At 63.0% G+C, this 49,847-nt stretch carries 37 protein-coding genes and 1 pseudogene (1 of these 38 only partly in view); 18 read left to right on the forward strand and 20 right to left on the reverse strand.

Annotated elements, in window-relative coordinates:
* Together HNQ60_RS11360 and HNQ60_RS11365 are read right to left on the reverse strand one after the other, a co-directional pair.
* Positions 1-487 carry the 5' portion of a YceI family protein gene (locus tag HNQ60_RS11360; RefSeq protein WP_184331717.1) on the reverse strand. It extends 74 nt beyond the left edge of the window, so 487 of the gene's 561 nt are visible here — the first part of the coding sequence; its start codon is at positions 485-487; its stop codon lies beyond the left edge, outside the window.
* Between the two features lie 8 nt (positions 488-495).
* Positions 496-1,050 carry a cytochrome b gene (locus tag HNQ60_RS11365; protein WP_184331719.1) on the reverse strand — a complete coding sequence of 185 codons (555 nt, stop codon included), beginning with the start codon at positions 1,048-1,050 and terminating at the stop codon, positions 496-498.
* Between the two features lie 77 nt (positions 1,051-1,127).
* Here HNQ60_RS11365 and HNQ60_RS11370 point away from each other — a divergent pair, with 77 nt between their 5' ends.
* Entirely contained in the window at positions 1,128-1,859 is a 732-nt protein-coding gene (locus HNQ60_RS11370; RefSeq protein ID WP_184331721.1) for a YceI family protein, read from the forward strand.
* Positions 1,860-1,943: 84 nt separating this feature from the next.
* On the opposite strand, the gene HNQ60_RS11375 is transcribed toward HNQ60_RS11370, so the two are convergent.
* The 5 genes and pseudogenes from HNQ60_RS11375 to HNQ60_RS11395 all read right to left on the reverse strand — a co-directional run bounded on the left by HNQ60_RS11375 (position 1,944) and on the right by HNQ60_RS11395 (position 8,442).
* A complete protein-coding gene (locus HNQ60_RS11375) occupies positions 1,944-4,028 on the reverse strand; it encodes a S46 family peptidase (protein WP_246433502.1) in 2,085 nt (694 codons plus the stop codon).
* 72 nt (positions 4,029-4,100) lie between these two features.
* A complete protein-coding gene (locus HNQ60_RS11380; RefSeq protein ID WP_184331723.1) occupies positions 4,101-4,820 on the reverse strand; it encodes a VOC family protein in 720 nt (239 codons plus the stop codon).
* Between the two features lie 2 nt (positions 4,821-4,822).
* Positions 4,823-5,908 (reverse strand): ferrochelatase, encoded by a 1,086-nt coding sequence (gene hemH / locus HNQ60_RS11385; RefSeq protein ID WP_184331725.1) that lies wholly within the window; start codon positions 5,906-5,908, stop codon positions 4,823-4,825.
* Positions 5,909-6,031: 123 nt separating this feature from the next.
* Positions 6,032-6,127: pseudogene (locus HNQ60_RS28295) on the reverse strand (PEP-CTERM sorting domain-containing protein); the annotation flags it as partial.
* Between the two features lie 1,037 nt (positions 6,128-7,164).
* Positions 7,165-8,442, reverse strand: coding sequence for an acetyl-CoA C-acetyltransferase (locus tag HNQ60_RS11395; RefSeq protein WP_184331729.1), 1,278 nt, complete (start codon positions 8,440-8,442; stop codon positions 7,165-7,167).
* 76 nt (positions 8,443-8,518) lie between these two features.
* Between HNQ60_RS11395 and HNQ60_RS11400 the strand changes: the two genes are divergently transcribed.
* Positions 8,519-9,901, forward strand: a complete 1,383-nt coding sequence (locus tag HNQ60_RS11400) for an MATE family efflux transporter (protein WP_184331731.1) — start codon at positions 8,519-8,521, stop codon at positions 9,899-9,901.
* On the opposite strand, the gene HNQ60_RS11405 is transcribed toward HNQ60_RS11400, so the two are convergent.
* The 7 genes from HNQ60_RS11405 to HNQ60_RS11435 form a co-directional block, all read right to left on the reverse strand.
* Positions 9,880-10,221 carry a DUF2845 domain-containing protein gene (locus tag HNQ60_RS11405; RefSeq protein ID WP_184331734.1) on the reverse strand — a complete coding sequence of 114 codons (342 nt, stop codon included), beginning with the start codon at positions 10,219-10,221 and terminating at the stop codon, positions 9,880-9,882. The genes HNQ60_RS11400 and HNQ60_RS11405 overlap by 22 nt on opposite strands.
* Positions 10,222-10,302: 81 nt before the next feature.
* On the reverse strand, positions 10,303-11,472 hold the full coding sequence (locus HNQ60_RS11410) for an iron-containing alcohol dehydrogenase (RefSeq protein ID WP_184331736.1): 1,170 nt from the start codon (positions 11,470-11,472) through the stop codon (positions 10,303-10,305).
* Positions 11,473-11,488: 16 nt separating this feature from the next.
* The gene (locus tag HNQ60_RS11415; RefSeq protein WP_184331738.1) at positions 11,489-12,871 is read right to left on the reverse strand and encodes an aldehyde dehydrogenase family protein; all 1,383 of its coding nucleotides are present in this window, start codon (positions 12,869-12,871) and stop codon (positions 11,489-11,491) included.
* A gap of 164 nt (positions 12,872-13,035) precedes the next feature.
* Positions 13,036-14,406, reverse strand: a complete 1,371-nt coding sequence (locus HNQ60_RS11420) for a glutamine synthetase family protein (RefSeq protein ID WP_184331740.1) — start codon at positions 14,404-14,406, stop codon at positions 13,036-13,038.
* 118 nt (positions 14,407-14,524) lie between these two features.
* The gene (locus HNQ60_RS11425; RefSeq protein ID WP_184331742.1) at positions 14,525-16,090 is read right to left on the reverse strand and encodes an amino acid permease; all 1,566 of its coding nucleotides are present in this window, start codon (positions 16,088-16,090) and stop codon (positions 14,525-14,527) included.
* Positions 16,091-16,346: 256 nt separating this feature from the next.
* Complete coding sequence (locus HNQ60_RS11430; protein WP_184331744.1) at positions 16,347-17,828, reverse strand: M81 family metallopeptidase; 1,482 nt, start codon at positions 17,826-17,828, stop codon at positions 16,347-16,349.
* 73 nt (positions 17,829-17,901) lie between these two features.
* Positions 17,902-18,759 carry a diguanylate cyclase domain-containing protein gene (locus HNQ60_RS11435; protein ID WP_184331747.1) on the reverse strand — a complete coding sequence of 286 codons (858 nt, stop codon included), beginning with the start codon at positions 18,757-18,759 and terminating at the stop codon, positions 17,902-17,904.
* Positions 18,760-19,039: 280 nt separating this feature from the next.
* Between HNQ60_RS11435 and HNQ60_RS11440 the strand changes: the two genes are divergently transcribed.
* The 5 genes from HNQ60_RS11440 to pyc all read left to right on the forward strand — a co-directional run bounded on the left by HNQ60_RS11440 (position 19,040) and on the right by pyc (position 26,735).
* Positions 19,040-19,366, forward strand: coding sequence for a DUF962 domain-containing protein (locus HNQ60_RS11440; RefSeq protein ID WP_184331749.1), 327 nt, complete (start codon positions 19,040-19,042; stop codon positions 19,364-19,366).
* An 11-nt stretch (positions 19,367-19,377) separates the two neighbouring features.
* Positions 19,378-20,961 carry a glutamate--cysteine ligase gene (gene gshA, locus HNQ60_RS11445; protein ID WP_184331751.1) on the forward strand — a complete coding sequence of 528 codons (1,584 nt, stop codon included), beginning with the start codon at positions 19,378-19,380 and terminating at the stop codon, positions 20,959-20,961.
* Between the two features lie 249 nt (positions 20,962-21,210).
* A complete protein-coding gene (locus HNQ60_RS11450) occupies positions 21,211-21,417 on the forward strand; it encodes a hypothetical protein (RefSeq protein WP_184331753.1) in 207 nt (68 codons plus the stop codon).
* 245 nt (positions 21,418-21,662) lie between these two features.
* Positions 21,663-22,928 carry a GGDEF domain-containing protein gene (locus HNQ60_RS11455; RefSeq protein ID WP_184331755.1) on the forward strand — a complete coding sequence of 422 codons (1,266 nt, stop codon included), beginning with the start codon at positions 21,663-21,665 and terminating at the stop codon, positions 22,926-22,928.
* A gap of 342 nt (positions 22,929-23,270) precedes the next feature.
* Positions 23,271-26,735, forward strand: a complete 3,465-nt coding sequence (pyc, locus tag HNQ60_RS11460; RefSeq protein WP_184331757.1) for a pyruvate carboxylase — start codon at positions 23,271-23,273, stop codon at positions 26,733-26,735.
* A gap of 48 nt (positions 26,736-26,783) precedes the next feature.
* Here the strand turns inward: pyc and HNQ60_RS11465 are convergent, their stop codons facing one another.
* The gene (locus HNQ60_RS11465; RefSeq protein WP_184331759.1) at positions 26,784-28,868 is read right to left on the reverse strand and encodes an EAL domain-containing protein; all 2,085 of its coding nucleotides are present in this window, start codon (positions 28,866-28,868) and stop codon (positions 26,784-26,786) included.
* A 105-nt stretch (positions 28,869-28,973) separates the two neighbouring features.
* Here HNQ60_RS11465 and HNQ60_RS11470 point away from each other — a divergent pair, with 105 nt between their 5' ends.
* The 3 genes from HNQ60_RS11470 to HNQ60_RS11480 all read left to right on the forward strand — a co-directional run bounded on the left by HNQ60_RS11470 (position 28,974) and on the right by HNQ60_RS11480 (position 31,891).
* The gene (locus tag HNQ60_RS11470) at positions 28,974-30,521 is read left to right on the forward strand and encodes a PAS domain-containing sensor histidine kinase (protein WP_184331761.1); all 1,548 of its coding nucleotides are present in this window, start codon (positions 28,974-28,976) and stop codon (positions 30,519-30,521) included.
* A 5-nt stretch (positions 30,522-30,526) separates the two neighbouring features.
* The gene (fixJ, locus tag HNQ60_RS11475) at positions 30,527-31,153 is read left to right on the forward strand and encodes a response regulator FixJ (protein ID WP_184331763.1); all 627 of its coding nucleotides are present in this window, start codon (positions 30,527-30,529) and stop codon (positions 31,151-31,153) included.
* Positions 31,154-31,510: 357 nt separating this feature from the next.
* Positions 31,511-31,891 (forward strand): response regulator, encoded by a 381-nt coding sequence (locus tag HNQ60_RS11480; RefSeq protein ID WP_184331765.1) that lies wholly within the window; start codon positions 31,511-31,513, stop codon positions 31,889-31,891.
* Positions 31,892-31,917: 26 nt separating this feature from the next.
* Here the strand turns inward: HNQ60_RS11480 and HNQ60_RS11485 are convergent, their stop codons facing one another.
* Together HNQ60_RS11485 and HNQ60_RS11490 are read right to left on the reverse strand one after the other, a co-directional pair.
* A complete protein-coding gene (locus tag HNQ60_RS11485; protein ID WP_184331767.1) occupies positions 31,918-32,877 on the reverse strand; it encodes a DnaJ C-terminal domain-containing protein in 960 nt (319 codons plus the stop codon).
* Between the two features lie 108 nt (positions 32,878-32,985).
* Positions 32,986-34,974 carry a M12 family metallo-peptidase gene (locus HNQ60_RS11490; protein ID WP_184331769.1) on the reverse strand — a complete coding sequence of 663 codons (1,989 nt, stop codon included), beginning with the start codon at positions 34,972-34,974 and terminating at the stop codon, positions 32,986-32,988.
* Positions 34,975-35,475: 501 nt separating this feature from the next.
* Here HNQ60_RS11490 and HNQ60_RS11495 point away from each other — a divergent pair.
* The 3 genes from HNQ60_RS11495 (at position 35,476) to HNQ60_RS11505 (ending at position 38,778) form a co-directional block, all read left to right on the forward strand.
* Positions 35,476-35,814, forward strand: coding sequence for a P-II family nitrogen regulator (locus tag HNQ60_RS11495; RefSeq protein WP_184331771.1), 339 nt, complete (start codon positions 35,476-35,478; stop codon positions 35,812-35,814).
* A 219-nt stretch (positions 35,815-36,033) separates the two neighbouring features.
* Positions 36,034-37,005 (forward strand): quinone oxidoreductase family protein, encoded by a 972-nt coding sequence (locus HNQ60_RS11500; protein WP_184331773.1) that lies wholly within the window; start codon positions 36,034-36,036, stop codon positions 37,003-37,005.
* A gap of 96 nt (positions 37,006-37,101) precedes the next feature.
* Positions 37,102-38,778: a BamA/TamA family outer membrane protein gene (locus HNQ60_RS11505; protein WP_184331775.1), complete on the forward strand. Its 1,677-nt coding sequence runs from the start codon at positions 37,102-37,104 to the stop codon at positions 38,776-38,778.
* Between the two features lie 6 nt (positions 38,779-38,784).
* On the opposite strand, the gene HNQ60_RS11510 is transcribed toward HNQ60_RS11505, so the two are convergent.
* On the reverse strand, positions 38,785-39,393 hold the full coding sequence (locus tag HNQ60_RS11510) for a glutathione S-transferase family protein (protein WP_221304135.1): 609 nt from the start codon (positions 39,391-39,393) through the stop codon (positions 38,785-38,787).
* 133 nt (positions 39,394-39,526) lie between these two features.
* Positions 39,527-40,030 (reverse strand): acetolactate synthase small subunit, encoded by a 504-nt coding sequence (gene ilvN / locus HNQ60_RS11515; protein ID WP_184331779.1) that lies wholly within the window; start codon positions 40,028-40,030, stop codon positions 39,527-39,529.
* Between the two features lie 358 nt (positions 40,031-40,388).
* Between ilvN and ilvB the strand changes: the two genes are divergently transcribed.
* From ilvB to HNQ60_RS11540, 5 genes are all read left to right on the forward strand, one after another.
* Positions 40,389-42,170, forward strand: a complete 1,782-nt coding sequence (ilvB, locus tag HNQ60_RS11520; RefSeq protein ID WP_184331891.1) for a biosynthetic-type acetolactate synthase large subunit — start codon at positions 40,389-40,391, stop codon at positions 42,168-42,170.
* A 126-nt stretch (positions 42,171-42,296) separates the two neighbouring features.
* On the forward strand, positions 42,297-42,716 hold the full coding sequence (locus HNQ60_RS11525; RefSeq protein ID WP_184331781.1) for a VOC family protein: 420 nt from the start codon (positions 42,297-42,299) through the stop codon (positions 42,714-42,716).
* Between the two features lie 145 nt (positions 42,717-42,861).
* Entirely contained in the window at positions 42,862-43,287 is a 426-nt protein-coding gene (locus HNQ60_RS11530) for a PaaI family thioesterase (RefSeq protein ID WP_184331783.1), read from the forward strand.
* Positions 43,288-43,496: 209 nt separating this feature from the next.
* Positions 43,497-45,197, forward strand: coding sequence for a class I adenylate-forming enzyme family protein (locus HNQ60_RS11535; RefSeq protein ID WP_221304136.1), 1,701 nt, complete (start codon positions 43,497-43,499; stop codon positions 45,195-45,197).
* Between the two features lie 436 nt (positions 45,198-45,633).
* The gene (locus tag HNQ60_RS11540) at positions 45,634-48,153 is read left to right on the forward strand and encodes a TonB-dependent receptor (protein ID WP_184331787.1); all 2,520 of its coding nucleotides are present in this window, start codon (positions 45,634-45,636) and stop codon (positions 48,151-48,153) included.
* Positions 48,154-48,248: 95 nt separating this feature from the next.
* On the opposite strand, the gene HNQ60_RS11545 is transcribed toward HNQ60_RS11540, so the two are convergent.
* Positions 48,249-49,508, reverse strand: a complete 1,260-nt coding sequence (locus HNQ60_RS11545; RefSeq protein ID WP_221304137.1) for a TetR/AcrR family transcriptional regulator — start codon at positions 49,506-49,508, stop codon at positions 48,249-48,251.
* Between the last annotated feature and the right edge of the window lie 339 nt (positions 49,509-49,847).

A 49,847-nucleotide genomic window follows, 5' to 3' on the forward strand; every position in this document is an offset into this window, starting at 1 on the left:
GGCCCACGCCGAAGTCGAGACGCTTCAAGGAGGCGCTGCCCTTGAGCCACGACTTGCCATCCTTGCTCTCGAATGTGAAATCGATGGGAACGGGACGCGACACGCCGCGCAGCGTCAGTTGTCCCGTCGCAGAGAATTTCCCTGCACCCTTGTCGGTGAACTTCTCAGCGATGTAATGCGCCGTCGGGAACTGCTTGGTATCGAACAGCTCCGAACCCTTGATCGTGTCGTCGCGTTCGCTGTCCCGCGTATTCACGGAGCCGGTTTCGATGCGGACGTCGAAGCGGCTGGTCGCGAGATCTTTCGGATCGAAGCGGATGTCGGCGGTGAACTTCTCGAACGCACCTTCGAACTGTGCGCCTGCCTGAGTGCCGACGAAGGCCAGCGTGCTCTCCTTCGGTTCCATCGTCCATTGCGTCGCGGCGAAGGCAACGCCGAGTGATGCGATGAGGAGCGACAAGGCAAAGATGCGTGAACGTGCGGTCATGGCGGCCTTTACTGCCTGGGCTTTACGGGAAGCATACGGCGCAGCAGGCCGTCGCGGTCGAGGAACTGGTGTTTCAGCGCAGCCAGAGCGTGAACGATCGCGATGACGACCAGCGTCTTCGCCACCAGCTCATGGGCGCCGTGGAAGAATTCATAGCGGGCCTTGTCGGGTTGCACGAGGTCCGGGAAAGTGAAGACGCCAAACCAGCTCACCGGGAAATTTCGCGCCGAGGACATCAGCCAGCCGAAAAGCGGCGTGATGAGGATGAGTGCGTACAGCGCGCCATGCGAAATGTGCGCTGCGACTCGCTGCCACGCGGGCATGCCAGAGGGCAACGGGGGCACCGGATTGACGAACCGCCAGAGCAATCGAACGACTGCCAGCATGAAAATCGTCATGCCGACGGATTTGTGCTGGGCCAGCACCGCGATCTTCGCCGGCCCCAGTGGCAGGCCATCCGCTTTTTCGGCGAGGATGACCTGGGTGATGATCAGCACGACGATCGACCAGTGGAACAACTGGGCGGCCACGCCGTAACGTACTGCGGTGTTTCTGATCTGCATTCGAGGCCTGCAACGAAGGCACCGGACCTGCAGTGTACGGCATTGCGCGGCGATGACCCATGTCGCAGGGGAGAGCCATGTCGAAGCGTGTCGGGAAATTGTCCGTTGGAAAGCTGGCGCAAGGCCTTGGTATTTGCGCCGTTGCTGTGTTGCTGACTGCTTGTCCTGCGCCGCCACGGCCTGCGCCGTCGGAAAAGCCGGTCGTTCCCGAGGTGCCGGGCAAGGACCTGCGCGGCGCGACGGTTTACAACGTGAACCCGCAGGCGTCCACAGTGCACATACTCGTTTATCGCGGCGGCACGCTCTCCCGGCTGGCTCATAACCACGTCATGACCGTTGCGAATCTGCAAGGGGAAATCTGGACGCACCCGACACTCACGCGCTCCGGTTTCGATCTGGCGTTCCCGGTCGGCGACCTCGTCATCGATGACTTGCGGGCGCGTCAGGCGGCGGGCAGTGATTTTTCTTCGGAGGTATCGCAATCGGATCGCGAGGGCACACGCAAGAATATGCTGCGCGCCGAAGTGCTGAACGGCGAACGTTATCCACGGATCTCTCTGCGATCCGTAACGGTAGGCGGGACCGCGCAGAAGCCGGAAGTGTCAGCGCGAATCACGATCCGCGATGCTTCCCACGACGTCGCCGTCAGGCCAACGGTCGCGATCGACGGAGCGCGAATCACCGTGTCAGGTGAATTCGACCTGCTGCAGACCGATTTCGGAATCAAACCCTTCAGCGCCGCGCTGGGGGCATTGCAGGTGCAGGATCGGGTGCACTTGAAGTTCAGCGTGGTCGGGCAGAAGAGGTAGCGCCATGGCCGGATTCGTTTGAACGTTGTGGGTCCGGCTGAAGCCGGACCCACAACAAGGGCCGGAGCCTGGCGCCTCGCCGCTTTATTCCGTGCCTTTCCCGGCACCAAGAATCTCATTGGCGATCGACGTCGCGCCGTACACATCGCGAAGTGCGGCGATGATGATGCGCGGGTGGACTGCGACCGCGCGATTCTTGCGCTCGTCGTACCAGTAGCTGCCGGCGATCGAGTGAATGTTGCCGTCGAAGGCGAGCCCTACGACCCGTCCTTTTGCGTCCACGACGGGGCTGCCGGAGTTGCCGCCGACGATGTCGTTCGTCGTCGTGTAGTTGAATGGCGTTTGCGGATCGAGTTTGCTGCGCGCGTCGAGCCACGCCTGCGGCAACGCGAAGGGATCCTTGCCCGTGGTGCGTTCGTAGAGGCGCGCCAGTGATGTGAACGGCACTACGTCCTCGCCTTTCTCGTTCCATCCTTCGACAGCACCGTAGCTCACGCGCAGCGTGAAGTTGGCATCCGGGTAGATATTCGTGCCGAGCGCTGCGAAGCGGGCTTTCGCAATGCGCTCCTGGCCCGAGGCGATAGGCGCCTGCACTTCATCTTCATAGATCTTGCGCAGTCCGCGTGCAGTGGTGTCGATTTCGCGGGCCAGCACGATCATCGGATCGCTCGACGCTGCGACCGCCGACGCGCCGCCTTCCCACAGAGTCTTGCGCAGCGCCGGATCGGCGAGCTTGCTGCCGCCGACCAGCTTCGTCGCCAATGAATCGGGCGATTCGCTGCCGAGCAACTGGCGCACGACGGGATCATCCGGGCCGAGGATCTCGCGCAGCTTGTCGAGCGAGAAGGACAGCGACATTTCCTCGAAGTCGTTGTGGATCGGTGTGCTCGCGAGCAGATTTCCTTCGATCTTCGGCAGGTTCGATTCCGCGTATTCGCGCAGGCGCTGCTCGTTGGGCTTCCCGCGTTCAGCGGCACCGCGCACCAGCTGGCGCGCGTAGGTGAACAGCTTGCTGGAGAAGCCCACGCCGCTTTCGAGATAGAGGTAACGATCGTAGATTTCGCGATAGCGCGTTTCGGCGTTGTCGATGTCGGTCCACGCCTTGGCTGCGCCGCCGGCAGCCCGCAACTGATCTTCCTGCTTGCGCTTGGCGTCGAACAGCGCATCGTCCAGCAGGGCGCGCTGGAAACCGCGATAGACCTTCAGCGAGTTTTCGACGTGCAGCAACGGGTCCTGACTGATGCGTGCGGGTTCGTCGCCGGTCTTCGACCACTGAATCAGGCGACCGCGATACTCCGTGTTGCGGATGACGTATGCGGGTACCGACGTGTCACGCTGGAACTGCAGTTGCGCGACCGTGTAGAGACGATTCGTGTTGCCCGGATGTCCGACGACGAAGACCGGTTCGTTCGCGGCCGGGCCTTCGGCGCGCCACGGGAGATGGTTCGGCGTTCGTGCGGGCTTGCCGTTCTCGTAAACGCGCAGCAGGCTGAAGTCGAGACACCAGCGCGGGAAGTTGAAGTTGTCGGGATCGCCGCCGAATGCCGCGATCGCTTCATGCGGCGCGAATACCAGGCGCACGTCGTCGTAACGCTTGTACTTGTAGAGGTGGTACTGGCCACCCTGGTACAGATTCACCGACTCGCAGGCCAGCGCGCCGTGAGGCGACTTCTTCGACGCCGCGGTGCATTCGGCTTCGAGGCGGCTCAGCGTCTGCTTCCGTATCGTATTTGCTTTCGCGTCGTCCAGGCCGGCGGTGGCTGCGTTCACCTTGTCCGTGACGTTCTCGGTCTCCATCAGCACGGAGATCATTTCGGTGGGGCATTTCTTCTCTTCGGAACGCTGGCGCGCGTGGAAGCCCTTGCCGAGCAGATCGTCGTCCTTGCTCGACAGATCGGCGAGGCATTCGACGACGCAGTGATGGTTCGTCAGGACCATGCCGTCCTTGGAGATGAACGAGCCCGTGCATCCCCCCTCGAGCCGGGTCGTCGCGCGCTGTACGCGCTGCAGCCAGGCCTCGTTGATGTCGACGTTGTATTTCTGTTTGACGGCGGCCTTCGGGAAATTGAACGTCGTCCACATGCCTTCGTCTGCCTGAGCAGCGGGCGAGAGGCCGGCGGCGAATACCATTGCTGTGACGAGAAGCGTGTGGGTCGTGCGTTGAGACATGCCTATCCCCGCGGGTTGAAAATGGAATCGGGCCGGCCTGCTGCGCCGCCCGAAGGATTCGCATAGAAGAAATCAGAAGTCGGATTGCATCAAGAGCAAACGGGTTCCTTCCGGCGCTTCCACGATGGCGTTGGTCGCGTCGTCCAGACTGTCCGGCATCTCGTCCGAGAGCTTCAAACCCCGTTCCTTCAGCCGCGCCAGGCGCTCGCGCATATCGGGGTCTTCGAAAGTGAGGACGGGCTGGCGCAAAGCCCGCGTCCGGTACAGCCCGAGATTGAGGTGATCGCTGGTGACCGGCGTCCGGGAAAACGGCTGCGATTCCTCATCCATCGCGACGAAGCCGAGGGGTTCCCAGAAAGCCCGACTCGCCGCGGCATCGCGCACCGGGATACCGAACTCGGTGAAGTAGCCGCACGTCGTAGCGATCTCCGCGTCGGTAGCCGGTGGCGAGAATGTGCGGGCCTCGACGAGGCTCACGCAGATGCCGCCTGGATCGGTGAACGCTGCCTGGTTGAAGACATCGGTGCCGAGACGCTCCTGATCGAACTGGATGCCTGCTTCGCGGAGCGCCTCGATGCTGCGAGAGAGTTGCGGCAGCACGAAGGTCAGTGCGGGCGAACGGATGTACGCACCATGCAAGCCGAGAAACAGCCGCCCGTCAGTGATGACTGCATAAGGGTAGGGCCAGGTCTCGCTCACACTCGTCTGCTGAAACCCCAATGATTCGTAAAACTCGAGCGACGCCTGGATATCCGGTGTGTGCACGCTGATTTCGAGGAAGCGGCCGAGCATGATCAGCGGCCCGCGCCGCCACGCACCGCGCGCGCTTTGCTCTGCGGATCCGCGACTTCCGACACCGGCCAGCCTTGCGCATGACGCAGGGTGAGGTCGGCGAGCAGCTGAACGTGGGCCGGCGTGGCGTTCAATGCAGGAATGTAGTCGTACGCTTCGCCGCCGTTCTCCAGGAAGGGCGCGCGATTGCGAATCTCGATTTCTTCGAGGGTTTCGAGGCAGTCCGTCGCGAAGCCGGGGCACACCACGCTGATGCGCTTCGGACCTTCTTTCGCGTACCGCAGCAAGAGCTCGTCGGTGTAGGGGCGCAGCCATTCCTCCCGGCCGACCTGCGATTGGAAACTCACGCTCCAGTCGCCTTCGGCGAGGCCGAGACGCTCGCTGACCAATCGAGCCGTCTTCAGGCACTGGCAGTGATAGGGATCGCCTGCGAGCAGGTAGCTGCGAGGCACGCCATGGAATGAGAACAGCAAGTGCTTGCGCCCGTGCGTCTGCCAATGCGCCTGAATGCTTGCGGCGAGGGCGGCGATGTATGCGCCGTCATCGTGGTACTGGGTGATGAACCGGAATTCGGGCAGCCAGCGAAAGCGCTGCAGTGTCCGGGTGACGCGGTCGAAGACGGACGCTGTCGTCGTGCCCGAGTACTGGGGATAGAGCGGCAGCACGATGAGACGGCGAACTCCTTCGCGATGCATTCGTTCGAGCGTTCCGGGAATGTCGGGCGAGCCGTAGCTCATGCCGAGGCCGACGACGACTCTTCCCTGTCCCAGCCGTTCGGTGAGTTCCTTCTCGAGACCTACGGCGAGCGCCTTGGTGTGCAGCAGAAGGGGAGAGCCCTGCGGGGTCCAGATTTGCTGGTACGCGTGCGCGCTCTTGCTCGGTCGAATACGCAGGATCACGCCGTGGAGGATCAGCCACCAGAGCCAGCGGGGTGATTCGATGACGCGGGCGTCCCAGAGGAACTCCGCGAGAAAGCGCCGCACGTCGCCAGGGCTGGGAGAGTCGGGCGTGCCCAGATTGACCAGCAGGACGCCGGTACGGGGCGCGGAGGCGTGGTCGAAGTCTGACAGGCCGAGGTAATCGGGCATGAGGAACGCGGTCGTGGTCGAGGCGCCGTAGTCTGGCGTAACGGCTCCCGCAAGTCATGACCGCCCAAAAAAACGAACCCCGCACTAGGCGGGGTTCGTGGGGAGCTTTGAGAAGCTTCTGGCTTACTTGGCGGCCTTCCGGCGGCGGGCGGTCAGGCCCACGCCGAGGAGTCCGAGACCGAGCAGCGCCAGCGTTGCGGGTTCCGGAACGGCTGCTGCTGCAGCGTAGCCGTTGGCAACCAGGCTCGAGCCGCCGAAGATGAAGTCGCCGAACACGGAGGTGATGGTCACGCTCAGTGTGCCGAAGGCGTTCAGTTCGAGCAGGCCGGCAATCGACCAGCCCTGGTAGGCGTCGTTGCCGAAGTTGAAGACGACGCGGTCGCCGAGCACGCCCGGGATGTCGACGAAGGCGGCTTCGAGGTCGTACCACTTGTCAGCGGCATCGTCATACAGGTCGATGCTCAGCAGGAAGTCCGTGACCACATCCGTGCCGACGCGGAAGCCGTCGAGCGTGATGTCGTGCGAGTAGTCCAGCGACTTGCCGGCGGTGAGCGTCTGTCCACCCGCCACGCTGCTGTCCCAGGTAGCCGGGATGTAGGACGCGTTGGCGACGCCGGAGAACCCTACGACGGCGGCCAGTGCGATGAGAATCTTCTGAAGGGACATGTTTCGTTGCTCCCCAAGGCCAGACAAGAACAGGAAAAAGGGCGTTGGCTTTGTTGTCCTGTAAGAGTGCAACGAGCGTGCCGTTCCTGGAATTATCTTTAAATTCATAAGCTTGAAAAAATCGCATGACGTTCGTAGTCGGACGGCTGTAATGACCCCCGACAGGCGACATAACACACCAAAGGCACTTCCACACCGGGTCGATGAAAGGTCAGTGAGGGAGTTTTCCGGCCTTTGTCGCTTTACTCAGTAGGACACGCGTGCGGTGACATGGACCACCTCACAAGGACCCGAATGGTTCGGGGCATGCAAACGGGCAGGGATGCCCTTCAGATTTTTCAGGTGCCAGCCGGCCGAGCCCACGATTCGCTACTGCCCCCCTCCCCGGGATCGTGATGCTCTGTCGGACGGCATGTTGCCTTCACCCCAATGCTGTGGGGTTCGGGCAGCTGCCTGGGACGGCGGTCGGTTGTGACGGATGCGCTACCGCCCAAGCGTTTCCCGGCACTTCCGGCCGCCTCCGCTTTAGGAGAAGCGGTTGCCGGTTAGCGGTTGGCGGTTAGTTCAGAAACGGAACATTAACCCGGTCGCTACCGCTCCAGGATTGCTGTTACGCCCATGCCGCCGGCGGTGCAGATCGAGATCAGACCGCGGCCCTTTCCTCGTTGAGCCAATAATTTTGCCAGTGTTGCCACGATTCGCGCGCCCGTCGCTGCGAAGGGATGGCCGATCGCCACGCTGCCGCCCTTCAGATTCATCTTGCTGCGGTCGATCGGGCCCAGCGGCTCGCTGAGGCCCAGCCGCTCGCGGCAGAACTGCGGCGATTCCCACGCCTTCAGCGTACAGAGCACCTGCGCTTCGAAAGCCTCGTGGATTTCATACACATCGAAGTCCTGCAGGCGCAGGCCCGCGTCGCTGAGCATGCGCGGCACCGCGTACGCGGGCGCCATCAGCAATCCTTCCTTGTTGACGAAATCGACGGCAGCGACCTTGCCGTACGTGAGATACGCGAGCACTGGCAGGCCGCGGCTGCGCGCCCAGTCTTCGCTGGCGAGAAGCACTGCCGAAGCGCCGTCCGTCATCGGTGTCGAATTGCCGGCGGTCAAAGTGCCGGTCGCATCGAACGAGGGCTTGAGCTTCGCGAGCTTTTCGATCGACGTGTCGCGACGCACGTTGTTGTCGCGCTTCAGTCCGGCGAACTCGACGATCAGGTCATCGTAAAACCCTTCGTCGTACGCAGCTGCAGCCTTGAGATGACTGTGCAGTGCGAGCTGGTCCTGCTCTTCGCGCGAGATCTGCCAAGTCTTCGCCATCTGTTCGCAACTCTGTCCCATCGACAAACCCGTGCGCGGCTCGCTCACGCCCGGCAATTGCGGTTTGAAGTGTTTCGGACGCACGCCGAACCAGGGCCCGATGCGTTCGCCGAGACTTCTTCCGCGGGCGCTCGCGAGCAGCAGCTTGCGATAAGAATCCGGATAGACGATCGGCACATCGCTCGCGGTATCGACGCCGGCCGCGATCGCGGAATCGATCTGGCCCGCGGCGATCTTGAGTCCCAGGATGATCGCCGTCTCGAGGCTCGTGCCGCACGCGCGCTGCAGGTCGAATGCGGGTGTTTCCGGAGCGAGGCCGCTGCCCAGCACGGCCTCACGCGTGAGATTGAAATCGCGCGAATGCTTGAGCACCGCGCCTGCGCCGACATCGCCGAGCGTCTCGCCTTTGAGCTGATAACGATCGACCACTCCGCGCAATGCTGCTGTCAGCATGTCCTGGTTGCTGGCCTGTGCGTACGCGCCCATCGAGCGGGCGAAGGGGATGCGCATGCCGCCGATGATGGCGACCCGTCGAGGGGAAGATCCGACAATCATGCGAGCCTCGCTATGAGAGAATCGGCGGGCTGAGAAGAATGCCGCGCCGTTTTGGCCGGGTCAAAGCTTGATCCCGATGTCTACCCCTCCCACTCGCGCGCAGATCGTTGCGGACGCCGCTTCCATCGCGCGTCTGGGCGGTCCGTTGCTCATCAACAATCTTGCCGCGGCGGGTATGTCGTTCACCGACACGGTCATGGCCGGACAGCTCGGCGCGCGGGATCTTGCTGGTCTTGCCATCGGCGCTGCCTGGTACAACCTGTTCCTCTTCATCGGAATGGGTCTCTTCATGGCCGTCTCGCCTGCAGTCGCGCATGCGTACGGCGCAGAGGATCCGCGTCGCGTCACTCGCTACATGAGGCAATCCTGGTGGCTCGCGTTGGTGACAGCCTGCGTGCTGGTCGCGGGCATGTGGCAAGCGCGCTGGTTCCTGCCGATGATCGGCATCACCCCGGACATTCTGCCGGTCGCAATCGGGTATGCAGAAGCCATCAGCTGGGGATTGCCAGGGATGCTCGCGTTCTTTTCGCTGCGGTATGTCAGCGAGGGCATCGGGCACACGCGGCCCATCATGTTCATCGCAAGTGCCGCGCTCGTCTTCAACGTGTTCGCAAACTGGGTTTTCATGTACGGGAAATTCGGGATGCCCAAACTCGGAGCGGTCGGCTGCGGAGTCGCATCCGCGATTGCGATGTGGCTGATGTTTGGCGCCATGTGCTGGTACGTGAAGTGGCAGAAGCTGTACCGACCGTACGCGTTCTTCGATCGGATCGATCGGCCGGAGCTGCGAACGCTCGGCGAACTTCTGCGCCTCGGCGTCCCGATCTCCGGCAGCATCCTCGCCGAGGGCGGCCTGTTCGTGGCTGCGGCGTTGTTGATGGGCTCGATGGGGGCAGTGACGGCGAGCGCGCATCAGATCGCACTCAACTACGCGAGCTTCATGTTCATGATCCCGCTGGCGATCAGTTCTGCCACGACCATCCATGTAGGGCACACGATCGGGCGCGGCGAGATTGCTCATGCCCGCAGCGCTGGATTCACGGGAATCGGCATGTGTTCCATCGTGATGGCGATCTCCGCCTGCTTCATGGTGCTGTTGAACGACCAGATCGCGTCGCTCTATACGCGCGATGTGGTCGTGCGCGATCTGGCCGCCACGCTTTTGCTGGCTGCTGCCGTGTTCCAGATTTCCGACGGCGTGCAAGTGGGGGCTGCAGGCGCGCTGCGAGGATTCAAGGACACCGCGATTCCCATGGCGCTTTGCTGGTTCTCCTACTGGGCCGTGGGATTTTCGCTCGCGTACGTGATGGGTGTCGTGCGCGGGGGCGGGCCTGTGCTGGTCTGGGCTGGTCTGATCGCCGGGCTCGCCGTATGTTCGGTGTTGCTGGTCACGCGCTACACGAGCATCACGAAATCACGCGTCCGCGCGGCGACGGATCACTCGTCATTTGTGCGATAGCCGTAGCCGAGCGTCTCGATTTCTTCGACGAGGCCGTCGACGAACCGCACGCGCCGCATCAATTTGTACGGCCCGAAGTTGTACGTCCAGACTTCGACCGGCACTTCGACCATCGCATCGCCGTAGTAATAGTAGCGGCCGTTGAGGAAGTACGAAGGCCGACGCAGGATCGAACGCGACTGCACATCGCTGGGTTCACCGCAGAGATCGCGCACCGCGCTGATCGTGTCGCCATCGCTGATCAGGCGGCTGCCGCAGCGCATCGCATCGGCGAAGGCCGATGGGCTGATGAGCAGTGCAAGGACGATCAGAGTACGCATGAACGGGATCGTGTGACTGCCGTGATGAACGAAAGATGAAGGCAAACCGATCAGTTCTGCCCAGCCAATTGGCCTCGCGCCTCAGGCCTCGAGCCTCCCCCCAATACAGTTCTCATAGAGCCGCGCAAACTTCTCGACGCTCATCGGCAGCGGATTACCGCCCGTCGACGGATCGTCGAATGCCTGGGGAGCGAAGGCGGCAGCGTGCTCCGGACGAACGCCGATGTCGGCCAGCGTCCGCGGAATCTCGATCATCTGTCGCAGCTCGAGAATCCACTCCATCACGCCGTCGAAAGAATGTTTGCGAAGACCAAGGAATGCGGCGAGCCGCACCATCTTGTCCTCGATGGCCTGCCGATTCCACGCCAGCACGTAAGGCATGACGACTGCGTTCGTGAGACCGTGATGAGTGTTGAGATTCGCGGAACACGGATGACTCAGGCTGTGCATTGCACCGAGACCCTTCTGGAATGCGGTCGCGCCCATCGATGACGCCACCATCATGTGGGAACGGGCTTCGAGATTGCTGCCTTCCTTCACGGCGACGGGCAGCCATTCCTTGATGAGCCGCATGCCTTCGACGGCTATGCCTTCCGCCATCGGATGATAGAAGGGCGAGCAGTAGGCTTCGAGATTGTGTGACAGCGCATCCATGCCGACGGCCGCTGTCACCTTCGGCGGCAGCCCGAGCGTGAGCTGCGGATCGGCGATCACGAGGGCGGGCTGCATCTTCGGATGAAAGATGATCTTCTTCGTGTGATCGCGCACGTCGGTGATCACCGAGGCGCGGCCTACTTCGGAGCCCGTGCCCGAAGTCGTCGGTACAGCGACCGTCGGCGCGATTCCGGCGACGTTCACGCGGGTGAACCAGTCTTCGCGATCTTCGAAATCCCAGATCGGACGCGACTGCCCGACCATCAGGGCGATGGCCTTGCCTGCATCGAGTGCGCTGCCGCCGCCGAACGCGATGACGCCGTCATAGCCGCGCTGGTGATAGAGCGCGACGCCCGCTGTGATGTTCGCTTCGACCGGATTCGCCTGAACCGATGAAAACACTTCGCACGGCAGTCCGGCCTGCCGGCACCGCTCGACGGCGTCGGCGATCATGGGCAGCGCGGCCAGCCCCGGGTCCGTGACCAGCAGAGGCTTGCGAATGCCGAGCGTCTTGCAGGCGTCCGGGAGTTCAGCGATGCGACCCGCGCCGAAGCGGATCGATGTCGGGTAGTTCCAGTTGCTTCGCAGGGTGGTCATGGCGCGCAGCCTCGGATCACGTTCGGGTTCGCAGGTGAAATGACTTCGGTCGCGTGAGATGTTCGTAGCCGACGACGGACAGCGTGCAGCCACGGCCCGAATCCTTCACGCCCACCCATGCGAGCGCGGGATCGAGATAGTCGCAACGATTCATGAAGAATGTACCCGTCTCGATGCGATCTGCGATCGACAGCGCAGCGTCCGTGTCGGCGGTCCAGATCGCGGCGGTAAGCCCGAACACAGTGTCATTCATCAGCGCGACGGCTTCTTCGTCCGACCTCACCCGCATGATCCCCGCGACGGGCCCGAAGATTTCCTCGCGCATCACCGGCATCGAGTGATCGACGTCGAGCAGAACTTGCGGCGCGATATACGCGGTGCCGGGAGCGCTTGCAGGGAACTCGGATTCTTCGAGGATCGGCGTGGCTCCCGCTGATACGGAAGCAGCGATCTGCTTGCGGATCGCGTCGGCTGCGGCGGGCCGCACAACCGGGCCGAGCGTCGTCTCCTGCTGCAACGGATTGCCGACGACGTACTTGCGGGTGAGGTCGATGTAGCCTTCGACGAAAGTGTCATACACATGATCGTGGACGTAGATTCGCTGCAATCCGCAGCACGACTGACCGCTGTTGAAGTAGGCGCCGTCGACGACGTTTTCGATTGCGTGCGCGACGTCGGCATCGTGACGTACGTAGACGGGATCGCAGCCGCCCAGTTCGAGTCCGGTGCCGATGAAACGTTCGGATGCGGCGCGCTGTACGGCATGTCCGCCGGCAACGGAGCCGGTGAACGCTACGAAATCCACGCGTGCATCGCCGATCGTTCGCTCCGTGTCCGCGTGACTCATGTGTACGGCCTGGAAAACACCTTCCGGCACACCGGCTTCCCGCAGGCATTGTTCGAATCGCTCGGCGCACAGCGGTGTCTGAGCCGAGTGCTTGAGGATCACGGTATTGCCCGCCATCAGCGCCGGAACGATGCTGTTCACTGCAATGAGATACGGGTAATTCCAGGCGGCGATGGTGAAGACGACGCCGAGCGGCTCACGTCGCAGGAAGCGTCTGAAGTTTTCCTTCGGCCCCGCGTCGATATCGGCAAGCGCGGTGGGCGCGATCGCAATCATGTGTCGCGCCCGCTCGAGCGTGCCGCGCACTTCGTTCGGCGAATACCGGATCGGCCGGCCCATCTGCCACGTCAGTTCGAGCGCGATCTCGTCCCGCTTGGCTTCGAAGAGGTCACAGAAGCGGCTGAGCAGCACAGCGCGCGCCGCGATCGGCGTCGATCGCCATTCACGCTGCGCCCTCTTCGCGAGCGCGAGTGCAGCGTCTATTTGTTGCGGCGTCGCGAGCGGGCGTTCGGCGTAGACGCTGTTGTCGATGGGGGAAAGGGTGACGAGCATAGCGGTTGGCGGTTAGCGGTTGGCGGTTGGTTCAGAGGCGCGCTGCGCGCCATAGGATCGGAGGGGTCGGCGGTTCGCGAGGGGAGCTCTCGGTCTCAACCGGAGCTACCACGCCTCCGATCTTGCCAACCGCCAACCGCCAACCGCTAACCGCTTCCCTCCTACTAGATAATCTCAAAGTAGCGCGCCAGTTCCCAATCCGTAATGTGCTTGCGGAACTCCCGTTCCTCCCACTCGCGCGTTGCAGCGAAATGATCGACGAAGGCATCGCCGAACCATTCGCGGGCCATTTTCGACTTCTTCAGTCTCTGCGCGGCATCCCACAGCGTCCGCGGCAGGGCCAGGCGCTCGGGGAATTTCCGGTCGTAGGCGTTGCCCTCGATCAGCGGTTCCGGCTCGACACGGTTCTCGATGCCCCACAGACCTGACGCGAGTGCCGCGGAAAGAATGATGTAGGGATTGGAGTCGGCAGCGGCGACGCGATACTCGACACGTTGCGATTTGGGGCTGCCCGGAATGATGCGCAGCGCGCATGTGCGGTTCTCGACACCCACCGTCGAATCCGTGGGTGCCCAGAAGCCCGGGATCAATCGTGTGTACGAATTGATCGTCGGTGCGACCATCGCCAGGAGCTCTGGCATCAGCTTCTGCAAGCCGCCGACAAAGTGCCGCATCGTTTCGCTCATCGAGTGAGGCTGTGCGGGATCGTGGAAGACCGGCTTGCCATCCGGGCCCTTGAGCGACAGATGAATGTGTCCGCTCTGGCCCGGCCAGTCGCGCGACCACTTGGCCATGAACGTTGCCATCATGTTGTTGCGTTGCGCGAGGATCTTGATGAAGGTCTTGAACAACGCGGCCTTGTCGGCCGCCAGCAGCGCTTTGTCGAAGGTGATGGCCGCCTCGATCACGCCCGGCCCGGTCTCCTCGTGCAGGCCTTCGAGACCGAAGTCCATGGCCTCGCATGTCGCGAGCAGCTCACGATAGAAATCCGACTCGACGGTGTTGCGGATGACCGAGTACCCGAACCAGCCAGGCGCCATCGGCTTGAGATTGCGATAGTGCTTCTCGCGCGCCGATTCCGGTGTCTCGTCGAAGAAGAACACTTCGTACTCGAACCCGGTGTAAGCCTCATAGCCTTTCGATTTCGCTCGATCCAGGACACGCCGCAGCAGCCCTCGCGGGCAGATCTGGTCGGCCGGTGCAGCGAACTCGCTCAGGAAGAACAGCCCGTTGTTCTCGAACGGCAGCACGCGACAGGACTCCGGAATGAGGCGCACCGGGGCGTCGGGATATCCGGTGTGCCAGCCCGTGAACTTCACGTTGTCGTAGAGCTGATCCTGGCAATCCCAGCCGAGCACGACATCGCAGAAGCCGTAGCCGCTTTCGAGCGCGGAAAGGAACTTCGCGCGCGATATGTACTTGCCGCGCAAGATTCCGTCGATATCGAACACGCCGACTTTGACGTGCGTGGCATCGAGCTGCTCGACGATCGCTTTGGCGTCGGCAACGGTTTTGACTTGTCTGGGTTCGAGCATAGGGACCTGAAGCGGTTAGCGGTTGGCGGTTAGCGGTTGGTCAGTCATCCCCGCGAAAGCGGGGATCCATGCCTTTTGTGCGGATGGATTCCCGCGTGCGCGGGAATGACAACTGTGCCTACACCTTCGTCGTCCCATAGCCTTCCTTCTCGGGATGGCCATGCTGTCCGCCGGTGATGGCGAACTCTTCCTCGGGCGAGAGCACGAGCTTGTGTCGTCCGATCAGCGCGAAGTAGATGATGCCGGCGACATACCACGCGAGTGCCGCATAGACGCCTTCTCGGTACAGGGGATCCTGCAGCTGGTAGTACAGAGTGACGAGCGCGATGAGTACTGTCAGCGATGCACCCGGAACGCCGAGCGGGCTGCGATAGGGGCGTTCGATGTTCGGGAATTTCTTGCGCAGGAGAATGAACGAGACGCCCTGGAAGGCGTACGAGATCATCGCGCCGAACACCGCCATGTTGAGCAGCGTTGCACCGATCTTCGCGCCGCCTTTCTCGGCGCCGAGCGCGAACCACACAGCAAGGATCACAGCGAGCCCGATGCCGGCGCCTGTGAACAATGCGATGTGCGGCGTCTTGCGAACGCCATGCGTGAGCGACATCGCCGCGGGGTAGTAGCCGGCGCGCGACAGTGAGTAGATCTGTCTGCCGAACGCGAAGATGATCGTGTGGAAGCTGGCGATCAAGCCGATGATGGCAAGCAGCGCGAGCGTGAGTGCGATGTCGTCGCCGTAGATGACGCGGAATCCATCCAGCAGCGGCTCGGCGGACGTCGCCAGCGAGAACGAACCGTGCATGCGGCCTTCTTCGAGTCCGCCGATCGATGCGTTGAGGAACATGATCATCAGCGCGGAGAAGATGAGCGTGAAGAGACCGAAGATCAGGCCCTTCGGCATGTCCTTCTTCGGATCGACGGATTCTTCCGCGGCAAGCGGCAGCTCTTCGATCGCGAGGAACAGCCAGACCGCGAAGGGCAGGGCCGCCAGCACGCCCATCCATCCCTTGGGCAGGAATTCACCGTTGCCCTCAGGCAGCTCGACGAGCGCGCCGTCCGGGCCGACGGCGATGTTCAACGCCCAGCGTGAGAAGTCCGCGTAGGGAATCGCGCTGACCCAGAACACCGCGAGTACAGCGAGCGCGAGCAACGTCACGACGACCGACACTTTGAACGAGAGCGATACGCCCCAGTAGTTCAGTGCGACGAACAGCACGTAGCAGCCGATCCACCACAATGGCTGGAAGTTCTTCGCGGTCTCGAAGCCGATGGCTTCGAGAATGCCGGTGACGTAGGACCCGATGAAGAACACGATGACCGCGGGCGTCATGATGTATTCGATACTTTCCGCCAGCCCGGTGATGAAGCCTCCCCAGGGACCCATCGCACTGCGCGCGAACGAATAGGCACCGCCCGTGTGCGGCAGCGCGGGCGACATCTCGGCGAGACTGAAGATCAGGCCGAGGTACATGACGGCGATGATGATCGCCGCGATGAAGAGGCCGCCCCAGCCGCCGGCGCCGATGCCGAAGTTCCAGCCCGAGAAGTGACCCGAGATGACGGCGCCCACACCGAGCGCCCAGAGGGACCAGACGCGCGCGTGTCGTTTCAGTCCGCGCTTTTCGAAATATTCCTTGCCGGCATTCTGATAAGTCACACTGCCGACGGTCTTCGTGTCAGTCATGCGATTCTCCCCGACGTTGTTGTAGTTGATGGCGCGACCGCGGACGAGTACGTGCGATGGGCGGGCGGAGATGAAGCATCAGCGAGAACGCTGTGCGCGACTTTCCGCTGTTCGATCAGTCACGAATCACGATTCGTCGATCACTTCGCCTGCGCAATATACGCCCATCGCCAGACGAACCTCACACGTTCGCGAGCGAGCCTGCGTGGACTAAGCAAGAGATGTGCCGGGACCCCGACGAAGGCCGGTGGCTCAGTCAGCGATGCGGGCGCCGGATCTTTGTGAACGGCAGCTTCGAAGGATCGGCCGTGTTCGGTCCCGGGGCTTCGACGACCAGGACCCGGCTTGCGATGGGGCCGAAGTCCGCGCGGAAATGCACCGAGCTCTTCAGCGCGAGCACCGAGAATTCCGCGGGTTCAGCACCGAGATGGCGGAACATTGCCTGGTCGGCCGCCTGCTGTTTGCGGCTCGCGACGACGATGAAGACGTCGCCGGTTCGAAGCAGCGCCATGGGTCCCAGCTCCATCCGGGACCCGAGATAGAACGGGCCGGTCGCGACGAATCGACCGTCACCGAGCGCGGCCACGGTGAACCGGTCGCGAATCGGCGTTTCGCCGGCAACACCCCCGCTGTCGCCGAAGAATGCACCGACTTCAAGCTCGATCGTGGCGCCGATGCCCGCTTCGTGCGCGCGGCCCGCAGCCTGCGGATCGCAGATCACACCGGCAAGCACGCGCGATACACGCCGTTCAATAAGTGCTTTCAGCAGGGACGTCGTGCTGGCTGTGCCGCCGCCGCCCGGGTTGTCCTGTGTGTCGGCGAGGATGAGCGGCCGGCCGCGAGGCGCGGGTGCACGTGAGACCTCGCGCAGAACGTCATCGATCGAGAATACTTCGAGTGCGAATTCGTGTTCGCATTGAATGACGCGCTCCGTGATTCGCTCGACTGCGTCAGCGAGACGCGCGGGCTCAGAGCCGTAACCGAAGATCGATGGGCCGCATTCGGCGACGTCGGCGGCCGGAAAACCGGGCGTGAAGTTCAGCGAGTAGGCTGACGGGTTTTCTTCGCGCGCGACTTCTTCAAAGATCGAGGCCAGCGGCTCGATCAGCGTGCACTGCGAAGTGAGGGGAATGAGGAACGGCGGCTGGCGCATCGATCGCACAACAGCGTTCCCGCGAATCCGGGCTAGGCAACGCATCGCCCGCTCGCCGGTCGCAGCCATGTCGACATGCGGATAGGTACGATACGCGACGAGTGCGCTCGCCTGCTCCAGCATCTGCTCGGAGACGTTGGCGTGGAAGTCGAGACTCGCGATGACGGGCAGCTCTGGGCCGACGAGTGATCTGATCCGGCGCAGCAGCTCGCCATCACCGTCGTCGATGTGCTCCGCGACCATCGCGCCATGCAGGTCGAGATAGACCGCATCGAGATGACGTTGTGCGCGCAGATCGTCGATCAGCAACTGTGCGACGTGCTCGTAGGCTTCGCGCGTCACGCGCCCTGACGGAGTAGCAGAGCACCAGGTGAGCGGAACGATCGTGTGGCCGCCGGCATGTGCTTCGTCGATGAAGCCGGCTGCGGGGAGGTTGATGCCGCGAACCGCGTCGAGAAGCTCCGGCCCGCGCGTCAATCCCGGCCACGCATCGGGCGCAATGAAATCGGCGAGTGTCGCCGGCTGCGGTGCGAACGTGTTCGTTTCGTGCTGGAAGCCGCCGACGGCGATGCGCATGGCGGTCATGCCGCTGGAGCGATCGGATGCCGTTCCATACGACCGGATGGACTCCCGCTTGCGCGGGAGTGACGGAGCGCACTCACAAGCCGCTTGCCTTCGCAGGCTGCGCGAGCCCGGTCTCGACCGGCGCGGAAGCAATCTGATTGCGGCCGAGGCACTTCGCCCGATAGAGCGCTTTGTCCGCAGCGCGCAGCAGTTCCTCCGCTGTGGCAATCATCGGCGGCGCGACCGTTGCAACACCGCCGCTGATCGTTACGCGGCCAGTCGAATGCGCCGCAGCGTACGGAATGGCCTGGCGCCAGATACGACGCCGCAATCGCTCGGCATAGAGCGCCGCGCGACGCGCATCGACACCGGGCAGAACGACTGCGAACTCTTCGCCGCCGTAGCGCGCCACGAAGTCACCGCCGCGACGGAAGGTTTCGTTCAACGTCTGCGCTACCTGGCGCAGCACCTCGTCGCCATGAGCGTGACCGTAGGTATCGTTGAAGCGCTTGAACTCGTCGAGGTCGAGGAAGATCAGCGAAAGCGGCTGCTCATCGCGGCGCGTGCGGCGCAATTCGCGTTCGAGCGAGCGATCGAAGTGGCGGCGATTGGCAACGCCGGTGAGTGCATCGATCGTGACCAGCCGGCGCAGCCGCTGGTTGGCGGTTTCGAGCGTGATGCGAAGCTGTGTCAGCTCTTCGTTACGAGCTTCGAGCGCCTGGGTTCGCTGCCGTACCCGTTCCTCGAGCTCGCGCTGCGCCGATTCGAGCTGGGCTTCGATGCGGCGCCGTTCGAGCAGCTCGGTTTCGAGCGCAGCGGTCCGGCGCGCGATCCGGGCGTTGGTCCGCCACAGATGCACGATGCCCACGATGGCAACGAGCGCGAGCGCCGTGACGGCGATCCAGCCGGATGCCATCGACGAGTCGGTCAGTGCTGCAACCGCCGATCCCATTGCTGCATGCAACCTCGTTCACGCGGAAAGGATGCCGGACACCCGGATGCGATGGCGCAGCTGCCGAGGACGCGAGGCTCGTCTGTGTTTGGACGATTGGCGTCGCGCGTCTGAATGTAGGCAGTTGAACTTCGGGAAACCAGGATGAACGGGCACTATCAGACCACACTGGAGCGGGGGGTGGTATGGGTCGGAACGGCCCATTCATGGGGCGATCCGCAAGTCTTTTCTCAAACGTCGGCTTGACGCCCCTGATCCGCCTGAGGAAACTTCCCCGGCCATGAATCGGTCCGCGCCTGCCTCCCCGTCCCATTTCGCGAGCTTCGCGGACTTCTATCCGTTTTATTTGTCGGAGCATCGGCATCCTGTATCGCGACGGCTACATTTTTTCGGTACGGCGATCGTGCTGACGGTCCCGTTCATCGCGTTCGCCGTCGGCAATCCGTGGGTGCTCTTCGCCATTCCGGTGGCGGGCTACGGATTTGCGTGGATCGGTCATTTCTTCTTCGAAGGAAACCGGCCGGCAACGTTCGCGCATCCGTTCTACAGCCTGGCCGCTGACTTCGTCCTGTTCCGCGACATCCTCGTGGGACGCATCCGCTTCTAGATCAACCCCTCATGAGTGCCCCCGGCATCGATCGCGCCTTCGAGCGGCGCCTGGCTTCGCTCGTCAACACGCGCGAACGCGGCGTTCTTCAGGGCGGCTTGAAGGGAGTGGAAAAGGAATCGCTGCGCGTCCAGCCGGACGGCAAGCTCGCGCGCACGTCGCATCCGGCCTCGCTCGGTTCGGCGCTGACGCACGAAACCATCACGATGGATTATTCCGAGGCGCTGATCGAACTGGTCACGCCTGCGTTCCGCGAGTCGTGGGAGACGCTGCAGTTTCTCTGCGACCTGCATCAGTTCGTATATCGCCACATGGGCGATGAGCTGCTCTGGGCGACAAGCATGCCGTGCAACATCGCGGGGGACGACAGCATCCCGGTGGCTCGTTTCGGCACCTCCAACATCGGGAGGATGAAAGAGGTCTACCGGGTCGGCCTCGGTTATCGCTATGGCCGCATGATGCAGGCGATCTCGGGCGTGCACTTCAACTATTCGTTCCCCGCGAAGCTCTGGCCGGTGCTGGCAGACGTGCTGCAGGAACGCGATGCGGGCAAGGATTTCGTCTCCGACCGTTACTTCTCGCTGCTGCGCAACTATCGCCGCTACGGCTGGCTGGTTCTCTATCTGTTCGGCAACTCGCCGGCGTTGTGCTCGTCGTTCGTGAAAGGTCGCGAGCATTCGTTGCAGCAGTTCAGTCCGGGCACGCTGTACGAGCCTTACGCGACGTCGCTGCGCATGTCGGACCTTGGTTATCGCAACAAGAGCCAGGCCGGCGTCCGCATTTCAGTGAACAGCCTGAACGACTACATCCGCGATCTGAACGCCGCCGTCAGCACGCCGCATCCCGAATACGAAAGGATCGGCGTGAAGGTCGACGGCGAGTATCGCCAGCTCAACGCCAACCTGCTGCAGATCGAGAACGAGTACTACAGCTACATCCGGCCGAAGCGCGTCACGCGATCCGGTGAGCATCCGACACAGGCGTTGAAGCGCGGTGGTGTGGAGTACGTGGAGTTCCGGGCGCTGGATGTCAGCGCCTACGATCCTGTGGGCGTGAATCAGCACAAGCTGCGCTTCCTCGAGGCGTTCGCGGCGCTGTGCGTTCTCAAGGACAGCCCGCCGATCGATGCCGGCGAGGAGAGCACGTTCGACAGCAACCACGTGGTCGTGGCGCATCGCGGGCGCGACCCCGAACTGCAACTGAACCGTAACGGCCGGCCTGTAAATTTTGCAGCATGGGCGCTGGAACTCATCGACTCGATGCGCGGGATCTGCGAGTTGCTCGACGAGGGCAACGATCAGCGTCCGTACACCGCGGCGCTGGAGCTTCAGGAAGCGAAGGTGCGGGACGTCGCGCTGACGCCGTCGGCCAGGACGCTGCAGGAACTACGTTCGACGGGAGAATCGTTCGCGCAGATGGCTTTGCGCATGTCGAACCTGCACAAGAACTACTTCCTCGACCTGTATCCGCCGAACGAGCAGCGGCTCGCGGAGTTCGCGACGCAGGCGCAGGAGTCGCTGGAGCAGCAGGCGGCGATCGAACGCGCGGATACGATGACGTTCGACCAATATCTTTCGAAATATTTTCAGCGTTAGAGTCGTCAGCGCTGAAACAACGCCCCAGCGAGAAGCGTTGTCTCGTCCAGTCGACGCCGCTCTTGACGACATAATCTCCGGTTCCTCGACGCGATGCGCGAAAACTTGAGGCGCACGCGTCGCAACATTGGATTCACCCTCACGTCAGGTTCGAAAAGTGAGACGTGCGCACTCCGGGAAAGACGTAGGACTCCTACACTACTTTCGGAAAGTCGAACCTCAGGGACGAGAGAGCCCATTGACGTGTTTATGAGCAGCAGCCAAGAAATCGTTACCCATCAGCTTCTGAACGTCGCAGCGGCGGCCAATGCCGACCAGCTGAGCGACGGGCAGCCCAAAGTGACTGCAACAGAAACTGCGACGGGCTGGGATGCCTACGAAGTGTGGCGTCGCTTCATCAAGGAAGCGCGCGACCGTCGTGAGTCCACTCATCGCAACGATGTCGCTCCGAAGTGAGCACTCCGAAGTGATCGTGCCTGGCCGAGAGCGCCAGCACCTCCTCCCCGCAAGACAAGACAAGACAAGACCAGCCGACCGATCCGCGACGATGAGTCCTCGCGGCCGGGTTCCATGCGCGTCCGCCTCCCGGACGGGCCCTCGCGGGATGTGCTTGTCGCGGATGGTATTTTCCCGGTACCGTAGCGCGCCCGCAGCGGACCCGGGGTGATTCAATAAGTACGTCCGCGCACCCAACACAGCTCATGCGCGACGACTCGTCTCCAAGCAGTCCGGCCACTCCGCGTACCCGCATTCCGGCGGGGGCGCCCGCGGACTCACCCTATGCCCTGCAGCTCGAGCGGGGCTTTCCCGGCCTGCGCTTCGAACCCCTGCTCGAAGAGGAATTCCGCCAGGTCTTCCAGGCGGAGTCACGGCCCCAGATCCGGCGTAACCTTTGGATTGCATTGGTGATTGTCATCGGGTTCTCGGCGATGACGCACCTGGTGCTCGAGCCGGTCGTCAACCTGCTCATGAACAAGATCCGGCTCGTGATGTTCGCGCCGATCCTGGCCCTGGGCCTGGTCCTGGTGCGGTCCGGTCTCTACCAGCGCTACTACCCGATCGTCTGCCAGGTCAGCGCGCCGATCTTCGGTGCCGGCGTGGCGGTGCTCTCGGTCATCGCGGCCGGGCACGGCGTCAATCTCATCTCGACGGTCGTCATCATGACGATCTTCATCTACTTCATGCTGGGCATGCTCTTCTATGCCGCGCTCGCCTCGGCCTCGCTCGTTACGGTCTCTTATCTGTTCGCCGCGGTGATTGCCCGGCTCGATCCGGCCGTGATCGTGGTGGACGTGGGCGTTCTGCTCTCGGCCAACGTCATCGGGGCCATCGTCTGCTACACGCTGGAACGGACGAACCGGACCAACTTCCTCGAAGAACAGCTCCTGATCGAGACCGCCAGTCGCGATGGACTGACAGGAATTCACAATCGACGCTACTTCGACGACCACATGGATCGCATCTGGCTGCAGGCGATCCGCGACCAGCTTCCGGTCGCGCTGCTCCTCGTGGATATCGACCACTTCAAGGCCTACAACGACTTCTGCGGTCACCAGGCTGGTGACGAGTGTTTGCGCCGCGTGGCCCGCTCGCTGACGCGCAGCGCTCGTCGTCCGCTGGATGTGACGGCGCGCTACGGCGGTGAGGAGTTCGCGATCGTGCTGTACGACGCGGGACGTGAGCATGTGGAAGAGGTCGCGCAACGCATCCAGGCGAACATCCAGTCGCTGGCGATCGATCACCCTGCGTCGCCGCAGGGCGCCCGGCTCACCGTGAGTATCGGTGCTGCATGCGTCCAGCCTGTGGCAGGCCGCAGCCACTTCGGGTTCATCCAGCTCGCGGACGAAGCGCTGTACGCGGCCAAGGAGCGGGGCCGCAACTGCGTGGTCATCATGGACAAGGAATACGAGCAGCTCTCGACAGGATCGTTCAGGAAGAAGCCCTCTGACCGGCGATCGGCGGGATAGACGGCGGGAAGGCGGTGAGCCGCGAGCCAGAAGCAGAGTCCGGTGCGCCCGCGACCGACAGAGCCAGACGCTGCAAAATCATCCGTTCCGCCGATGGCAGCGGAGGGGAGCTCGAAGAAGCTATGAGCTGCGAGCGATGAGCTTCGAGCCGGAAAGCAGAACGGAATCGATGACACCGGGCGCACCGCTCGGACATTTCCGAAACCGATAGCCGGATAAGCTGGCCCCGCTCTTGCAGCACCAGAGCGGCGGCTATGATCCGGTGCATTCAATGCCGCCGGAGCGCCGCGCCGCGGTTCCAAATTCTGGCTCATCGCTCATCGCTCACAGCTCGCCGCTCCTATGTCCCAATCCGCCCCCGTTTCCCGTCCGATCCGCAGCCTGATGGTCGCCAATCGCGGCGAGATTGCCATCCGCGTCATGCGAGCGGCTGCCGAGCTCGGCATGCGAACGGTGGCGATCTACTCTCAGGAGGACCGCTTCTCGCTGCACCGGATGAAGGCCGACGAGAGTTATCTCGTGGGCGCCGGCAAAACGCCGGTTGAGGCGTATCTCGATATCGCCGACATCATTCGCATCGCGAAGGCGGCGCAGGTCGATGCGATCCATCCGGGCTATGGGTTTCTCTCCGAGAACCCGGACTTCGCCGAAGCGTGCGCGGCGGCGGGACTGATCTTCGTCGGTCCAACGCCCGACATCATGCGGCGGCTGGGGAACAAGGTGGCTGCGCGCAATCTGGCGGTCTGCGCTGGTGTGCCCGTCATGCCGGCCACTCCGCCATTGCCGAGAGACGATGAGGAGACCATCCGCCTGGCGCGTGAGGTCGGCTTCCCGGTCATGCTCAAGGCGAGCTGGGGCGGCGGCGGTCGCGGCATGCGCATCGTCGAGCAGGAAAGCGAGCTGAAGGAAATGGTTGCAACCGCGCGGCGCGAAGCCAAGGCGGCGTTCGGCAACGACGAGGTTTATCTCGAGAAACTCGTGCGACGCGCGCGACATATCGAAGTGCAGTTGCTCGGCGATAGCCATGGCAATCTCGTCCACCTGTTCGAGCGTGATTGCACTGTTCAGCGCCGCAACCAGAAAGTGATCGAGCGCGCTCCCGCAACATTCTTCACAGCCGGGCAGCGCCAGTCGCTGTGCGAAGAGGCGCTCAAGATCGGTCGAGCTGTGAATTATCGCAATGCGGGCACTGTCGAGTTCCTCCAGGACGCCGACACGGGCAAGTTCTATTTCATCGAGGTCAATCCGCGCGTGCAGGTGGAGCACACCGTGACCGAGGCGGTGACGGGTATCGATATCGTCCGGGCGCAGATCCGCATTGCCGAAGGCGCCGTGATCGGTGAGCCGGACAGTGGCGTGCCGCTGCAGGAGAACATCCGGCTGAACGGCTTCGCGATGCAGTGTCGCGTGACCACGGAAGATCCTGAGAACAACTTCACGCCGGACTACGGTCGCATCACCGCCTATCGCAGCCCGGCCGGGTTCGGAATCCGGCTGGATGCAGGCACGGCGTATTCAGGCGCGATCATTACGCGTTCGTACGACTCGCTCCTCGTGAAGGTGACTGCGTGGTCGCCAACGCCGCAGGAAACGATCGCTCGCATGCATCGGGCGCTGTGGGAGTTCCGCGTTCGCGGCGTCGTGACGAATCTGCGCTTCCTCGACCAGCTGATCCTGCATCCGAAGTTCGCCTCCGCCGAATACACGACGAAGTTCATCGATCAGACGCCGGAGCTGTTCCGCTTCCCGCGCAAGCGCGACCGCGCGACGAGGCTCCTCAATTTCATCGGCGATGTCGTCGTGAACGGCAATCCGGAAGTGAAGGGGCGCCAGCGACCGGCAAAGTGGACGAACCCGAAGCTGCCGAAGGTCGATCTGCCTGCGCCGCGGGCCGGGACGAAGCAGAAGCTCGAGGAGCTCGGCCCGGAGAAATTCGCCAGCTGGATGCTGGAGCAGAAAGCTGTCCTGCTCACCGACACGACCATGCGCGATGCGCATCAGTCACTCCTGGCGACGCGGTTCCGTACGCATGACATGCGGGCGATCGCGCCCTATTACGCAAGCCTGCTGCCCGAGTTGTTCTCGGTCGAATGCTGGGGCGGTGCGACGTTCGATGTGTCGATGCGCTTCCTGGGTGAATGTCCATGGGAGCGGCTGCACGAGTTCCGGCAGGCGATGCCGAACGTGCTGCTGCAGATGCTGCTGCGGTCCGCCAATGCCGTCGGCTACACGAACTATCCCGACAACGTCGTGCAGTACTTCGTCCGTCAGGCGGCGAAGTCAGGCATCGATCTTTTCCGCGTGTTCGATTCGCTGAACTGGGTGCCGAACATGCGCATCGCGATGGACGCCGTGCGCGATGCGGGCAAGCTGTGCGAAGCGGCGATCTGCTACACCGGCAATCTCTCCGATCCGAAGCAGACCAAGTACGACCTCAAGTACTACGTCGGCCTGGGCCGCGAATTGAAGGCGGCCGGCGCGCACATCCTCGGCATCAAGGACATGGCGGGCCTGTGTCAGCCGCGCGCTGCCTTCACGCTGGTCAAGACGCTGAAAGAAGAGCTGGGCCTGCCCATTCACTTCCATACGCACGACACGAGCGGTATCGCCGCAGCCAGTGTGCTGGCAGCGATCGACGCCGGTGCGGATGCCGTGGACGGCGCGATGGATTCGATGAGCGGACTGACATCGCAACCGAACCTCGGGTCGATCGCGGAGTCGTTGCGGCACGGCCCCCGCGAAGCCGGGGTCAGTCTCGATCACCTGCGGACGATCTCGAGCTACTGGGAGCAGGTGCGTCGTGGATACGTCGCGTTCGAGAGCGACCTGCGATCCGGCGCGTCGGAGGTTTATGTGCACGGCATGCCGGGCGGCCAGTTCACCAATCTGCGTGAACAGGCGCGTTCGCTCGGTATCGACGATACGCGATGGCCTGAGGTCGCCCGTGCGTACGCGAGCGTCAACGAGATGTTCGGTGACATCGTCAAAGTGACGCCGACATCCAAGGTCGTCGGCGATATGGCGCTGATGATGGTCGCGAGCGGCCTGACGCCGCAGCAGGTGCAGGACCCGGACAGCGAGATCGCCTTTCCCGAATCGGTCGTGTCGCTGTTCCGCGGCGATCTCGGCCAGCCGTACGGTGGCTTCCCGCAGGCACTGCAGAAGAAGATCCTCAAGGGCGCTGAGCCGCTGACAGCGAGGCCGGGCGAGTCATTGCCGGCAGTCGATCTCGACAAGGCGCGCGCGACCGCAACTGCAAAGACCTGGCGTGAGATCACGGACGAGGAGTTCGCCTCGTATCTCATGTATCCGAAAGTCTTCCTCGACTACATGCAGGCACGCCTCGACTATGGCCGGGTGAGTGTGCTGCCGACCGGGCTCTATTTCTATGGCATGGAGCCGGGCGATGAGGTCACCGTCGAGATCGAGCGCGGCAAGAGCCTGATCGTCCGCTTCGTTGCCGCGAGCGAAAGTCACGAAGACGGCACGCGTACAGTGTTCTTCGAGCTCAACGGGCAGCCACGTTCGGTCAAAGTGCCGGATCGCAGCCAGGTCGCGCTCAAGCCCCCGCGACGCAAGGCCGATGCCGCCAACGCGAATCACGTCGCCGCGCCGATGCCGGGAACGGTCGCAACCATCGCAGTCTCACAAGGCGCGCGTGTGGCTCGCGGCGATGTGCTGCTCACGATCGAGGCGATGAAGATGGAAACATCCGTGCGGGCAGAGCGCGATGCGACGATCGGGGAAATCGTGACGCGGCCGGGAGAGGGAGTGGATGCGAAGGATCTGTTGATCGTGCTGGCGTGAGAGCCGCATCGTCATTCCCGCGCACGCGGGGATGACGTCTCGCCAGGCTCAGGTATTCCTGCCCGCCGACCGCTCGCCGCTACCGATTTCCGACAACGGCCCCGGCATCCCCACCGCAAATCCCTGCGCGTAGTCGACGCCGATCTCGCGCAGCTTGTGGAGTACTGCGGTGCTTTCGACGGATTCCGCGACGACTTTCTTCCCCATCACGTGGCCGATGTCCGTGATCGAGCGGACCATCTCGTAGTCGACGGCGTCGTCGATGATGTTGCCGACAAACAGGCCGTCGATCTTGAGGAAGTCCACACTGAGCGCCTTGAGGTACGCGAACGAGGACACGCCGCTGCCGAAGTCGTCGAGTCCGAACGCGCAGCCGAGCGTGCGCAACCCCGAAATCAGCTGGTTGGCACGTGTCAGATTGCCGATCGCGGCGGTCTCGGTGATCTCGAACCCGATCTTGTGCGGCGACACCCGTGTCTCCCGCAGCTGCGAGCGGATGAAATCGAGCAACTGCGGATCGCCCACGGAATCGCCCGAGAGGTTGACGAAGATGCGCGCGATGCGTTCCGCCTGGTCGCGATGCGACGCCAGCCATTCCAGCGCCGCGGAAATTACCCATCGGTCGAGTCGCAGCGACAGGTTGTAGCGTTCGACCGCGGGCAGGAATGCGCCGGGCGGCACGATGCGCCCTGACTCATCGCGCATCCGCAGCAGCAACTCGTAGTTGCGCAAGCCGCCGGAGCCCGAGACCGGAACGATCGCCTGCGCGTCGAGATAGAACCGGTTGTCTGCAAGCGCCTGTTTGACGCGAGCTACCCACTGCATCTCGCCGTGACGCTGGGCGACGAGACTGTCGTCCTCGCGATAGAGGTGAATGCGATTGCGGCCCTGGTCCTTGGCGGTGTAGCACGCTGCATCGGCGGCCTGCATGACCTGCGTGATGCGGCGGAACTCGGTGCTGACCGGCACGACGCCGATACTGGCGCCGACGGAGAACGTGCTGCTGCCCCAGACGAACTGGTGCTGCTCGATGGCCTTCAGCAGGCCGTTGGCGACGGCAGTGGCATCGTCGATCGAGCAGTTGTGCAGCAGCAGACCGAACTCGTCGCCGCCGAGGCGTGCGAGCGTGTCGTTGCTGCGCACACGGCTTTGCAATGTCTGAGCGAGCTGTCGCAGCAGCTCATCGCCGGCGACGTGTCCGCAGGTGTCGTTGATGATCTTGAACTGATCGAGATCGAGATAGCACAGAGCATGCGCTGCGCCACTCGCGTTGGCGCTGTCGAGCGCCGACTGCAGCCGGGCTTCGAACTCCCGTCGGTTGATGAGCCCCGTCAGTGCATCGTGACTCGCCTCGTAGGAGAGCTGGCGCGAGAGCTCATGCGCTTCGGTGATGTCGGTGAGCGTGCCTTCATAGTAGAGCGTGCGGCCCTGGTCGTTGCGAACGGCGCGTGAGTTCTCGAGGACGACGATGCGTCGCCCATCCTTGCGCCGCAGGACGAGCTCGGCATTGCGGATCTCTCCGGACGCCGCCATGGCCCTCATCCAGTGGTCGCGATCCTCGGCGTACATATAAAGATCGCGCGCGATGTTCAGTTCGAGGAGCTCATCTTCCGATTCGTAGCCCAGCAGTTTCACCAGCGCCGGGTTCGCGGCCATGAAGTGACCGTCCGGCGTGGTCTGGAACACGCCCGCTACCACGTTTTCGTACAACTCGCGATAGCGTGTTTCCGATGCCTTGAGCGCAAGCAGCGTGTGGGTGCGCTCGGTCGCATAGCGCAGCGCCTTGCCGAGCAGCGTGTGGACGACCTGCTGCTTGATGAGATAGTCGAGTGCGCCGCGCTCGACGGCCTCGATGCCCAGATCCTCATCGTTCTGGTTGACGAGGACGATGATCGGATAGACCGTGACCTTGGGCTGCAATCGCAGGAAGGTCGTGATCCCCAGGCTGTCGGGAAGGTTGAGGTCAATGAGAACGACGTCGATGCGGCCGCTCTTGATGCGCGCCAGTCCATCGGCAAGCGTGTGTTCGACCTCGATGCGGTACGACGTGCCGCGCAGCAGCGCGAGTTCCTCGCGGATGAGCTGCTCGTCCTCCGGGTTCGCGTCGATGAGCAGGACGGTTGCGGAGTCCATGAACCGTGAGATTACAGCGGCCCGCGTGTCGTGGGCTAGCGCGGGCAATACGGTCTGCCCGAAGCATCTAGCACGCAAAGCGTGGTCCTTGGTTAGAATCGCGCTATGACCTTACTTCGAGTCGCCGAGCCGCAGGAGGAGCGGGCCCAGCGTCTGGAACGAGAGTTCCAGGCCGTGCTCGATGCGGCGGTCGATGCGGTCGTGCTGTTCGACCACGAGGGACGAATCGAGCTGCTGAACCATGCCGGTGAACGGATGTTCGGCTACAAGGAAGAAGACGTCGTCGGCCTCAAGGTCAACATCCTGCTGCCCGAACCCTACCGCTCGCAGCAGGACGACTATCTTCGTCAGTACATCGAAGCGGGCGAGCCGCGGATCGTCGGCATCGGCCGTGAGCTGCTCGCGAAACGCCGCGACGGCAGCGAGTTCTCCGCCGAGATCGCGATCGGGCGGGTGCAGGGCACCGATCCGCCGCGCTTCGCCGGATTCATTCGAGACATCACGGTCCGGCGCAACGCCGAGGAGGCCCTGCGCCGCAGCGAGGCCCAGCTCACCATCGCGCAGGAGATCGCGAACCTCGGCAACTACGTCGTCCACTTCGACAGCAATCTCGAGGACTACTGGTCGCCGCACCTGTACCGGGTTCTCGGACGTCGCTACGGCGAACGATATATTGGTGTCTACGAGTACCTGGAGCCGATGGTGCATGCCGCCGATCGCGCCCGGTGGCAGCAGATGCGTGACGAGCTGGCCGCGGGTGCCCGCTCGGCCGACATCGAATACCGCATCATTCATCCGGACGGGTCGCTTCGTTACGTACACCATATCGCCCAGACGACCCGCAGCACGGATGGCCGGGCGCTGAGGCAGGTCGGCACGCTGCACGACATCACCGACCGGCGCCGTGCCGAAGACGAAGCGCGCCAGATGCAGGACCGCATTGCGCACTTCGGCCGGATCTCGACGATGGGCGAGATGGCCGCGGGTATCGCCCACGAGGTCAACCAGCCGCTGACCGCGATCGCGACGTTTGCCCAGGCGTGCCAGCGTCTGATCGCCAGCGGGGACTTCGAGCTGCAGGAGATCAACGACGCGCTCGAGCAGATCAGCGGCCAGGCGTTGCGCGCCGGTGAAGTGATCCGCCGCCTGCGCAGCTTCGTGAAGAACCGCGAGGTACGGCGCGAACCGATCGAGGCGAATCGCCTGCTGGAGGACGTCCGCATGCTGGCGCAGACGGATGCCCGTCATCACGGCGTCCGTTTCCGGCTCGAGTCGAGCCCGGACTCGCCGCATGTGAAGGCGGACGCCGTGCAGATCCAGCAGGTCATCCTCAACCTCGTCCGCAACAGCATCGACGCCATGCAGGAGATTCCCGAGGCACAGCGCGAGATCCTGCTGCGGACGCAGATCGATGCCGAGGGCGACGTCGAATTCATGGTTGCCGACCGCGGCGTCGGTGTCGCCGCGGTCGCTTCGGCCGAGCTCTTCAATCCATTCTTCACCACGAAACCGGGCGGCACGGGGCTCGGCTTGTCCATCAGCCGCTCGATCGTGCGTGCTCATGGCGGCAAACTGTGGTGCAGTGCGAACCCGGGTGGCGGGGCGCGATTCTTTTTCACGTTGCCGGCAGTGCCGGCGCCAGCAGGGAGTTGAGTGTGATGAGGGGAAATGCGACTACCGCACGGCCGACGATCTTCGTCGTCGACGACGATTCGGCTGTACGCGATGCCTTGAAGCTGCTGCTGCGCTCGGTGGGCCAGGCCGTCGAGACATTCGGCTCCGGCCAGGAATTCCTGGATGCGTACAGCGAGGACCGGCCCGGCTGCCTGGTGCTCGACATCCGCATGCCCGGCATGTCCGGTCTCGAGCTGCAGCAGAAACTCAACGAGCGGCATTCCATCCTGCCGATCATCTTCATCACCGGCCACGGCGATGTGCCCATGGCGGTGGAAGCGATGCAGGCCGGTGCCGTCGATTTCATCCAGAAGCCGTTCCGCGATCAGGACCTGATCGACCGGATCAACCAGGCGCTCGAGAAGGACAGCAACAACCGCGCAGCCCTCGGCGAACGCAACGACATCCGCCGCCGACTCGAAACGCTCACGCCGCGCGAACGCGAAGTGCTCGACCTCGTCGTCCACGGCAAGGCGAACAAGGTGATCGCCGGCGATCTCAAGCTGAGTCAGCGCACGGTCGAAATCCATCGCGCCCGCGTGATGGAGAAGATGCAGGCATCATCACTCGCGCATCTGGTGAGGATGGTGCTGGAGGTTGGGCAGGCGTGAGAAAGAAGCGATGAGCGATGAGCTGCGAGCTTCAGAAGCTCCGGTCGTCCTGCTCGTCGCTCGATCACCTTGATGCGTCCGCAGCTCTTCTCTTACTCCGGCTCATCGCTCGCAGCGCGTAGCTCATCGCTTCTTCTCCTACTTTTGTCGCGTTGCACTTGCGCTGCGTGCGCTGCATGACGCGCTTTGCAGATTCTTTTTAGGTACAAGTGCGAATTTCTGGTGAGGCGTCGCTCGGCGAAACATAGCACCCATGCGACCACGGCCCACAAGTGATTCCACCGCCCCCAATCCTCCCTGCGGCTCGGATGTCTCTTGTACAGTGGCCGTGGCCGCTTTTTTTGACTACCAACTTCCGTGGCGACTCGTCCAATCGTTGCAGTAATCGAAGCCGACGCAAGGGATCGCCGAACGCTTCGCTCACTGCTCAGTCCACTCGATGCTGAGATCCACGACTTCGAGAGCGCGGAGAGTTATCTCGCGGATCACGGTCGCGCGCCCGGCTGCCTGATCACTGAGGTCACGCTTCCCGGAATGTCGGGTCTCGATCTGTTGCGATTGCTGCGCGCGGACAGCACGCCGCCGCCAGTGATTCTCTTGGGGGATGAAGCTGATGTGCGCGCGGCGGTGACCGCAATGCGCGAAGGCGCCGTCGACTTCATCGAGAAGCCGCACATCGATATCGCAATCCTGCGAAGAGTTGCGTATCTGCTGGATCATCAGGGAGCGAAGCACTGAAGGCCGCGATCGGTCACGGTCTCATTTCATTCGGCTCTGGTCATCTCCGCTCTGGGATCGAACGGCAACTCCTTCTGCATCTGCTCGTACAGTTCCTTCGCCTTCGGCGAATCCGCGGGAGGCAGGACGATCTTGAGCACGACGTACTGATCGCCCGGCGTCGGACCGGGGAGACCGCGACCTCTCAACCGCAACTTCTGCCCGGCCTTCGCATTGGCGGGAATTCGCAAGTCGACGGTACCGGCGAGCGTTGGCGTTGGAACAGTCGCGCCGAGCGCGGCTTCCCACGGAGCGATGGGCAACTGGAGCGTGATGTCGCGACCCTCGGCCTGGAAGAGCCGATGCGGTTTGAATCCGATCTCGAGATACAAGTCACCCGCGGGGCCGCCGCCCGCGCCCGGGCTGCCCTGGCCGGCGAGGCGGATCTTCTGTCCTTCGATGACGCCGGCGGGAATCGTTACTTTCAAGGTCCGCGGCTTGACCAGCACGCGGCCGCTTTCATCGAGCTGCGGTGTCTTCAGTTCGATGTTCTGAGCGCCGCCGCGAAAGGCATCTTCGAGATCGATCTGGATCTTGGCCGCATGGTCTTCGCCCGCGGATGAGAATCCGCCGAACCCACTGCCGCCGCGCTGACCGCGAAACGCACTGCGGGCGCCGAAGAGCGATGAGAAGAAGTCGCTGAACCCCGAATCTTCGCGGCCGCCGAACGATGTCGTGAACTCGAAGTCACGGCCCCAGTCCGGCGGCGGGGTGAACGACTGGCCCTGGCGCCACTGCGAACCGAGCTGGTCGTAGGCGGCGCGCTTCTCCGGATCCTTCAGGACTTCGTAGGCTTCCTGGACTTCCTTGAACTTGTTCTCGGCGTCGGCTTCCTTGCTGACGTCAGGATGGTACTTGCGCGCCAGCCGCCGATAGACACGCTTGATGTCTTCGGGCTTGGCGTCGCGTTCGACACCGAGAATCTTGTAGTAGTCCTTGTAATCCATGGATCGGCTTCAGGCGCGGGCGATCGACCTTCCGAAAGATAGAGAAATGTAGCGCCAGAACTGAAGGCGCGAGCGTCGGATTTCAAGTACGCCGGGACTGACCGCCCGTCAGGCGCGCGGGCGGCGAAGCAAGCCGAGCAGGCTCAGTGCGAGAAGGAGGAGCGGGCTGGTCGATCCGCCGCCGCCCTGGCCGCCGCCGCTGTTGGACGGTTCCGTCGAAGGTGCCGGCGTCACGCTTACGCTGCGCTCCGCGCGGTCATTTGCGCTGTTGGGGTCGACATAGTCGCCCGAGACAGCGGTGGCGATCGTCGCGGTGCCGGCGCTGCGGGGAGTTGCGGTGATCGTGCCAGCTGCGGAGCCGTTCGCTGCAAGCGAAGGCACAGTGCAGCGGATCGACGTTGCGGAGACGGTGCAGTCGCCGCCGGCGATCTGCCCGGCCGAGGGCTGCATGCCTTCGGAGAAAGCGACTTCGACCTGAACACCCGTGACGTCGATGACGGCTGCATTCGTCACGGTGAAGCTGGCGGTGAGGCTCGAACCGACGACGCCGGTTGCGGGTGCGTCAGCAGTGACTGCGAGATCGGCTTCGGGCTCGATCACCAGCGTGCCGTCGCCCGAGTTGTTGCTCGTCTGTGCGTCGTTGAGCGTGCTGACGTGCGCGGAGATCGAGTTGCTGCCGACGACATCACTGTGCATCGTCATCTCGATGACCCGCGAACCTCCGGCGGGAATGTTGCCCATTTCGCAGGTCACGGCGCCGCCGCCGCTGGCGCTCGTGCAGGTGCCGCCGGCGACGAAGACATCGTCGATCATGACGACCGGCGGAACGAACAATCGCGCGCTGCTGCTGATCGCAGTCGAGCCGCCGGTGTTCCTGATTTCGAGGTGCCACTCGAACGGACGTCCGACCGCCGCTGTGTGGGTACCGAGATCGATCGGGATCGACAGATCCGGTGCCGTCAGCGGCAGGAGGCATGTCGCCGCCTGCATGCGCGGGAGGATGACGCTGACGCTGCACTGAGAGAACGTCGTCGCGCCGGCATTCACGGAGGGCGACATCAGATACTGGCCTTGCGGTGTCGACGCGCACTGCTTTTCGGGATCGCCATCGTGCGGCGCGCCGAAGTTGTGACCGATCTCGTGCGCCGTGATCAGCGAGTCGATCGTCGAGTTGCCGCTCGTCTGTGTCAGGCCCGCGCCGTAACGTCGATGACAGAGCGAATCCGTGTAGGCGATGCCAACGGTGGTGCCGTCGAGATCGCGGCCGGTGAAGAGGTGCGTCAGGCCGCGTGCGCGCAGCAGCGATGTACGTTCGCGCAATGAACCGAGCTCGCTGACCAGCGTGTTCGCATCTGTCGTTGCAGGCAGCTGCGACGTGAGCGCGTCGTCGATATTCGTGGTCGGGACCTGGATCTCGACCCCGAGCTGCGCGCTGAAGATGCCGTCGACGTTGTTGAGCCGGATCAGCACGGCTTCGCGCGCGGTCTGCACGCTCGAGTAGCGATTGCGGAAGAGCGAATCGGCGAGCGCGGAAATCTCGAGCCGCATCGATGCGCCGGCGGCCTGCATGATGATCGGGGAGCTCTTGAGTTCGGTGACCAGCGCGGCGTACGCATCTTTGCCCGAGCGCAGAGGCTCTTTGCCGCAGAACGGCGCGTCCGAATCGAACTGCGCATCCGAGAGCTTGAAGATGATGGTCTCGCCGGTCCTGGCGTCGTCGCCGAGGATCGCGGCCGAGTCGACCAGATAGAGCTCATCGCCGTCCCAGATCATTCCGCTGATCGACTGGGCTTTGGCGCTCATCCGCACCCAGGAGCCTGGAACGTTCTCGATCGTGCCCTGATAGAGGCTCAGCGCCGAGCCCTCGGCCTGCGCGGCCTTTGCGGCGGCGGTCAGGCGGGGATTGAGTTCCAGGGCGAGGTTGAAGCGCCGGCCATAGGCATCGAACTTCAACGCGCGAACGGTGGAGGCTTTCTGGGATCCGGCGGGAGCCGTGGACAGGACCGGGCGGAAAGCTTCGTGCGCGAGGACGCGAACGGGCGTGGCGGCATCGCTATGCCCCATTGCAACCGCAGGCGCCGCCAACGTGGCGCACAAGACGATTCCTGGCCAACGGCCAGTGCCCGAACCCCCGCTAAGCCCCATTCCCCGTCCCGGATCCAGTAAGAGCGCACGTTTTCCCATACTTGCCGAAAGTGAACAAGGACATCCGTCGCGAACAGCGCAGACCTGGGCGCTATGTCACGTCCATTGTTTCTGAACTGCGACAAACACGTGATCCAGTCGATGATTTGATGACAGGCAGCGGGCACGGGGTCGCGCCCGAATCCCGAGTCCCGAGCCCCGCGGACTCAAACCCTCTTCTTGCACTACATACGAGCATCGAAAGAAATCAGAGCGCTAAACTGGTGCAGGTTGGGTGAGCGCGATGCCGCAGGTCGCCGTCGCGGCTGGCGTGCCGTTCGCCGCGAAGCACGGCACAGAACGTGCATTGCAAAGCTTCGCTGCGGCAGTGAGGTATTCTGGCCTTTGCCCCTGCCGAGCAGCACCGAAAAACCTAACTGACCGCCGCACTTCGAGACAGGAGCCACGGGGAAAATGAAACTCATCAGCGCGATCATCAAGCCCTTCAAACTCGACGACGTGCGTGCCGCACTTTCGGAGATCGGCGTTTCCGGCATGACCGTGACCGAAGTGAAAGGCTTCGGCCGCCAGCGCGGACACACGGAGCTGTATCGAGGCGCCGAGTACGTCGTCGATTTCGTTCCCAAGACCCGCATCGAAGTGGCAGTGAAGGACGCGCTGGTCGATCAAGTGGTCGAGGCCATCATCAATGCCGCCAAGACCGGCAAGGTCGGCGACGGCAAGATCTTCATCACCGACCTGGAGCGCGTGCTGCGCATCCGTACCGGTGAAGCGGACGACCAGGCACTCTGACGCCCAACCGCTGTCATTCCCGCGCAGGCGGGAATCCATCGGGTAACAGATGGACTCCCGCGTTCGCGGGAGTGACGAAGCCCGACTCCCGCGTTCGCGGGAGTGACAAACCGATATCAGCCCACCTGCTGTTCCATTCCTCCAGCCGGAAACTGCGGCTGGACGTCCAATTCCGCCGCTCCCTAGACTGACCGCCGTTCCTTCACTGGCGGTGGTTCAATGACACACGCGATTCGATTTCACGCCCACGGCGGGCCCGACGTATTGCGCTGGGAACAGGTCGACGTCGGCGAGCCTGGTCCGAAGGAAGTGCGCATCCGCCACACCGCGGTCGGCCTGAACTTCATCGACGTTTACGAACGAACCGGCCTGTATTCGTCGAAACTGCCCACGACTCCCGGCCGCGAAGGCGCTGGCGTCATCGAAGCCGTGGGCTCCGGCATCCGCGACTTCGCTGTGGGTGATCGCGTCGGGTACGCCGCGGATCGTGGCGGTGCCTACGCTGAAGCTCGTGTGATGCCCGCTGAGCGGCTCGTGAAGCTGCCGTCCGCGATCGACGATCGAAGCGCAGCCGCCCTGATGCTCAAGGGGCTCACCGTTCAGATGCTGTTGCGACAGATTCATCGCGTGCGCAAGAGCGATATCGTGCTGATTCATGCAGCCGCTGGCGGTGTCGGCATGATTGCCGTGCAGTGGGCCAAACATCTTGGGGCGACTGTCATCGCGACCGTTGGATCCGCGGCAAAACAGGATGCGGTTCGTGCTCTGCGCGCCGACCACGTGCTGACGCTGGAAGAAGACTGGGTTGCCCAGGTCAAATCCATCACGCGCAAGCGCGGCGTGAATGTCGTTTACGACTCCGTCGGCAAGGACACCTTCATGCAGTCGCTCGACTGTCTGCGTCCCCGCGGCCTGATGGTTACGTATGGCAATTCGTCCGGCCCGGTGCCGCCCGTGGCGCCTCTCGAGCTCAGCAAGCGAGGATCGCTCTTCCTCACTCGACCGACGCTGTTCAACTACACGGCTACCCGCAGTGCATTGCAGCGTGCCGCGGACGAGTTGCTCGATCTGGCCGCGCGTTCTGTGATCAAGGTGCACGTCGGACAGACCTATCCGTTGCAGGATGCCGCCCGGGCGCATCGGGAGCTGGAAGCCCGACAGACGACCGGCTCGACCGTGTTGCTGCCCTGATAGCGACGTCGCGAGGCGTCCGCTGCGCCTCGCGAAACAGATTCTCAGCGGTGCAAAGTGATCGCAGACAGGCCACTGCCGGACGCCCGAAGGACGATGCGCGGATTTGCCGCACTCGTCGTCGTATGCGCGGGCGCCTGTTGTGGCTCATACGCTCGGGCGGAGGAGAACACCGCCGCCGAAGGCGAGGGCGAGCCGGCCGCGGCTGCAACGCAACCGCCCCCGACACTGGAAGCGCTCGAAGCGCAAGGCGCCACGATCGGCCGCATCATCATCGTGAATGAGGATGTGTTCGACACGAATCTGCCCGAAGAGAACAACTGGCTCTTCCGGCTAGCCAACAAATTCCACATCGAGACGCGGCCCGACATCATCAAGGAGCAGCTGCTCGTCCGCAGTGGCGACCCGTTGTCCGCGCGTCGCGTGCGCGAGAGCGAGCGGATACTGCGTACGAACGACTATCTCTTCGACGCCAGGATCACGCCGGTGCCGTCTCAGGACGGCACTGTCGATCTGGTCGTGCGCACCCGCGATGTCTGGACGCTGAAGCCCGGCATCAGTTTCGGCCGCAGCGGTGGAGAAAATTCCACGGGTATCGAGTTCGAGGAATCGAACCTGCTCGGCCGTGGCAAGGAGATCGAACTCGCCTTCACGCGCGATGTCGATCGCGACATCAAACGGATCCGCTACCAGGATCCGCACTTGCTCGGCAGCTGGAATCGCATGCAGCTTGCCTACGAAGACAACAGCGACGGTCGGCTGCGGGACTTCTCTTTCGATCGTCCGTTCTACTCGATGGAAACGTCGTGGTCCGCGGGGGCCGGCGCGGCGGACTGGGATCGCATCGACTCGCGCTACGACCTGGGCGAAGTCGTCGACAGGTACCGGCACATCGAAGAGGACGTGAGCGCCTTCGGCGGCTGGTCGACAGGCGTTTCGAACGGCTGGGTACGGCGCACGGTGCTCGGCGCTTCCTACGAAAGCGATCGGTTCTATTCGATCGAGGACGATCAGGCGGCCAGTGTTCTGCCCGAGGATCGCGTGCTGGCGTATCCATTCGTGCAGGTGACGCTGCTCGAGGACGCTTTCGAAGAGCGACGCAATCAGGATCAGATCGAACGCACGGAGGATCTGTACACCGGCACGTTCTGGCGCGGGCGTATCGGCTATGCGTCCACGCAGCTCGGCTCTGATCGCGATGCGTGGATGCTGGCGACATCCGCGGGCGCCAGCATCGAGCGCGGCGAGAACAACAAGCACACGACGGTGTTTGCTCTGAGCGGCGAGAGTCGCATCGAGGATGGCGACCTGCGCAATGGCGTACTCACCGCGCTTGCGCGCTACTACTGGCGAACGTCGCCGCGGCAACTCTTCTTCGCGTCACTGAGCGGCACGGTCACCGAAAGTCTCGATGCCGATCGACAGCTTCTGCTCGGCGGCGACAATGGATTGCGGGGCTACCCACTGCGCTATCAAGGCGGTTCTTCCCGTGCGCTGCTGACACTGGAACATCGCGTCTACACGAAGTACTACTTGTTCCGGCTGTTTCACCTGGGCGGCGCGGTCTTCTTCGATGCCGGCCGCACGTGGGGCAAGGGAGCCGTCCCCGGTGTGAACCAGGGACTGCTCAAGGATGTCGGCGTGGGCCTGAGACTCGGATCGAGTCGCTCGTCCTTCGGCAACGTCATTCACCTGGATCTGGCGTTCCCGCTCGATGGCGACAACACCATCGATGACATGCAGTTCCTGGTGGAGACGAAGAAGAGCTTCTGAATCGAGTTATTTCTCCGTGAGCGGTGTCCAGCCCGGCTGGCCCGCAATGCGATCGCACCAGGCGCGCACATTCGGATACGGCTGCAGGTCGAAGCCGCCTTCATGCGCGACGTGGACGTACGCGAACAGCGAAATGTCCGCGAGGGAGTAGCGTTCGCCTACGAGATACGTGCGATCGCGCAGGGCGTGTTCGAGCACGTCGAGCGCGGCATAGCCGCTCTTCTTTTTCTCGATGAGCTTCTCGCCGAGCTCGGCGCGGGTCTTTTGCAGCGAGTTGACCCAGAAGCGCACCGTTCCGATGTTGGGCTCGACGTGATACTGCTCGAAGCACATCCAGTGCCACATGCGGGCGCGCTCGAACGGATCGGTCGGAATGAGATCCGAGCTCTCGGCCAGGAACGAAATGATCGCGTGGCTCTCGGGCAGATACCCTTTGCCCGGGACTTCCAGCAGCGGAATGCGACCGTTGGGATTCTTGACCAGAAATTCGGGCGTCCGGGATTCGCCGCGCTTGATGTCGACTTCGACGAGCTCGTACGGAATGCGCAAGTACTTCAGGACCAGGCGGGCTTTGTAGCCGTTCCCGGAGGGCAGGTAGTCATATAAGCGATACATCGTCACTCCCTATCAACACGCCCGGCCTTCCCCAACAAAGGCTCGCGGTGCGCTTCGAGCGCCCACGACATACAAATCGGTCGCAACACCCTGCCCGGTGTGACGACCGAACGAACTGTTAAGCAGGTATGGGTTATGCGCGGAGCGTCGTTGCGCCGCGCAGGATCGCCAGCGCTCCGCTGCGCACGACTTCCAGCACTTCACCGAAGCTCCCCACTTCGGCAACGAACCGGTTGATCTGCGATTCACTGTCAGTGAGTTCGACGGTAAAGCTTTCGGGCTCATCCGACAAGACCCGCGCATTCGCCTTCGTCACCGACTCGCGCAGACGCACGGTGAGACTCGGTGGCACGCGCAGCTTGATGAGCAGCAACTCACGTTCGACGTGCTGATCGCTCGTCATGTCGTCGACGTTCACCACGTCGATGAGCTTGAGTGATTGATTCACGATCTGCTGCACGACGGCTTCCGATCCGCTCGTGACCAGCGTCAGGCGCGATACGGTCGGATCGTCGGTCGGCGCCACGTTGAGCGATTCGATGTTGTACCCGCGCGTGGCGAAGAGGCTCGTGACGCGCGTGAGCGCACCGACTTCGTTCTGCAACAGGATGGAAATGATGTGACGCTTGCTGGTCATTGACGGTGTCTTCCTCGGCGGTCCCGCATCCTTGGGACCGATCGCGATCCCGCTGCGGGGCACGCGAGCATAAGGGAAGACGCGCCAATTGCCACGTTCCGGCCAGGGTCGCGGCTCATCCCGCACCGCGGGGCGCCTGTCACACGCTTTTTGCCCTGAAATGGACGCGCAGGGAAGGATGCTGCTAGGCTCTTTGCAGTGCACTAGCCTCTCTGGCCGGCTTTATCCGGCCGCCAGCGGGCCGCACGTATCCCCCTGATCGAACAGGCCCGCCCTGCGGTCCTGCCAACGGAACATAGCCGTGAAACACAGTCACGCAGCGCTCCAGACCAGCGCCCATCCGCTTGCCGGCCAGCAAATGGCCGGTGCCGACATCATTGTCCAGGTGCTCGCCGACGAGGGCGTGGACATTGTCTTCGGCTATAGCGGCGGCGCGATCCTGCCGACGTACGACGCCATCTTCGTCTACAACCAGAAGAAAGATGCCCGCAAGATGCCGCTGATCGTGCCGGCCAACGAGCAGGGCGCGGGCTTCATGGCGGCGGGCTATGCGCGCGCGAGCGGGAAGGTCGGTGTCTGCGTCGTGACTTCCGGCCCGGGCGCAACCAACACCGTGACCCCGGTGCGCGATTGCATGGCGGATTCCATTCCGATCGTCGTGATCTGCGGCCAGGTGCCGACGGGCGCGATCGGCAGTGATGCATTCCAGGAAGCGCCGGTCGCGAGCATCATGGGATCGGTCGCGAAGCACATCTTCCTGGTCACTGATCCGACCAAGCTCGAGGCCACTGTCCGCACTGCTTTCGAGATTGCGCGCACCGGTCGCCCCGGTCCGGTCGTGATCGATATTCCGAAGGACGTTCAGAACTGGCGCGGCGCGTTCCAGGGATCGGGCCGCCTTCCGGTCGCGGGCTACCGGCACCGGATGAATCGTCTCGTTCGCAACGTGCTCTCCGACGATCAGTGCGCCGACTTCTTCCGCATGCTCGGCGAAGCGAAGCGTCCGCTCATCTATGCGGGCGGCGGTGTGATCAATTCGGAAGGCGCCGAGATCCTGCGCGAGCTCTCGAACGAATTCCAGATTCCAGTGGTCACCACTCTGATGGGGCTCGGCGCGGTCGACACGATGCATCCCTTGTCGATGCGCATGCTCGGCATGCACGGCGCGGCATTCGCGAACTATGCCGTCGATGATTGCGACTTCCTGTTTGCAGTGGGCGCACGCTTCGATGATCGCGTAGCGGGCAATCCGCCGAAGTTCGCGCCGAATGCGAAGTGCATTGCGCAGATCGATATCGACGCGTCCGAGATCAACAAGGTCAAGCCGGTGCAGTGGCATCACGTCGGCCTGCTGCCCGAAGCGCTGCGTGCGCTCAAGAACTACGGCCGCCGTGTGAGCTTCCGTCGCGACTGGTCGCCATGGCACAGGCACTGCGCGGATCTTCGTTCCAAGTACGCGATGAACTACGACCGTGCGAGCACGCTGGTGCAGCCTTACTACGTGCTCGAAGAGATCAACAAACTCACGAAGGGTAAGGCCATCATCAGCACGGGCGTAGGCCAGCATCAGATGTGGGCCGCGCAGTATTTCGATTTCGCTGATCCGCGACTCTGGCTCACGTCCGGCAGCATGGGCACGATGGGCTTCGGCCTGCCCGCTGCGATCGGCGCTCAGTTCGCGCGGCCGGATCGGCTCGTCATCGACATCGATGGTGACGCGAGCATTCGCATGAACATCGGCGAGCTCGAAACAGTCACGACCTACGATCTGCCGGTGAAGGTCATCGTGCTGAACAACTGCGGCGACGGCATGGTCAAGCAGTGGCAGAAGCTCTTCTTCAAGGGCCGCCTGTCCGCGAGCGACAAATCGCTGCACAAGAAGGATTTCATCAAGGCCGCTCAGGCCGACGGCTTCCAGTTCGCGGTGCGCCTCGAACGCAACGAAGACGTCGCCCGCGTCGTGCGTGAGTTCATCGAGTTCCCCGGCGCCGCATTCCTCGAAGTCATGATCGACCCTGATGCCGGCGTCTATCCGATGGTCGGCCCCGGCCAGGCCTACGAGGAGATGATCACCGGCGACCACATTCCGTCGCGGCACAAGACGGAAGTGCGCGCACCGGATGCGTCGGAAATGTTTTGAAGAGGCGATGAGCTGCGAGCGACGAGCTGTGAGCCAGACTTCCGGCGGCACCATCTGGCGCGCGCAGTGCTCTGTCGCTCGTGTCGATTCTGGCTCATAGCTCGTCGCTCACCGCTCGCGGCTCCCATGAAATACCTCCACACCATGGTCCGAGTGACCAATCTTCCTGAGTCGCTGAAGTTCTACTGCGATGCGCTCGGTTTGCGCGAGCTGCGCAGGACGGAGAGCGAGAAGGGGCGATTCACTCTCGTGTTTCTCGCGGCGCCGGGCGATGACGAGGCGCAGGTCGAGCTCACGTACAACTGGGATCCCGAGGACTACAGGATCGGTCGCGCGTTCGGGCATCTCGCTTACGAAGTCGATGACATCTACGCGACGTGCCAGCGACTGATGGATCGCGGCATCACGATCAATCGACCGCCCCGCGATGGCCGGATGGCGTTCATTCGTTCTCCCGACAAGATTTCCATCGAGCTGCTGCAGAAGGGAGGAGCGCAGGCTCCCAAAGAGCCGTGGGTGTCGATGGGGAATACGGGCGAGTGGTGAGAAGAGGCTGCGAGCTGCGAGCGACGAGCTGTGAGCCAGAAATGGAGACGCAGCACTTGCCCGGCTCGGTGTCCGCTCTATCCCTTCGGTCTTCTTTTCCGGCTCACAGCTCGTAGCTCACAGCTCACCGCGTCCCAGCCCTCTCATGGCCATCCCTCCCCCTTTCCAACCCATCTTCCGCGTCAGCCCCGTCATCGAGATGCTCGGTCCCGTCTACTCGCACGGCAGCGGTCTCGATCTCGTCGTCGGGATGCGGGCGGAGCAGAAGCACTGCAATCTGCGCGGGCATGTGCATGGCGGCGTGCTCGCAACATTGGCGGATATCGCCCTCGGATACACGCTCGCGTTCTCGTCCGATCCGCCGGCCGGGTACGTGACGGCGAGTCTCTCGATCGACTACGCGGGGCAGGCTCGGGTGGGCGACTGGCTGGAGACGCGAACGGATGTGCAGCGCCGCGGAAATCGGCTCGCGTTCGCCAACTGCTACATCCTCGTCGGCGAGCAGCGCATTGTGCGGGCCAGCGGTGTGTTCATGGCCGCCGAATGGCCTGCGGGATCAGCCAAAGGCTGAGTCGAATCCGCGAGTCGTGCCGCTGGGCGGATCGCGCGACATAAATAAAGATGAAGCATCGTCAAACCCGATTGCTTCGACGAAAAGCCGGCTGAGAGAATCAGGTCGCCGCCAGCGTTGCGGTGCACGGTCGGGGGTCGTTCGACATGAAGGTGCCACAGGCGCAGTCCGTAGCTCCGGTTGTCCCGTTGCCCGAGGGGTGGCCGGCGATGTCCATCGCCGAAGCCCACGCGAAGCTCACTGCGCCGGGCGCGCGTTTCGAGACGCAGGAGCTCGTCATTCGCGGCATCAAGGGTCGCGTCTGGAAGAATGCGCCGCCAACGCTTCGCGATGTGCTGATCGTGGGTCGTGCCTACAAGGATCGCACCTTCCTGGTTTACGAAGACGATCGCGCGACATATGAAGCATTTACGCGTGCGGTGCTGACGTTCGCACACGAACTACAGGCGCGAGGCATTCGCAAAGGCGATCGCATCGCGCTGATCATGCGCAATTTGCCCGAGTGGCCCGTCTGCCTGTTCGCGGGAGCACTCTGCGGTGCCATCGTCACACCGCTGAATGCGTGGTGGACCGGTCCCGAGCTTGAATACGGATTGAAGAACTCGGGTTCGAAGATCGCGATCGTCGATGCAGAGCGCTACGAGCGCATCGTCGAACACATCGATGCCTGCCCGGATCTGCAGCGCGTCTACATCTGCAGGGAGAACGACGATGTGGCCGATCCCCGGGTGACGAAGATCGAGCGCATCCTCGGCGCGGTGAACGAATGGGGCAAGCTGCCCGATCGACCCTTCCCCGATGTCGTCCTCGAGCCCGAGGACGACGCGACGATCTTCTACACGTCCGGCACGACCGGCAAACCCAAGGGCGCGCTGGCAACCCATCGCAACATCACGAGCAACATCATGACCGCGGGCGCGACGAAGGCACGTGCGTTTCTTCGCCGCGGACAGATGCCGCCCGATCCTTCGACATTGCCTCAGGGCGTGACGCTGCTGGCTGTGCCGCTGTTTCATGTCACGGGGTTCTGCGCATCGCTCGTTCCCAGCGTTTTCGCCGGCGGAAAGATGGTGATGATGCGCAAGTGGGAAACCGAGAAAGCCATGCAGGTCATCGAGCGCGAGCGCGTGACGCTCACCGGCGGGGTGCCCACGATTGCCTGGCAGCTCATCGAACACCCGAATCGCGGCAAGTACGATCTCTCGTCGCTCGAGAACGTCGGTTACGGCGGCGCTCCCTCCGCGCCCGAACTGGTTCGACGGATCGTCGAGGTCTTTCCGAAGTCGCAGCCTGCGAACGGCTGGGGCATGACCGAGACGTCGGCTTCCTTCAGCGGTCACAGCTCGGAGGACTACATCAATCGACCTGCGTCGTGCGGCCCGATTCCCGCAGTCGGCGCGATGAAGATCATGAGCGCCGATGCTGATCGCGAGTTGCCGATCGGCGAAGTCGGCGAGCTCTGGGTGAAGGGCCCGATGGTCGTGAAGGGATACTGGAATCATCCCGAGGCGACCGCCAAGACATTTGTCGATGGCTGGCTGCGAACCGGCGACATCGCCCGACTGGATGAAGAAGGCTTCTGCTACATCGTCGATCGCGCGAAGGACATGCTGATTCGCGGCGGCGAGAACATCTACTGCATCGAAGTCGAGAACGTTCTCTACGATCACCCCGCGATCATGGATGCCGCGCTCGTCGGCATTGCGCACAAGACGCTGGGAGAGGAACCGGGTGCCGTCGTGCAACTGAAGCCGGGGGCGAAAGCGAGCGAAGACGAGATCAAGACGTGGGTCGCGCAGCGGCTCGCGGCCTTCAAGGTGCCGGTGAAGGTGGTGTTCCTCTCGGACACGCTGCCACGCAATCCCGCCGGCAAGATCCTGAAGACGGAGCTGAAAAAGCTGTTCGAGTAAGGAGGCGCGAGGCTCGAGCCAGAAGGGCATCGGGGCCCGTCTTCATCTCTCTGGCTCACGTCTCAGCCTCGCGGGTCAAGCCCTTCCCTAATCCCGCACCGCAAACCCATTTGATGCTCCGCATCAAGGGCCCGCCCGCGCGCCGAATTCCCTCACAGGAAAGAAGTGTTACGCATGTGTTACGAATCCAACATCACTGCACCGAGGTGATGCGCTAACACCCGGCGAACTGTGATGCAGCTCTCATCAAACCGCACCGTGCTGTAAAAAACACGCTGAAATATAAAGAGTTGCAAAGACAATTGACCCTTCTTCCCAGGCTCAAGCACCTTCCGCCACCGCCCGGACGTCGATTTTTCTTACACGCCGGGCTGTGTCTTCACTGCCACATCGGCATCCACCGGTGTCTCAGTAGTAATAAGGAGCTTGCTGTCTCATGAGTACGAGCAACGTCGGATTGCGTCTGGCGGTCGCGGGGGTTCTGTCTGTCGGAACGTACGTCGGGGCCCATGCCCAGCCCGCCGGTCCCGAAACCATGGCGCTGGAAGAGATCGTGGTCACCGCGGAAAAGCGCGAGGAAAAGCTGCAGGACGTGCCTGTTGCCATCTCCGCCTACACCGACAAGGCGCGTGACATCGTCGGTATCAAGAACATCGAAGACTTCGCGTCGTTCACGCCGGGCCTCAATTTCGCTTCGAACGATCGCCTGAGCATCCGCGGCGTCGGCCGCCTCACCAACGCGCTGGGATCGGATCCGGGCGTGGCGACCTACAACGACGGCTTCTACACCTCGAGCACGACCGAATCGAACAAGAGCTCGCTGTTCGTGGAACGCGTGGAATTCCTCCGCGGCCCGCAGGGTACGCTCTACGGCCGCAACTCGATGGGCGGCGCGATCAACATCATCTCCAAGCGTCCGACCACCGAACTGAGCGGTGAAGTGCGCGCTCAGTACGGCACCTACGATCAGCAGATCATCGAGGCCGCGATTTCCGGACCGATCACCGATTCGTTCCGTGCGCGCTTCGCCGGCATCAACTCGACTCGCGACGAAGGCTATTTCGAGAACGACGCCGGCGAGGATCGCTACCGCCAGGAGCGCCGCCTGCTCGAATTGCAGCTCGAAGCGGATCTGGGAGACAGCGCAACGTGGTGGCTGAAGTACTCGAACGTCGAGTGGGGTTCTGACAACTCGGACGGCAGCCTGAACTCGGTGCTGATCGATCCGTACTACGGTGTCGCAACCGCAGGCCAGGCGGCGGCGAGCCCGTTCCCGAGCGGCAGCCTCGTACCGAACGCGCAGTTCCTCGCCACGCGCGCGGGCCTTTCGAATCCGGCTGTGCTCGACCACTACAAGATCAGCGAGAACACCACGGCCAGCGGCACGCTCGAAGACAACCACAACGTCGTCTCGCACCTGACGTTTGACTTCGGAAGCACGACGCTCAAGTGGGTCGGCGGCTGGCAGCAGTCGCACTTCACACTCACCAACGACTACGACCTGACTTCGTTTGCTGGCCCCGTCGCCTCGTATGTCAGCCCGACGAGCGGCGCAACGATTCCGTACGCGACGCCCGTGATCCCGGTGTACGTCTCCGAATTCGTGGACGACAAGCGGTCGTACAGCAACGAGATCAACTTCAGCTCGAGCGGCGATGGCCCGCACAAGTGGATCGTGGGTCTCTACCAGTTCCACGAAGAACAGAAGAATCCGGTGTCGCTGTATGCGCCGGGTCACACCGCCCAGATCAACAACCCGTATGTGCGCGCGGGCGCCGGCCTCGCTCCGTCGGCAACGCTGGCGGCACCGAACGTCGACGGCCGCTTCTACTTCGCGGACGGCGCAGTCGAAGTCGATTCATACGCCGCATTCGGTCAGCTCGACTACGCACTCTCGGAGACGTGGGTCGCCACGATCGGCGTGCGCTATTCCAAGGACGAGAAGGTGGGGGATGAGTATCACCGCCTGATCGCATTCAATCCGATCGCAGTAGCGCTCGGCGGCACCGGTAACGCAGCAGTCGACGTCTCCCCGACGCTCAATCAGCGCCAGCTGGAAGACGAATGGGAAAACGTCAGCGGCAAGGTCGGCATCGAGTGGTCGCCGACGGATGCCACGATGCTGTACGCGAACTACAACCGCGGCTACAAGTCGGGCGGATTCAATCTGGGCACGATCATCGGCGGCGCCGATCCGGCCGCTGCAACGGTCGACGAGGAGATCCTCGATGCCGTGGAGTTCGGCTGGAAGACGAATCTCACGGCGAACTTCCAGTTGAACGGCGCAGTGTTTTACTACCAGTACGCCGACGCGCAGATCCCGTTCCCGCAGTTCCGCAACGGCATCAACGTCACGACGTTCGAGAACGTCGACGCGACGAACTACGGTGCCGAGCTCGAAACGATCTGGGCCGCCACGGACAACCTGACTTTCATGCTCAATTACTCGTATCTCAACACCGAGAACACGCGTGAGTGCCGCTACGTCAGCGCGACCGACTACAGCGACTGCTATTACGACTCGGCCGATCCGCAGGCTCTCGCCGCTGGTGCGAACCCGGTCGGCCAGGACGCCGCCGGCAACTGGCTGCAGAACCTGGACAGCAACCAGCTCCCGCAGGCACCGAAGAACAAAGCCGCGTTCAACACGACCTACCGCATCGACTTCGCGCCGGGGTCGCTGACCTTCTCGGGTTCGTACACCTGGCAGGATGAAGCGACGTACTCGCTGTTCGCGAATCCGGCGTACCGCGTCGACGACTTCGCAACCGCCGACTTCCGCATCCTCTGGGACGATGTGCAGGATCGCTACACCATCATCGCGTATGCCGACAACGCATTCGACGACGAAGGTTACGTGGGCGCATCGGTCACCGCGCTGTCACAGGGTGCACGACGCAGCCGCAGCTTCATCGCACCGGCGACTTATGGGGTGGAGGTGCAGTACAGATTCTGAAGAAGCTACGAGCGACGTGTGAGAAAGTAGCCAGGGGCCCCGGCGCGAACGCGCCGGGGCTTTCTCTTTTCTGGCTCACAGCTCACAGCTCGCGCCTACGGCGCGAACGCCCCCATCAACATCGGCTTCGCATAAAGGTCCGTCGCCGATTGCGTCGCATGCGGGGCCCACCATTTCATCTCCGCTGACGCGTTCAGCGTGATCGTCAGCATCTGGGCGGCGATGAAGGGATCGACAGGACGGATGCAGCCGGAGGCGATGCCGTCGCTGATGATCGAGGCGAAGCGGTCGGAGACGCGGTTCGATTTGCGGACCATCTCGACGCGGATGGCGAGAGGGACGGCGGACAACGCGGACGTACGGAGCAAGGGGCCGACATCGGAGAGCTGGTACTCCATCAGCGTTGCCGCGATCGTCGACAGCTTCCACCAGTGATTCTCGGGTCGGTCAGTGACGGCGCGCTGAATCCGGCGCGATACTTCGAAGCTGCGATCGAAGCATTCGACGACCAGGTCGTCCTTGGCTTCGTTGTGGTGATAGAACGATCCCTTCGTCACGTTGAGTCGTGCCGATATCTTCTCGACGGATGCGCCGCGATAGCCGCGTTCGTTGATGAGGCGCGTTGCGGCGATCAGAAAGGTCTCGCGCGGCGTGGCCTGCGGCTCAACAGGTGCGAGCACTTCGTCGAGCGGCAACGGTACGGGATTCCATTGCCGGCCGGGCGCGGCCAGGCCGTTCACGAACAGGTCGAACATGCGGTCGCGGATGCGATCGTAGTCTTCGAGGTCGTAACGAGGCAGCCAGGCCACGGTCCAGAAGATCTGCTCCATGATGAGATACGCGCGCGCCGTGCGCTGATGCTCATCGAGCCAGGGAAATTCGTTGTCGCCGAAGAGCATTCGCACCTTGGCGAAGAAGCGCATGTACGCTTCGATCACGACGCTGCGCTGCGGCTTCTCCAGCGAGCGGATGTCGTTGAAGAAGGGCACCTGATGCGCGTCGCCGGTCGCGACGCGGTGATTCAGCGCGAGCCAGAGATCGAGCAGTTTCAGCAGACGCGCCTGCGCTGTCGGTTCCCGCAGCGCCTCGGTGATGAGCCCATCGAAGCGCTCGATGCCTTCGAGGAAGCACGCGACGGCGAGATCTTCCTTCTTGCGGAAGTAGTAAGTGACGCTCGTCGTGATCAGGCCGACACTCGCCGCCACGCTCGCAAGCGTCATGCCTTTCACGCCATCGCGATTCAGGATCTCGCTCGCAGCAGCAACGATCGCCTGCTTCTTGCGGGCGTAGCGCGGCGTCGCCGCCGGTTTGTCAGCAGATTCCTCCATCGCCATCCGATCTTCGCTGGTGGACATGTCGTTCTGATATCGCGAGATTGGGCCAGTCTAAGGAACAGGCCACTTGTCCGGCAATTGGTTGTGGCAGTTCCACGGGCCCGCCCGCGAGGCGGCACACCGGATTTCACTGGGAAGAATGGCTGAGCGGAACGGCCCCGCCGGGTCCTGCGGAGCAGGAGAATCCAACGAAGGAGAGGGCGGGTCGACGACAATGTCGGGGAAAGATCCGCCTGAAATGCGGCATTCCCGCGGGTAAGGAGGGCGGCGGGACCGTTCCGATCCCGCCGCCAATCGATCAGAAGATTTCGAACAGTCCCGCGGCGCCCATGCCGCCGCCGACGCACATCGTCACGATGC

The sequence above is a fragment of the Povalibacter uvarum genome, from assembly GCF_014202975.1.
Taxonomy (GTDB): Bacteria; Pseudomonadota; Gammaproteobacteria; order Steroidobacterales; family Steroidobacteraceae; genus Steroidobacter; species Steroidobacter uvarum.

Coding starts and splice junctions, on each gene's coding strand:
- HNQ60_RS11365 (WP_184331719.1), bottom strand. CDS start 1,050: ATGCAGATCAGAAACACCGCAGTACGTTACGGCGTGGCCGCCCAGTTG.
- HNQ60_RS11370 (WP_184331721.1), top strand. CDS start 1,128: ATGTCGAAGCGTGTCGGGAAATTGTCCGTTGGAAAGCTGGCGCAAGGC.
- HNQ60_RS11375 (WP_246433502.1), bottom strand. CDS start 4,028: ATGTCTCAACGCACGACCCACACGCTTCTCGTCACAGCAATGGTATTC.
- HNQ60_RS11380 (WP_184331723.1), bottom strand. CDS start 4,820: ATGCTCGGCCGCTTCCTCGAAATCAGCGTGCACACACCGGATATCCAG.
- hemH (WP_184331725.1), bottom strand. CDS start 5,908: ATGCCCGATTACCTCGGCCTGTCAGACTTCGACCACGCCTCCGCGCCC.
- HNQ60_RS11395 (WP_184331729.1), bottom strand. CDS start 8,442: ATGATTGTCGGATCTTCCCCTCGACGGGTCGCCATCATCGGCGGCATG.
- HNQ60_RS11400 (WP_184331731.1), top strand. CDS start 8,519: ATGTCTACCCCTCCCACTCGCGCGCAGATCGTTGCGGACGCCGCTTCC.
- HNQ60_RS11405 (WP_184331734.1), bottom strand. CDS start 10,221: ATGCGTACTCTGATCGTCCTTGCACTGCTCATCAGCCCATCGGCCTTC.
- HNQ60_RS11410 (WP_184331736.1), bottom strand. CDS start 11,472: ATGACCACCCTGCGAAGCAACTGGAACTACCCGACATCGATCCGCTTC.
- HNQ60_RS11415 (WP_184331738.1), bottom strand. CDS start 12,871: ATGCTCGTCACCCTTTCCCCCATCGACAACAGCGTCTACGCCGAACGC.
- HNQ60_RS11420 (WP_184331740.1), bottom strand. CDS start 14,406: ATGCTCGAACCCAGACAAGTCAAAACCGTTGCCGACGCCAAAGCGATC.
- HNQ60_RS11425 (WP_184331742.1), bottom strand. CDS start 16,090: ATGACTGACACGAAGACCGTCGGCAGTGTGACTTATCAGAATGCCGGC.
- HNQ60_RS11430 (WP_184331744.1), bottom strand. CDS start 17,828: ATGACCGCCATGCGCATCGCCGTCGGCGGCTTCCAGCACGAAACGAAC.
- HNQ60_RS11435 (WP_184331747.1), bottom strand. CDS start 18,759: ATGGGATCGGCGGTTGCAGCACTGACCGACTCGTCGATGGCATCCGGC.
- HNQ60_RS11440 (WP_184331749.1), top strand. CDS start 19,040: ATGAATCGGTCCGCGCCTGCCTCCCCGTCCCATTTCGCGAGCTTCGCG.
- gshA (WP_184331751.1), top strand. CDS start 19,378: ATGAGTGCCCCCGGCATCGATCGCGCCTTCGAGCGGCGCCTGGCTTCG.
- HNQ60_RS11450 (WP_184331753.1), top strand. CDS start 21,211: ATGAGCAGCAGCCAAGAAATCGTTACCCATCAGCTTCTGAACGTCGCA.
- HNQ60_RS11455 (WP_184331755.1), top strand. CDS start 21,663: ATGCGCGACGACTCGTCTCCAAGCAGTCCGGCCACTCCGCGTACCCGC.
- pyc (WP_184331757.1), top strand. CDS start 23,271: ATGTCCCAATCCGCCCCCGTTTCCCGTCCGATCCGCAGCCTGATGGTC.
- HNQ60_RS11465 (WP_184331759.1), bottom strand. CDS start 28,868: ATGGACTCCGCAACCGTCCTGCTCATCGACGCGAACCCGGAGGACGAG.
- HNQ60_RS11470 (WP_184331761.1), top strand. CDS start 28,974: ATGACCTTACTTCGAGTCGCCGAGCCGCAGGAGGAGCGGGCCCAGCGT.
- fixJ (WP_184331763.1), top strand. CDS start 30,527: ATGAGGGGAAATGCGACTACCGCACGGCCGACGATCTTCGTCGTCGAC.
- HNQ60_RS11485 (WP_184331767.1), bottom strand. CDS start 32,877: ATGGATTACAAGGACTACTACAAGATTCTCGGTGTCGAACGCGACGCC.
- HNQ60_RS11495 (WP_184331771.1), top strand. CDS start 35,476: ATGAAACTCATCAGCGCGATCATCAAGCCCTTCAAACTCGACGACGTG.
- HNQ60_RS11500 (WP_184331773.1), top strand. CDS start 36,034: ATGACACACGCGATTCGATTTCACGCCCACGGCGGGCCCGACGTATTG.
- HNQ60_RS11505 (WP_184331775.1), top strand. CDS start 37,102: ATGCGCGGATTTGCCGCACTCGTCGTCGTATGCGCGGGCGCCTGTTGT.
- HNQ60_RS11510 (WP_221304135.1), bottom strand. CDS start 39,393: ATGTATCGCTTATATGACTACCTGCCCTCCGGGAACGGCTACAAAGCC.
- ilvN (WP_184331779.1), bottom strand. CDS start 40,030: ATGACCAGCAAGCGTCACATCATTTCCATCCTGTTGCAGAACGAAGTC.
- ilvB (WP_184331891.1), top strand. CDS start 40,389: ATGGCCGGTGCCGACATCATTGTCCAGGTGCTCGCCGACGAGGGCGTG.
- HNQ60_RS11525 (WP_184331781.1), top strand. CDS start 42,297: ATGAAATACCTCCACACCATGGTCCGAGTGACCAATCTTCCTGAGTCG.
- HNQ60_RS11530 (WP_184331783.1), top strand. CDS start 42,862: ATGGCCATCCCTCCCCCTTTCCAACCCATCTTCCGCGTCAGCCCCGTC.
- HNQ60_RS11535 (WP_221304136.1), top strand. CDS start 43,497: ATGTCCATCGCCGAAGCCCACGCGAAGCTCACTGCGCCGGGCGCGCGT.
- HNQ60_RS11540 (WP_184331787.1), top strand. CDS start 45,634: ATGAGTACGAGCAACGTCGGATTGCGTCTGGCGGTCGCGGGGGTTCTG.
- HNQ60_RS11545 (WP_221304137.1), bottom strand. CDS start 49,508: ATGTCCACCAGCGAAGATCGGATGGCGATGGAGGAATCTGCTGACAAA.